The sequence below is a fragment of the Burkholderia sp. KJ006 genome (assembly GCF_000262695.1).
In the GTDB taxonomy this organism is placed as follows: Bacteria; Pseudomonadota; Gammaproteobacteria; order Burkholderiales; family Burkholderiaceae; genus Burkholderia; species Burkholderia vietnamiensis.
This window is the reverse complement of the sequence record NC_017921.1, coordinates 1,144,612-1,202,282: the sequence shown is the minus strand read 5'-3', so window position 1 is coordinate 1,202,282 and position 57,671 is coordinate 1,144,612. Positions and strand designations below refer to the sequence as shown.

The window sequence follows — 57,671 nt, the reverse complement described above, 5'->3', positions numbered from 1 at the left end:
AGCAACGGCTACGGCACGGTCGCGACCCAGGCCGTGAAGACCAACGGCACCGGCACGTCGGGCAGCTACAGCGACGACCAGGACGGCCAGGGCGAATGGGATCTCGACAGCCAGTCGATCGTCGGCTCGGCGGGCGGCCAGGTCGGCAAGCTGGTGTTCTACATGGCCGACCTGAACGCGGCCGGCAACACCGGGCTCACGCAGGCGTTCAACCGCGTGGTGTCGGACAACACGGCGAAGGTGATCAACGTGTCGCTCGGCTGGTGCGAGACCGACGCGAACGCGGACGGCACGCTCGACGCCGAGGAGCAGATCTTCACGACCGCCGCGGCGCAGGGCCAGACGTTCTCGGTGTCGTCGGGCGACGAAGGCGTGTACGAATGCAACAACCGCGGCTATCCGGACGGCTCGAACTACACGGTGTCGTGGCCGGCCGCGTCGCCGCACGTGCTCGCGATCGGCGGCACGACGCTGTACACGACGTCGGCCGGTGCGTTCTCGAACGAGACGGTGTGGAACGAAGGCCTCGACGGCAACGGCAAGCTATGGGCGACGGGCGGCGGCGTCAGCACGATCCTGCCGGCGCCCGCGTGGCAGTCGGGCAGCAACCGCCGCTTGCCGGACGTGTCGTTCGACGCCGCGCAGAGCACCGGCGCGTACATCTACAACTACGGCCAGTTGCAGCAGATCGGCGGCACCAGCCTCGCCGCGCCGATCTTCACCGGCTTCTGGGCGCGGCTGCTCGCGGCAAACGGCACCGGGCTCGGTTTCCCGGCCGCCAGGTTCTATGCGCGCATTCCGTCGAATCCGTCGCTGGTGCGCTACGACGTGGTGTCGGGCAACAACGGCTATCAGGGGTATGGCTACACGGCAGGCACCGGCTGGGATTACCCGACCGGCTTCGGCAGCCTGAACGTCACGAACCTCAACAAGCTGATCCAGTCGGGCGGCTTCTGAGCGTCGCGTGAAGGCCGGCGCGCGCCGATGGCGGCGCGCCGGCCGGCGAAGCGCTCGCCGTCAGGACACCGCGCGCCGCGCATTGCGGCCGCGCAGCCATTCGAGCGCGAGCAGCAGGCTCGTCGAGAAGATGATCAGAATCGTCGCGAGCGCCGCGATCGTCGGGCTGATGTTCTCGCGGATGCCGGTGAACATCTGGCGCGGCAGCGTCGTCTGATCGGCGCCGGCGAGGAACAGCGTGACCACGACTTCGTCGAACGACGTCGCGAACGCGAACAGCGCGCCCGACATCACGCCCGGCGCGATCACCGGCAGCGTCACGCGGAAAAACGTCGTGACCGGATTCGCGCCGAGCGACAGGCTCGCGCGCACCAGGTTGTAGTTGAAGCCCTGCAGCGTCGCGGCCACCGTCGTCACGACGAACGGCACGCCGAGCGCCGCGTGTGCGGCGATCAGCCCCGTGTAGGTGTTCGCGAGCCCGAGCGGCGCGAAGAACAGGTACATGCCGACGCCGACCACCACCACCGGCACGATCATCGGCGACAGCAGGATCGCCATCAGCAGCGCCTTGCCGCGGAAGTCGGCCTTCGTAAGGCCGATCGCGGCGAGCGTGCCGAGCACGGTCGCGACGATGGTGGCCGCCGGCGCGACGATGAAGCTGTTCTTCGCGGCCATGCGCCACTCGTCCGACGCGAGCAGGTTCTCGTACCAGCGCATCGAGAAGCCCGGAATCGGATAGACGAGGAACGTGCTCGACGAAAACGACAGCGGCACGATCGCGAGCACCGGCAGGATCAAATACAGCAGCGTCAGCACGACGAGTACGCGCAGCGCGACGTACCACGCGCGTTCGACGAACGACATGTGCGGCGCGAACAGCGGCCTGGCGAGTTTCATGGTCGGACTCCCTTCCCGTTTCCCTGTGCCCGGCTCAGCCGAGGCTCACGTTGGTGCGCGTGAAGCGCCCGTATACCGCATACAGCACCAGCGTCGCCGCGAGCAGCAGCCCGCCGAGCGCACACGCCATGCCCCAGTTGATCGTCACGTTGGTGAAGTACGCGACGTAGTAGCTGACCATCTGGTCGTTCGGCCCGCCGAGCAGCGCCGGCGTGATGTAGTAGCCGATCGCGAGAATGAACACCAGCAGCGCGCCGGCGCCGATGCCCGGGTAGGTCTGCGGCACGTACACGCGCCAGAACGCGGCGAACGGATGGCTGCCGAGCGACACGGCCGCGCGCTGGTAAGTCGGCGGAATCGACTTCATCACGCTGTACAGCGGCAGGATCATGAACGGCAGCAGGATGTGCGTCATCGAGATGTACACGCCGACGCGGTTGAACAGCAGGCTCAACGGATGCGAGATCAGCCCGCTGCCGATCAGCGCGCTGTTGATGAGCCCTTCGCTCTGCAGCAGCACGATCCACGCGGCGACGCGCACCAGCACCGAGGTCCAGAATGGAATCAGCACGAGGATCATCACGAGGTTCGCGCGACGCTCGGACAGCGTCGAGATCCAGTAGGCGAGCGGATAGCCGAGCAGCAGCGCAAACAGCGTGACCGCGACGCCGATCACGAACGTTCGGCCGAAGATCGCGAGGTAGATCGACTGATCGGGGTCGGCCTGCACGATGTTGCCGAAACCGTCCTGCTTGTGGTCGAGCGACGCGAGCAGGTAGAACGGCGACAACTGGCTGCCGTTCTTCGCGATCGACTGCCAGTAAGGGAGCTCGCCCCAGCGCGAGTCGAGCTCGATCAGCTTCGCACGCGTTTGCGCAGGCGTGAGCGCCGCATCGTTGTCGCCCTTCAGCGGCATCGCGCGGGCCGTCTTCGCCACCAGCGAGCGATAGCCGGGAATTTCGGTGTTCAGGCGCCGTGCGAGTGCGCCCATCGCCTCGCTGTCGGCGACCTTCGCCATGTCGGCCGCGAGTGCGACGTAGGCGGCATCGGCGGGCGGCGCCTTGCGGTCCCAGGCCGACAGCGCGGCGATCGTGTTCGGCAGCGCGGTCGCGATCTCGGGGTTCTGCACCGCGCGCGTGAGCAGCGTGCCGATCGGCACGACGAACACGAGCAGCAGGAAAATCGCGAGCGGCGCGATCAGCAGCAACGCCATCGTGCGCTTGCGGGCCTCGGCGGACTTCAGCTCGCGCTTGAGCGCGGCGGTCGACGGTGAAGAGGGGGCGATCGTCATCGTGTTCAACGGTTCTCTCCGGCCGGGCTCGATCCGGTGGAATGCCGCGCGGCGCGCTCGACGCGCCGCGCGGCGGGTTGCATCAGGACAGCTGAACGGCCGTTACTTCGTCGCCCATGCGGCGAAGCGCTGCTCGAGCTCGTCGCTGTGGTCGGTCCAGAAGCCGATGTCTTCCAGCACCGCGTTCTTGCCGTTGGCCGGCGAGTTCGGCAGGTTCGCGAGCGTCTTCGCGTCGAGCGACTTGATCGCCACGACGTTCGACGGGCCGTACGCGATGTGCTGCGCATACGCCTGCTGCGCCTTCGGCGTCAGCGTGTACGCGATGTACTGCTCGGCCAGCGCCTTGTTCGGCGTGCCCTTCGGAATCGCCCAGTAGTCGAGGTCGTAGATGCTGCCGTTCCACACGACCTTCAGGTTCTTGCCTTCCTTCTGCGCGGCGTCGATGCGGCCGTTGTACGCGGTCGACATCACGACGTCGCCGGCCACGAGGAACTGCGGCGGCTGCGCGCCCGCTTCCCACCACTGGATGTACGGCTTGAGCTCGTCGAGCTTCTTGAACGCGCGATCCTGGCCCGCCTTCGTGCCGAGCACCTTGTACACGTCCTTGGTCGGGACGCCGTCGGCCATCAGCGCGAACTCGAGGTTGTAGCGCGCGCCCTTGCGCATCCCGCGCTTGCCCGGGAATTTCTTCACGTTCCAGAAATCGGCCCAGCCCGTCGGTGCGCTCTTCAGCTTGTCCGCGTTGTAGGACAGCGCCGTCGACCACACGAAGAAGCCGACGCCGCAGGTCTGCGGTGCTTCCGGAATCAGATCGGACTTCTTCGCGATCTTCGACCAGTCGAGCTTCTCGTACAGGCCTTCGTCGCAGCCGCGATTCAGGTCGCCCGATTCGACTTCGACGACGTCCCAGCTCACGTGCTTGGCCTCGACCATCGCCTTGACCTTGGCCTGTTCGCCGTTGTACTCGACGGCCGTAACCTTGTTGCCGGACGCCTTCTCGAACGGCTGGTTGAACGCGGCTTTCTGAGCGTCGCCGTTCGCGCCGCCGAAGTTGACGACCGTGAGTTCGGCCGCGGTGGCCGATGCGCCGACGACGGCGAGCGCCAGGGCGAGCGCGGTGCGACGCGCGGTAGTGCTTGCTCCGTTCATGATGGTTCCTCTCGTGGTGGAAGTGAGGCAGTTGTTGTTGACGTCGTACTGCGGAAAAGCGGATGAACCCGGCGTCACGCGAACACGCGCAGGTGCTCGGGCGCAAAGGCGAGCGATATCGGCGCGCCGGGCGAGAACGTGTCGAGCGCGCCCGTTCCGAGCGGCACCTTCACGAAGCATTCGTCCTGGCCCGGCAGCGCGCAGCGCATGCGCACGTGATCGCCGAAATAGATGAGGCTGCGCGCCTCGCCGGTCACGCAGTTGGCCGGGCTGCTTGCCTGACCGTTCGCGAGGCTCATGCGCTCGGGGCGGATGCACGCGACGGCCGGCGCACCTTCGACCGCATCGCCGATGCGGCGGCCGACGAGTTGCGTGCCGTCGTCGAGACGGAACTCGCAGAATTCGCCGTCGACGCGCGCGATGGTGCCGCGCAGACGGTTGCTGTCGCCGATGAAGTTCGCGACGAATTCGTTGCACGGCGATTCGTACAGGCGGTCGACGGTGTCGAGCTGCTGCACGATGCCCTTGTCGAACACGGCGACGCGATCGGACATCGTCAGCGCCTCGCCCTGGTCGTGCGTCACGTAGACGAACGTGACGCCGAGCTTCTCGTGCAGCGCCTTCAGTTCGTACTGCATGTGTTCGCGCAGCTGCTTGTCGAGCGCGCCGAGCGGCTCGTCCATCAGCACGAGCTTCGGCTCGAACACGAGCGCACGCGCCAGCGCGATACGCTGCTGCTGGCCGCCCGACAGCTGCGCCGGATAGCGCTTCGCGAAGCGCTCCATCTGCACCATCTTCAGCGCATGCGCGACGCGCTCGGCGCGCTCGGCGGCGCCGAGCTTGCGCACCGTCAGCGGATACGCGACGTTCTGTTCGACCGTGAGGTGCGGAAACAGCGCGTAGTTCTGGAACACCATGCCGATGTTGCGCTTGTGCGGCGGCACGGTGTTCAGCAGCTCGCCGTCGAGACGGATCTCGCCGCCCGTCGGGAACTCGAAGCCCGCCAGCATCATCAGGCAGGTGGTCTTGCCCGATCCGGACGGCCCGAGCAGCGTCAGGAATTCCCCGCGCTTGATGTCGAGGTCGAGCGATTTGACGACCAGCGTCTCGCCGTCGTAGGTCTTTCGCACGCCGCGAAAGCTGACGATCACATCATCGGACTTCATCGTGGTGGTCCCCTTGCTGCGCGACAAATGTTTTTGACATGCGAACTACTATACGGCGCGTACGGTTCTACAATAGGGAACCATTTCAATATTCCTAGTGGGACCACTTTGGATACCGTGATCCTGGCCGACTGGCTGTCCGCCCGCCTCGACCGCAGCTCGTCCGAGCCGATGTACCGGCAGCTTCTGCAGCAGATGCAGCAGGCGATCCTCACCGGGGAACTGGCGCCGGGCACCAAGCTGCCGAGCTCGCGCACGCTCGCAGCCGATCTGTCGATCGCGCGCAATACGGTGCTTCACGTATACGATCAGCTCACCGCCGAGGGCTACGTGCTGACGACCACCGGCAGCGGCACCTACGTGGCCGACACGCGACCGGACGCCGCGGCGATCCGCGTGCCGGGCGCCGCGCAGCCGTCGTGCGAAGCCGATGCGGCGCCGCAGCAGGACACGCGCCGCGACCTGTCGATGCGCGGCCGGCAATTGATCGAGCATGCGGGCGTGTCGCGGCGCCAGTGGGGCGCGTTCATGCCCGGCGTGCCGGACGTGGCGGAATTCCCGAGCCGGACCTGGAGCCGCCTCCAGGCGCGGCTGTGGAAGGAAGCCAACCCGGAGCTGCTGACCTATGCGCCGGGCGGCGGCTACCGGCCGCTGCGCCGCGCGCTCGCCGACTACCTGCGCGTCGCGCGTTCGGTCAAATGCTCGCCCGACCAGGTCATCATCACGACCGGCATTCATCAGTCGATTGATCTCGCGGTGCGGCTGCTGTCGGACATCGGCGATCGCGCATGGGTCGAGGAGCCGTGCTACTGGGGCGTGCGCAGCGTGCTGCAGGCGGCCGGCCTGACGCTCGCGCCGGTGGCGGTCGATCAGGAAGGGCTGGATCCGCGCACGAGCGACATGCAGCATCCGCCGCGGCTCGTGCTCGTCACGCCGTCGCACCAGTATCCGCTCGGGATGGTGATGAGCCTCGCGCGGCGCCGGATGCTGCTCGAATACGCGCGTCAGCATCGCTGCTGGATCATCGAGGACGACTACGACAGCGAATTCCGCTACGGCAGCCGGCCGCTCGCGTCGCTGCAGGGCCTCGACGACGGCGGCCGCGTGATCTACGTCGGCAGCCTCGGCAAGATGCTGTTCCCCGGCTTGCGGATGGGCTACATGGTCGTGCCCGAGCATCTCGTCGACACGTTTCGCACCGGGCTGTCGGAGCTGTACCGCGAAGGCCAGCTGATGCAGCAGGCCGTGCTCGCGGAATTCATCATGGATGGTCACCTGACGTCGCACGTGCGGCGCATGCGCACGCTGTACGGCGAGCGTCGGCAATTGCTGATCGATGCGATCCATGCGCGCTTCGGCGACGCGCTGCCGGTGATGGGCGACGAGGCCGGCCTGCATCTGGTGCTCGGTCTGCCCGAAGGATGCGACGATCACGCGGTCACGCAAAGCGCGTTCGACGCCGGAGTGATCGTGCGCCCGCTCACCAGTTACTACAGCAGCGAGGCCACCGCACGGCCCGGGTTGCTGCTCGGCTATGCATGCGTCGCGCACGAGCGCATCGGGCCGGCGTTCGATACGCTCGCGGCAACGATCGAACAGCATCTGCCGCGGCATTTCACGCACGCGGCGTAGCGCACGGGCGTCAGCGCGTGGCGTTGGCGCGTGCGGTTACCGCGTGCCGGCCGCGCTGCGATCGAACGCCGCGGCGCGCACCGCTTCGCCCGGCTTCGTGAAGATCCGCTGCCGCAGCGCCGCGATCTGCGCATCGCGATCCTGCTGCGACAACCCGGCCGCATCGATCTGCGCGCGCTGCGCCGCATAATCCGCGTAACGGCTTTGCCACGACGCGTCGTCCTGCTGCATCTGCACGACGCGCGCGGCCACGTCCGCACCGAGCGACTGCGTCAGTTGTGCGCGCACCGCGTCCGGCGTCGCGCCGCTCTTCTGCAATTGCGCGATCTGGTCGAGCGCCGCGCGCTGCCGCTCGGCCGGCGCGCGCGCGGCACGCTCGTCGGCCGGCATCTGCTGGTCGAGCGCCGCGAGCCGCTCCGCTTTCTGCGCATCGGTCAGCGTGCGGTCCTGCACGATCCTGAGCCGTGCGAGATCGTAGCGCTGCTGCGATTGCTCGGCACCGAAGAACGGCTGGCTCCAGTCGCCGAGCGTCCGGTGCGCGATCGACGCGCGCTGGTCGAGCGCGCGCTGCAGCGCCTCGGGATCGATCTTGTCGACCGCGCCGCCGTCCGGCAGCTTCTCGAGCGCGTCGAGATACGCACGGTAGCGGCGCCACACGTCGAGCGCCTCGGGCTGCGCGGGCGTTGCATCGAGCTGCGCGGCGATCTCGCGTGCGACCAATGCGTCGAGCGCGGCCGCAGTGAGCTCGCTGCGCGCGGTCAGGCAGTAATCGAAGAAGTCACGCACCGCGCGCACCTTCGCGAGATGCCCGCCCGAATCGAGCGGCAACCGCGGCGCGCTGGAGCCGACCAGTGGCGCCGGCAATGCGGCGCTCGCCGGCAGCGCGGCCTGACGAACTGCGGCGCTCGCGCCGTCGGCCGCGACCGCATTGGCTGGCGTGCGCGCCGCATCAGCGCCGCTCTGCGATCCCGTGCCGCTCCAGATCGCGACGCCGACGATCGCGGCCAGCCCCGCCGCACCGTATGGCGCGATCCGACGCAGCAGCGGTGCGCGTGTTTGTTGTGCACTCATCGATCACACACCCGCGAGTTTCAGCCGGTTCGCATGCGTGCGGATGACCGCGACCGGGTCCTCCGCAAACGCACCGTGCACGCCGAGCGTCTGATTGATCTCGTCGACGTGATTCCACTTGTAGTGCGTGCCCAGCACCTGCCCGTACAGCGCGCTGCATTTCGACACGAGCCCGTCGTTGCGCCCCGAGCCGCGATTGATCATCACCGTGCCGGTGGCGAGCATCGCGAGCGTCGAAGAGTCGTCCTTGTACGCGGGATCGATCAACGGAATCGTGCTGACATCCTTCGCGAGCATGACGCCGGATAGCGAAAAGGCCGGCCGAATCGCAGTGCCCGTCCACGAGTACAGCAGATGCGTATGGCCGCCGATCGTCTCGGTCGACGCGCCCGTCTCGCAGCTGCCCGGCGCGCCGAGGCCCGCGCTCGGATAGTTGACGTTGTAGACGGCGGCCTGCGACGTGGTCAGCGTCTGCAGCGCGGCCAATGCGTCCTGCTTCAGGTTGAAGTTGGTGCTCGTCAGGAATGCCATCAGATTGACGAACTTCGCGATCACCGCCGACGACAGCCCCGTCGGGTCGTAGGCGAGCACGCGCTGCACGAAGTCCGCGAACTCGGAGCCGCGGTGCGGCGTGCCGATCGTCGTCACCGATGCGACGAGTTCCGGCGCGACCGCCGCGACATAGCGCGACGTGAGGCCGCCCTGGCTGTGACCGACCAGGTTCACCCGCGTCGCACCGCTCGCGGCGAGCACCCGCTTGACGTAAGCGAGCAGCTGTTCGCCGCGCCCGTTCGGACCGTCGTCGCTCTGGAACGCCGACAGATTCGCGACATAGACGCTCGCGCCGTGCTGCTGCAGATCGCCACGTATGCCGTACCACTGATCGATCGCGCCGCCGATTTTCTCGTTGCCGTTGATGCCGTGCACGAAAACGAGCGGATAACGCGTCGCCGCGTAAGTGTCCGATGGCGCGGTTGCCGCCACGGCCGTGCGCGTCGTCGCGAGCGCCATCACGGCAGTCGCTCCCGCGAACGGCGCAGCGCTCATCGCGCATGCCGCTGCACCCGCCATCACCCTGGAACGCATCGATTTAGTCATGTGTACACCCCCGAATTCATCGTCCTCAAAGGCGTGCCGCCGGCCATTGCGTTGCCGTTGCGAACACGCGTCGGCGACGCGCACGCGCCGTTGCAAACAACGGTACCGGCGTGCGCGTCGAGGCCGAGAGTGAATCACAAACCGCGAAGGTTTGACCACCCCGCGAGACGGTGCGCCGAGTGGTCGACACGTCCCGCGACGCAACGCGACGCGCGTCGCGTTGCGCGCGAGCGGAGGTCACACACCCGCGAGTTTCAGCCGGTTCGCATGCGTGCGGATGACCGCGACCGGATCCTCCGCATACGCGCCGCGCACGCCGAGCAACTGGTTGATTTCGTCGAGGTGGTTCCACTTGTAGCGCGTGCCCAGCACCTGCCCGTACAGTGCGCTGCACTTCGACACGAGGCCGTCGTTCTGCCCGGCGCCGCGGTTGATCATCACCGTGCCGGTGCCCAGCAGCGCAAGCGTGGACAGGTCGAGCGCGTTGGCTGGATCGATCACCGGAATCGTGCTGACGTCCTTCGCGCCGGTGACGCCGAACATCGACACGGTGGGCTGAATCGCGGTGCCGGCCCACGAGTACAGCAGGTGCGTATTGCCGCCGACCGTCTCCGTCGGCGCACCCGTCTGGCAGCTGCCCGGCGCGCCGAGACCCGCGCTCGGATAGTTCTGGTTGTATGCAGCGGCCTGCGAAGTCGTCAGCGTTTTCAGCGCGGCGAGCGCGTCCTGGTTCGTGTTGTTGCTGCTGCTCGTCAGGATGCCAAAAACGTTGAAGAAGGTTGCAATCACCGACGACGACAACCCCGTCGGGTCGTAGGCGAGCACGCTCTGCACGAAGTCCGCGAACTCGGAGCCGCGGTGCGGCGTGCCGATCGTCGTCACCGATGCGACCAGATCGGGCGCGACCGCCGCGACATAGCGCGACGTGAGGCCGCCCTGGCTGTGACCGATCAGGTTCACCTTGGTCGCGCCGGTCGCGGCGAGCACCGTCTTCACGTAAGCGAGCAGCTGCTCGCCGCGCCCGTTCGGACCGTCGTCGCTCTGGAAACCGGACAGATTCGCGACATAGACGGTCGCGCCGTGCCGCTGCAGATCCTCCTGGATGCCGTACCAGTACTCGAGCACGCCTGCGTACTTGTCGGTGCCGGTAAGGCCGTGCACGAGGATGACCGGATAGCGCGTCGCCGCGTAGTCGTCCGTCGCCGCGGTTGCCGCGGTCGCCGCGTGCGTCGTCGCGAGCGTCATCACTGCGGTCGTCCCCGCGAACTGCGCGCCGCTCATCGCGCATGCCACTGCCGCTGCCACCACCCTGGAACGCATCGATCTGACCATCTATGTTCTCCTGATTATTGTGATTCTGGTGCGAATGAGATCGGATCGATGCACATTGCCCGTTGCCTCGAACGCAGCCGGCATGTGCATCGAATGCGGGAGTGAATCACGAGTGGCGAACGTTGGGTCCCGACTAGATACGGTTCTCTAATCGCTTGACGCGCCCCGCCGCTTCGGGCGGGGGCGCGCCGCTGCGCGCGCATGCTGCATCGCACACGCGCTGCGCGTTACAGCTTCGCGCTGACGCGCACCCACGCGGTACGCCCGGGCTCCATCACCGGCGCGTTCGCCGCATAACCGAAGCCCGCGTTGCCCGCGAGGTTCAGATGCTCGGTGTAGGCCTTGTTCAGCACGTTGTCGACGCCGACCGAGATCTGCACCTTCTTGCTGACGTTGTATTGCGCATGGAGCGACAGCACGCCGAACCCGCTGCTCGGACCGAAGTCCTTGCCGACCACGTTGCCCTGGTTCAACGCATAGCGATGCTGCGCCGCAACGACTCGCCACAGGCCACCGGCCGACCAGGCGCCACGGGTGTATTCGAGCCCGAAGCGCGCGTCGAGCGGCGGCATCTGCGGCAACGGATCGCCGCTCGTCGCGTTGCGCCCCCATGCATACGCGAGCGACGTCTCGACGCGCAGCGGCGCGACGGGCCGCCACGACACGCCCGCTTCGCCGCCCATGATCTGCGCGTTGACGTTGGTCGCCCGCGTGGTCGCGCCCATCATTCCGGGCGAGTAGTCGAACAGGATGTAGTCCTGTACGTAGCCCGCATAGGCCGACACCCACGCATCGAACCGGTCGCTCTTGTACTGCGCGCCGATGTCGAGCTGCGTGGTCTTCTCCGGCCGCACCGCCGAGAACGCGTTGATCGAGCCCGCCGGGCCGCGGGTCGCGGAGAACAGCTCCCAATAGTCGGGGAAGCGTTGCGCGTGGCCGATACCGGCGTACCACGTGAGCGGCAGCGACGCGAGGTCGCGTTCATAGCGCACGAAGACGCTCGGCAGCACGCGTGCGCGGTCGTCGTCGAACGTTGGATTCGGCTTGCTCGTCATCATCCCGCTCGTCGCCGCACGCTTGTCGCGCGCGCTCGCGTAGTCGATCCGCGCGCCGCCGATCACGCGCGCCGCATCGCTCGCGAACCACGTCAGCTCGCCGAACGCGCCGGCATTCCACATCGTCGCCTGCGGGTCCCAAGGCTGGTCGCCGTAGTTCTGCCGTCCCATCGCCGAGCGCGAATCGAGCCGGTTCGACTGCGCGTCGACGCCGGTCACGAGCTTGAAGTCGTCGCCGAACCGGAGCGTCGCCGCCGCGCGCGCGCCGAACGTGCGGCGCCGCACCTCGGAGGCCATCCGCATCGGCATGCTGCTGGTCGGATCCGGCTGACGCAACGTGTAGTTGTCCATCACGTGATCGGCTTCGTTGTAGTACACCCGCGCCTCGATCCGCTCGAGCACGTCGCCGAGATGCCGCTTGTCGAACGACAGGCCGAACGTTTCGCGGCGAAAATGCGCGCCGTCCATTCCGCGCCCCGCGTAGCGGGCGTAGCCGTCGCCGGTGCCCGCCGTCAGCTCGACTCGCGTATGGTCGTCGGGCGTCCAGCCGAGCGCGGCGTCCGCGTTCCACTTGTCCCATTGCGACGGCACGGTATTGCCGTTGCCGTCCTGGTAGTCCTGCGCGTGCGCGTGATTCGCGATCACGCGGCCGTAGACGTCCGGCGTGCCGGCCGTCACGTCGACGTTCTGGTCGTTGCGGCCGAACGAGCCGCCGACCACGCTGCCGTCGAAGCGCATGCCCGGCCGCTCGAAACGCGGCGTCACGCGCTCGAACAGCACGGTGCCGGCCGACGCGCCCGGCCCGTACAGCACCGTCTGCGGCCCCTTCACGACGGTGACCTTGTCATAGCTCTCCGGCGCGATGTACGAGGTCGGCGCGTCCATCCGGTTCGGGCAGGCGCCGAGCGTCGGCAGCCCGTTCGCCAGGATGTTCAGCCGCGAGCCGAACATCCCGCGCAACACGGGGTCGCCGTTGGTGCCGCCGCTGCGGATCGACGTGAAACCGGGGATCGTCTTCAGATAATCGGCGCCGTCGCTTGCCGGGAGCGGCTGACGCGGCGTCTTCGGATCGGTGACGACGACGAGCGGCGTCGTCAGCGGCGACGCGACGACTTCGACGGGCGGCAACAGCCAGGCCGCGTCGTCCGGCGGCGCGCCGGCGACGCGCACGGGTTCGGCCGCGACGGCGGCGGTCATCGCGCTGACGGCCAGCGCGGGAACGGTGAGAGTGAGCACGCGCGGCACGCGCCGTGCATCGGGATGGCGCGACGCGTTCGGCGCGCGCGACGAAAAATTGGTCATGAGTAAGCCCGAGTGACGCCCTCCACGCAGCCTCGACGGACTGCACGGATAGCGGCGATGAAAGAGACGGAAGACTGCGCGTCAGGCGCGCTCGGGCGGTGCGCGTGGATACGCGCGCGGATAGCGTCGTGTGGCAGCCGCAAGCGTGCGCGGTGCGGCAGCGCCCGCGAACACGGCGGGGATGAAGGCGATCGACGCGGCGACGGGGCCGCCGATCGCGGGAACGTGCGCGAAGAAGCCGCAATAGCCGCAGGCGTCGAGATGCGCCGCGTGATCGTGCGTCTGCTGCGCCGCCCGCGCGAGATGTGCGCCGTGCCCGGTGCCGCAGACGACCGCATCGGGCGACGCGGCCTGCGCGATACGCCACTGCGATACCAGCGGCGCGGCGATCGCGAGCCAGATCGCGAACACGCCGAGCCAGGCGGTCAGATGACGATGTCGATGCAGCATGCGCGGCAATGCGTAAACGGAATGTAAAAGCAGCCGCGATGTTACAGAATGTTCAGCGCGCTGGCCAGCCGAGCGCGGCCGTAAACGACGCAGGGGCGCATGGTTGTATCGGCAACCATGCGCCCCTGCAGCGTGCGCGCGTCGAACCTGTGCGGATTACGGCATCATGCGACGCAGCACGTCGTCACGCCGGACGAAATGATGATAAAGCGCAGCCAGTGCATGCAGGCCGATCACGAAGTAGAAGGCGTTGCCGATCAGCTCGTGCGCCTCCTTGATCGTCGGCCGCAGCGCCTTGTCCGGGCCGAACAGCGTGAACGACACGCCGAGCCAGTCGAGCGACACCGGCTTGCCGCCCATGTTGACCATCATGATGCCGAGCAGCGGCTGCGCGATGATGAACACGTACAGCGCCAGATGCGCGAGCGTCGACAGCCACTTCAGCAACGGCGCCTGCATGATCGCGTCCGGCGCGCGGCTCACCATGCGCCACACCACGCGCAGCACCGACAGGACGAGCACGAACGTGCCCGCAGTCAAATGCACGTTCATCCAGAACGCGCGGCTGTCGCTGCCTTTGGGGCCGCGAACCTCGATGGCCAGATAGGCGAGCGCAACCAGCAGGAAGATGGCCCAGTGAAAGAAGATAGCCGGCGTGCTGTAGCGCGACTGTTTCGCGATTATGTTTTTCATCGTTGCTCTCATGTTGCTCGTGGAGTATGCGCGGCCGGCACGGGCCGCGGCTGCCCGGCGCGCGGCGGCTGTCGCGATTGTAGCGTCGCGGGCAGCGGGTGTTGCACGACTGGATCAAATATCCGACGAATCGGAGCGGCGCGGCGGCATGGCGGCCATATGGAAAGTCCGCATCGCGCGCGTGCGCGGCTGTGGCACGATGAAGCTTTGGTGCGACGTTGCGCAGGCATCATGAGCAAAGCGTTCTTCGTTGCGGCCTACCGGCTCGTCGCCGCGCTGCTCGCGGTGTCCACCACGCTGCACAGCGTCGCCGGCCGCTGGGGCATGCCCAGTTTTCATCTCGGCAACTATCTCAGCTATTTCACACAACTGAGCAGTCTGTACGCGGCGGCGATGCTGATCGCGGGGCTGTCGCGCATTCCGCGCACCGGCTCCGCGCGCTACGAGTCGATGCGCGGCGCGGCGGTGCTGTACGTGCTGATCACCGCGATCGTCTACGAGCTGCTGCTCGCGCGGCTCGATGCGTTGCGTCACGTCACGCCACCCCTGAACAACTGGGTGCTGCACCGGATCGTGCCGCTCGTCGTGCTGTGCGACTGGCTGTACGTGGGGCCGCGCTCGCCGATTCCGCGCCGCAGCACAGTCGCGTGGCTCGGCTTTCCGGTCGTCTATCTCGGCTATACGCTCGTGCGCGGCGCACTGGAAAACTGGTACCCGTATCCGTTCGTCGATCCGCGGCCGCACGGCTACCTGCCGGTCGCCGTTCAGTGTTCGCTGATCGCGCTCGGCGCCGCGGCGCTCGCGCTCGGGATTCGCTGGCTCGGCAATCGTCCGGCGCGGCTCGGCGCCGCGCAGCTCGAGGACGGGTAAAGGCGGGAACGTGTGCGCCGCGCGGCGCACACGTCGTCATGCTATGGCGTCAGCCGCCGTTGCGCGCCAGGAAGTTCATCGGATCGGCGACCTTGCCGTTCTGGCGAACTTCGAACTCGAACGTCGCGCGTCCGCTCGGATCGGTGCCCATCTCGGCGATCGGCTGCCCCGTGCGCACCGCGTCGCCTTCGTTCACGAGCAACTTGCCGTTGTGTCCGTACGCGGTGATCAGGCCGTTGTCATGCTTCAGGATCACGAGCGGCCCATATGCCTTGACGCCCGTCCCGGCATAAACCACGCGCCCGTTCGCCGCGGCGCGCACCGAATGATCGGGCCCCGACGCGGCAATCACGATGCCGCGCGTCTTGCCGGCCGAGAACGGCGTCGCGACGATGCCGGTAGCCGGCCATGCCAGCGAGCCCGGCTGCGCGGAGGCGGACGGCGCCTGCGTGAGCGACGTCGCGGCCGGCGGCGGCGCGACGCGCAGCACCTGGCCGGGCGACAGCGCGTCGTTGGGCGACATGTGGTTCCAGCTCGCGACGTCCTGCACGCGCTGCCCGTAGGCAGCCGCGACGCTCGCGAGCGTGTCGCCCGGGTTGACGCGGTAATAGCCGGCGATCACGCCGGGCGTCGCGGCCGACATCGGCGTCGACGATCGCATCGGCTGCCAGCTGTCGGTCCACGGCGTCATCGTACAGCCCGACAGCGCCGCGGCCGCGACGACCAACGCCGCCTGCGGCAGCCAGCGCGTCAGCGCCTCGTGGATCGGAATCGTTTCTCTCAAGGGTCCTCCGGGGTTTGCGTCGTTGCGCCGCCCACCGCCCTCCGGCATGCGACGCACGATGTCCGGCCGCACGGCCGGACCAACCAGTATCCGACCGCTGGCGCGGCCGGCAGTTTCCACTGCGGAACGTCGGCGCGAATGGGCTCATCGGCCCCTTTTTCGCGTCGTCCCGCCCGGCAAAGATACCATTGGTCGCGCCCATGCCCGCGACCCGTAGCCGATCCCGCAACAATCTTGCGGCTGCCGCCGCCCGCTCGCGACCGGTGCAGCCCATGAAAACAGCCCGCCGTTCCGGGATGCGGAACGGCGGGCTGTTCGTACTGCCTGAGATCGGTCAACGCGGGCCGCGGTAGCGGCCCGCCGACCGTCGGCGATCAACGACCCTTGTAGATCGGTGCGCCGTCCGACACGCGCTTCACTTGCCAGCCGGTCTTGGCTACCGGTGCACCCGACTCTTGCTGGCCGGCCGGTTGCGCGCCGTAGCCGCTGGTATCGGCAGCGGCGACGTTCTGTTGCGGGTTCACACGCGCTTCAGCTGCCTGGATGCCGACCGGGTAGTCGGTCCGGTCGCTGCCCAGCTTGTAGCCGGCCTGTTGCAGTTGGACCAGCTCGGCCTTCACTTGCGCACGGGTGACCGGCGCATTCTGTTGGGCGAACGACACGGCGGGGACGGCGAGAACGGCAGCTGCAGCGAACGTTGCGATCAGCGATTTCATGATTACCTCCGGAATTTTTTTGCTCCGCCGCACACACCATGTCTGCAGCGATGGAACCAAGTTTAGTCCGGCGAGCACCTAGGGAAAACCATGAAAGAACGAAAACACTGTTTCCGTGACGCCAACAATTCCGGGATCCGGAACCAAAAACCCTACTCAAAGAATAGAATTTCGCAACAATCGCGGCTCGCCACCTCCCTCAGGACCAGTTCGCGTGGAAGCTGCCGGGACGGTCGGTGCGCTCGAACGTATGCGCGCCGAAGAAGTCTCGCTGCGCCTGCACGAGGTTCGCCGGCAGCCGTTCGGAACGATAGCTGTCGAAGTACGCGACCGCCGACGCGAACGCCGGCACCGGCACCCCGGCCTTCACCGCAGCCACCACGACGTCGCGCAGCGCGGTCTGATAGTTGGCAGCGATGTCCTTGAAGTACGGGTCGAGCAACAGGTTCGCGAGCGCCGGATCCTTCGCGTAGGCGTCCGTGATCTTCTGCAGGAAGCGCGCGCGGATGATGCAGCCCGCGCGGAAGATCTTCGCGATCGTGCCGAGATCGAGATTCCAGCCATACTCCTCGGATGCGGTGCGCAGCTGCGCGAAGCCCTGCGCATACGAGATCACCTTGCTCAGGTACAGCGCGCGGCGCACGGCTTCGACGAACGCGGCCCGATCGCCGTCGAACGGCGCGGCGGCCGGCCCCGACAGGATCTTGCTGGCCGCGACGCGCTCGGTCTTCAGCGACGACAGCACGCGCGCGAACACCGACTCGGTGATCAGCGGCAGCGGCACGCCGAGATCCAGCGCGTTCTGGCTCGTCCACTTGCCGGTGCCCTTCTGCGCGGCGCGATCGAGGATCACGTCGACGAGCTGCTTGCCGGTTTCGTCATCCTTCTTGCCGAAGATCTTCGACGTGATCTCGATCAGGTAGCTGTCGAGCTCGCCCTGGTTCCACTCGGTGTACACCGCGCCGAGCTCGTCGTTCGTCAGGCCCGCGACGTCCTTCAGCACCGCGTAGCTCTCGGCGATCAGCTGCATGTCGCCGTATTCGATCCCGTTGTGAACCATCTTCACGTAGTGGCCCGCACCGTCCGGCCCCATGTACGCGACGCACGGCTCGCCGTCCGACGGCGCCTTCGCGGCGATCTGCTTGAGGATCGGCTCGACCAGGTCGTACGCGTCGCGCTGGCCGCCCGGCATGATCGACGGGCCGCGCAGCGCGCCCTCCTCGCCGCCCGACACGCCGGTGCCGATGAAGTGCAGGCCCGATTGCGCGAGCTCCTGGTTGCGGCGGATCGTGTCGGTGAAGTGGGTGTTGCCGCCGTCGATCAGCACGTCGCCCTTCTCGAGCAGCGGCTTGAGCGACGCGATGGTCGCATCGGTCGCTTCGCCGGCCTTCACCATCATCAGGATCCGGCGCGGCGTTTCGAGCGACGCGACGAATTCCTCGAGCGTATAGGTCGGGACCAGATTGCGACCCGGGAATTCGGCGATCAGTTCGTCGGTTTTCTCGCGGCTGCGGTTGTACACCGACACCGCGTAACCGCGGCTCTCGATATTGAGTGCGAGATTGCGCCCCATCACCGCGAGCCCGATCACACCGATTGCTTGTTTGCCCATTAGTCAATTCTCCGGAAAAAACGGTGCGCGGCCCGAATCGGGCCGCGCGCACAGGCGAAAGGATAGTGGAAACCCGGTCGCGATGCGCGACGACGTGTCATTGCTCCGCGTGCGGCAAGCGCCGGAACACGACGCTCAGATTGTTCGCCGGCATTTCGACGACCTCGACGCAGTCGAGCCCGCAATCGAGCCCGAGTGCGACGACGGCCTCCAGATCGCGCACGCCCCACGACGCGTCGCGCTCGCGCAGCTGCCGGTCGAACGCTTCGTTGGACGGCGCGGTGTGACGGCCTTCGCGCCGATACGGACCGTACAGGAACAGCACGCCGCCCGTGCGCAGCGCGCGCGCCGCGCCGGCGAACAGCGCGGCGGTGCACGCCCACGGCGAGATATGGATCATGTTGATGCAGACGACGGCGTCGAGCGCATCGGCCGGCCACAACGCGTCGCGCACGTCGAACGCGAGCGGCTCGGCGAGGTTCGCGACGCCCGCATGCGCGGCCCACGCGGCGATCGAGCGGCGCGCCCGTGGATCGGGATCGCTCGGCTGCCAGCGCAGCCCCGGCATCGCCTGCGCGAAATGCACCGCATGCTGCCCCGTGCCGCTCGCGATCTCCAGCACGCTGCCGTGCGCCGGCAGCACGCGGCGCAGCACGTCGAGAATCGGTCCGCGGTTGCGCTCGGCGGCCGGCGCCGACAACCGTTCGGCCGGATCGGGCAATGCCGTCGGCCCGCTCACGCTGCACGCTCCGGCACGCCGGCCGCAATGCCGAGCCGCGTATTCAACGCGTCGAGCGCGGGCGCGCAATGCGCCTCGACTTTCAGCGTCAGCATCGGATCGGCACGCGTGTGGCCGAGATTCAGCGCGGCTACCGGCTTGTGCTGCGCGTGCGCCCACACGCAGAAGCGATAGCCCGAGTACACCATCAGCGACGAGCCGACCACGAGCAGCGCATCGGCCGCATCGAGCGCCTGCGACGCCAGTGCGACGCGCTCGCGGGGCACGTTTTCGCCGAAGAACACCACCGCGGGCTTCAGCAGCCCGCCGCACGCTGGGCACGCCGGCACGCGGAACGTATCGAGCGCGGTCCATTCGAGATGCGCGTCGCCGTCGGCGGCCGGCTCCGCCCGTGCGCCGAACAGTTCGGGGTTGTCCGTTTCGAGGATGGTCTGGATCGTCGCGCGCGCATGATCGGCGCCGCAATCGAGACACGTCACGCCGTTGATGCCGCCATGCAGTTCGATCACGTCGGCGCTGCCCGCGCGCTGGTGCAGGCCGTCGACGTTCTGCGTGACGAGGCGCTCGATCCGGCCGGCTGCGCCGAGCCGCGCGAGCGCGCGATGCGACGCGTTCGGCTGCGCGCGGCCGACCACCGGCCAGCCGATCATGCTGCGCGCCCAGTAGCGCCGGCGCGCGGCGTCGGAGCCGAGAAAGTCCTGCAGCTGGATCGGCGGCGAGCGCATCCATTTGCCGTCGCGGTCGCGATAGCCGGGAATGCCGGAATCGGTGCTGATGCCCGCGCCGGTCAGCACGAGCAGCCGCGGATGGCGCTCGACGAAGGTATGCAGCGCATCGAGCGCGGCCGGGTCGATGCCGGCGGACGGCGGGTCGTACAGGTCGTGCAGGTCGGGATCGTGCAGGCGGGTGTCGTTCATGTCGGCGGGCGGGATCGAGCGTGATCGAACGTGATGGGGCGCGCCGGAACGTCGTGCGCCCCGCAGCGGCGCTCCAGCACGCCAGCACATGATACAGAACGCTGCGCGATCCGGCCGGAGGCCGGCACACGACCGCGATGGCGCAAAAAAAGACGCCCATCGGCCACATGGCGATGGGCGCTCCAACAATTGATCCATCGGGGTAGTGGATCAACTGACAGCACAAACTCGTCGGATCCGCCGCTGCTCGGCCGGCGAACCCTACCCCTGAACTGCACCTGCGATTTCCCGGTATGGCGTGGCGGCCTGCGCGTCCACACTTCGCGGTTTTTGGCGATTCGCCGCGCCGCAGCGAGCGCGTGGCGTCCGGCTCGCGCCTGCTGCGCGCGGCGGGCGGCACGACGACGCTTCGCTGCCGTCGGTCGTCCCGCAGCATGCCGCCGCGGGTCATGCCGGCCGGCAGCGGTCGATCCCGTGCGTCACGCCTGCACACTGGCTGTCGGCGTGCGTCCGGACGGAACGGACGGGCGCGCGCCTACGTCGCCACCAGCGGCGGCGACGCGCGTGCACGATCACGGACAGGACTGCGATTCATGTTTGCAACACGACAGGTTGCGCTTCGATCTGTTCTCATTGTCTTGTCCCCGTGTTCGATGCGTCCGACCCGCTGAAGCGAAGGCCGCGCGCCACGGCGGCGGCGCGCGCACTTTTGGCGTGCACAAGACATGCAAGGAGCGCACCATGCTGCACGGCGCAAGGCTGCACGGGCCCCGATATCGCGGCGATGCAACGCGCGCAGCGACGCCAATGCGTGAATGATTCGAAAATGAAACAGCGAGGCCGTCCGCGCGAGCGGCGGACGGTGACCGCACTGTCGTGGCGATCGCTCGCGTTGGCGGGCGCGGTTCACCGGTGCCGACGCGATACCGACGATCCGCTTACAATCCTGCGATCGTCGCCGCGGCAGCACGAATCGCGCGGCGCGCTCCGCAGCCGGCCCGACGCACGATGCACGATGCGTGCTCAGCGCGATGCCCGTCGGTACATCGCCAACCCCGGACACGGTCGCACGCGTGCCCGCTTCGTCCACTCATTCGAGGAATGACCATGCCGCCGACCGCTACCGACCACACCGGCGCCGCGAGCCGGGTCTTCTCGGACGAGCGGCTGTCGATCGGCCTGACGCTGCCGCTGCTGCGCGCCGGCGACAGCGTCGCGGATTTCAACGAACAACTCGAACTCGCCGCCCTGGCCGACGCGCTCGGCTTTCGCGCGCTGTGGGTGCGCGACGTGCCGCTGAACAGTGCCGACTATCCCGACCCGGTCGGACATCTCGACCCGTGGGTGCTGCTCGGCGCGCTCGCGTCGCGCACGCGCCGGATCGTCCTTGCGAGCGGTGCGATCGTGCTGCCGCTGCGGCATCCTCTGCACATCGCGAAGGGCGCGCTGTCGGTGGCCGCGCTGTCCGGCGGGCGCTTCGTCCTCGGCCTCGGCTCCGGCGACCGGCCGTCCGAATATGCGGCGTTCGGCGTCGACGCGCAAACGCGGCGCGACCGCTATCGCCGCCATTGGGAAGTCGTCGCGGCGGGGCTCGACGTTCCGTCGCGCGTGCTGCCCGACGAGACGCCGCCCGGCGCGCCGGCGTTCGCGCTGCTGCCGCACGGCGACGCCGCGGTGCCGATGCTCGCGGTCGGCTCGGGAGGACAAAGCGTGGACTGGATCGCGCGCAACGCGATCGGCTGGATGACGTATCACCGCGATCCGGAGACGCAGCATGCGCATCATTCGATGTGGCGAGCGGCCGTCGAGCGGCTGGCACAACCGGCGTTTCGCGCGTTCGGCGTGGCGATGCGGCTCGATCTCGATGCGAACCGCGCTGCGCCCGCCACCGCCCTGCCGCTCGGTTACGCAACCGGACGCGCGGCGCTGATCGAGGTCCTGCAACGCATGCGCGCAGCCGGCACGCATCACGTGACGCTGAACCTCGGCTCGGCGCGGCCGCTGCGCGAAGTCGTCGAGGAAATCGCGGAACACGTGCTGCCGGTTTTTCACGACGGTCGCGAATGATTCGTCAGTGATCCGGGAAGTGCCGCGCAGCACGTTGCATTCCCGGCGGATGAACCCCATGGTCGCGCAACGATCGAGCGCGCGGGCCGCACCGCGACGCTTTCATCGCCTGAGCCGATGCGCTCGCATGCGCCGCCTGGGTTGCCCCATTCGCGCCCGCTCGCCGCCGATGGAACTATTCGGTTCCGGTCGCGATCATGTTAACGTCCGTCCATCGTCCAGACCGCCGGGCCGCATCCGAATGCGCGCCCGCATGCCCATCCATGCGACATTTCCTGCTCGGCTGGCTGCTCGCCGCCGTCGTCTCCATTGCCCATGCGGCCGCCCCGGCCTCGGCTCCCGCTGCCGCGTCCGCCGCGTCGGGCGCCGTGCCTGCGTTGACGCCGCAACAGGCGCAACAGGCGCTCTCCGTGCTGCAAAACCCGCGCGAGCGCGAACAGGTCGAAACGACGCTGCGCGCGATCGCCGCCGTCGGCGTACTGAGCACGCCAGCGTTGCCGGCGAGCGCGGCGGCGCCGGCCAGCGCTGCGTCGGCGGCCGCGCCCGCCGCGCTCACGACCAACGGGCTCGCGTCGATGCTGGTGCGCCAGGGCTCGCGCTGGGCCGGCGAAATCGGCGGCGCGCTGAACGAATCGCTGCGCTCGCTGCTCGACGTCGCTTCGGTCGGCAACTGGTGGCACGAACGGATGGTACGCGCCGACGAACGTGCGGACCTGCTGCACGCGCTCCTGACCATCGTCGCCGTGCTCGTGCCGGCATTGGGCGCCGAATGGCTCGCGAGAAGGCTGCTGCGACGCACGCTGCGCGCATTGGGCGCGCGTCGCGCGGAGTCGTCGCGACGGGCCGACGCCGCGCCGTCCGACACGGAGCCGCCCGAGTTGCCCGAGTCGATCGACCCCGCCGCGTCGACACCGCTCGCGGCCGGCACCCCGAGCGCCTCGAGCGTATCGAGCACGTCCGCCACGCCCGAGACGCAAAGCCGCGGCCACGCGCGGCGCCATACGACGCTGCTGCACCGGATGCCGCGCGCGCTGGTCAGTCTGGTGGTGCGCGCGGTGCCGCTGCTGGTGTTCGCCGGCGTCGCGAGCCTGACGATGTCGGTGCTCGACGGCGACGGCACGCCGACCGACACCGCGCTCGGCTCGCTGATCGACATCTACGTGATCTGCCGCCTCGTGACGATCGTCAGCCGCTTGTTTTTCCAGCCCGATGCGCGACAACTGCGGCTGCTGCACATCAGCGACGCGTGGGCCGCGTACGCGCAGCGCGCGATCGCGCGAATCGCGATCGTCGTCGGCATCTGTACGGCCGCGATCGAGCTCGCCGCGAGCTTCGGCCTCAGCGAGGCCGGCCACGTCGCGCTGCTGAAAGCGGTCGCGCTCGTCGGCCACCTGATGATCTCCGCGCTGATCCTGCGATGCCGGCAGCCGGTCGCCGCGCGCATCCGTGCGACCGGCGACGAGCACCGCGCGTTCGCGATGTTCTCCCACGCGCTCGCCGACGCGTGGGCGCCCGTCGCGGTGTTCGCCGTGATGGCACTGTGGTTCGTGTGGGCGCTCGACGTCCACAACGGCTACCGCGTGCTGATCGCGCTCGGCGGCCGCTCGATCGCGGTGATGATCGGCATGCGGATCGTATCGATCGTCGTGTTCGGCGCGCTCGCGCGGCTGTTCCAGCGCCGCGACGACGACCGTACGCTCGTCCATCTGCACGCGTACCGCTACTACCCGCTGCTGCGCAGGATCGTGTCGACGGTGATTGCGATCGTGACCGTCGTGCTGCTGCTGCAGATCTGGGGCGTGCCGATCTTCCATGCGTTCAAGACCGGCACGATCGGCCATCGGCTGGCGTCCGCGCTGATGACGATCGCGATCGCGGCGCTCGTCGCGCTGTTCGTCTGGGAGGCCGCCAACATCGCGATCGAGCGCCGCCTGCAGCAGTGGACGCGGGAAGGCAATCTCGTGCGCGCCGCGCGGCTGCGCACGCTGCTGCCGATGCTGCGCTCGCTGCTGTTGATCATGATCGCGCTGGTCGTCGTGCTGACCGGCCTCAGCCAGATCGGCGTGAACATCGGCCCGCTGCTCGCCGGCGCCAGCATCTTCGGCGTCGCGCTCGGCTTCGGCTCGCAGAAGCTCGTGCAGGACTTCATCACCGGTATCTTCCTGCTGATGGAGAACGCGATGCAGGTGGGCGACTGGGTCACGCTCGCCGGCGTGTCGGGTACGGTCGAATACCTGTCGATCCGCACCGTGCGGCTGCGCGGCGGCGACGGCTCGCTGTACACGATCCCGTTCAGTTCGGTCACGACCGTCAACAATACGAATCGCGGGCTCGGCAACGCGGCCGTCAAGGTCAGCATCGCGTACGGCCAGGACATCGATCCGGCAATCGCGACGCTGAAGGAGATCGGCGCCGCGCTACGCGACGATCCGAACTACAAGGACGGCATTCTGTCGGATTTCAGCTACTGGGGCGTCGATCAGGTCGATGGCGCGACCGTCACGCTCGCCGGGCAGATCCAGTGCAAGGATTCGGCACGCTGGGGCGTGCAGCGCGAGTTCAACCGGCGCATCGCGGTGCTGTTCCGCGAACGCGGCATCCGCATTGCGAACCCGCAGCGCAGCGTCGTCGCGTATGACGCGGGCGCACAACACGGTGGCGCTGAAGGCGCCGAAGGCCCGGATACGGCTGCCGCCCCATCGGCAGCGGTCAATCCGCCGCCGCGGCCCGCACCGCAGTGATCCGCGCCGGGCGCGACGCGCGCGTGCCCGGATGCGCGCCGTTCCGCCCGGCACTTGGCCGAGCCGGCTGTCCGTGCACGTTGCAGGCAGCCCGCGTCACAGCTGCGATTCGATCGGGAACAAGCCGAGAAACCATACCTCGACGCGTCGTGCCGTCGACACTTCCGGCTCGTGGTCGAATTCGGTCACCTTGCCGTCCTCGTCAGTCTGAATCCACTCGAGGCGCCGTGTGCCGGACGGATCGGTCGTCGCTTCGACCCGCCACGCGATGCGATCGAGCCGCGGCTCCAGGTCCGCCGCGACTTGTGCCGCGAGCGCCGGGCTCTCGCAGTAAACGCCGATCTCGGTATTGAGCCTCAGCGAGCGCGGGTCGAGATTCATCGAGCCGATGAACACGCTCTTGCGATCGAACACATAGGTCTTCGCATGCAGCGACGCGCGCGACGAGCCGATGATCAGCCGCTTCGAAATGCTCTTGTCGCCTGACGGCCGGCGCTCGTACAGCCGCACGCCCGCTTCCACCAGTTCGCGTCGATAGCGCCGGTAACCGGCGTGTACGGCCGCGACGTCGGTCGATGCGAGCGAGTTGGTCAGGATCGTCACGCGGACGCCGCGCGCGGTGAGCGCGCGCAGCCGTTCGATCATCGCCGCGCCCGGCACCAGATACGGCGACACGATCAACAGCTCGTGCTCGGGCCGCAGCGCCAGCGCGCGCAGCTGCGGCAGCAGGTGCCCTTCGCTGTCGTTCGGCGCGCGTGCGATCTTCGCCGGATCGTCATACAGCACGGTCGCGCGTCCCCACGACAGCTCCGTGCCTTCGCCATGCACGATCCGGTCGAGCCGCTCGCGCGCTTCGAGCACGTACGGGTTGTCCTCCATCGCGCGCAGATAATCGCGCAGCCGCTCGCGCTCGCGATCGAGGCTGCCCGGCGTCGCGTCGTGCCCGACCAGCGCGCCGACGGAATACGCATACGGCGAATTCCAGAACGTATCGAACTCGGTCGAGATGTCGTTGACCACGCGGCCATGCACGACCACGTCGAGATCGCCGAACTCGAGCATCGACGACGCGCCGAAATACTCGTCGCCGATATTGCGGCCGCCGATGATCGCCGCCTGGTTGTCGGCGATCATCGCCTTGTTGTGCATGCGCCGGTTGACCCGCGAGAATTCGAGCACCGTGCCGATCTTCTTGAACTCGCGCGTCGCGACCGGATTGAACAGACGGATCTCGATGTGCGGATGCGAGCTGATTTCGAGCAGCTTGCGGTCGTCGGCGTTGGTGCCGAGATCGTCGAGCAGCACACGCACGCGCACGCCGCGATCGGCGGCCCGGATGATCGCGTCCGCGAGCGCGTGACCGGTCAGATCGTCGTGCCAGATGTAGTACTGAAGGTCGAGCGAACGATCGGCACGATCGGCGAGCAGCACGCGCGCATCGAGTGCGTCGACCGGATCGCTGAGCAGATGAAACGCGTCCTGCCCAGGGTGGGCGGCGGCCTGCGCGCGGAACGCGACGCCGAGGCGCGTGTTGCCGGTATCGGTGTAGGCATGCGTCGGCGTGCGGTCGACCTGCGGCGGCAGGCTCGCGCACGCGGCAAGCATCAGCAACGAGAGAATCGCACCCCACGAACGCAGCATGGTCATGATGGACGCCCGCCGTCGGGCGAAATCGGTTTGTGTTTGTTCCGGCTGACGGATGAAACGCGGCGCCGGCTGCGTCACAGGATACTTGATTGCGATCGCGCCGCTCCCGACATTTCTCGATGGAAACGTTGCCAGCGGATGCGGTGGCGGCCGCGCGCGGCGAGCCGCCGCCGATCCCGCGAATCGTGCTTGAATACGGTCCGGGGCCAACCGTTCAGCGGCAGCAAATGCTGCCGCGCGATCGAATCGACAATGCACAATATCGAACTTTATTTCGGCAGCACCGAGGAACTGAATTCGTCGGAGCAGCAGGCGCTCGAGCGCGTCGTTCGCTGGCTCGCGGAACGCGAACAGGCGGCGGTCATCCTCTGCGACATCTCGGTCAACGGGCGACAGGTCGACATCCTCGTCGGCACCGAGACGACGACGTTGCAACTCGAAGTCAAAGGCTTCCGCGCGCCCGTCACCGGTCAGGAAAACGGCGAATGGACGCTTAACTATGCCGACGGATCGACCAGGCGCGTGGGCAATGGTTACCTGCAGGCGCTGCGCAACAACCAGGCATTGCGCAACGCGATGTCGGAACATCGGCCCGACGGCGAAGCGGTCTCCTATCCGAAAGGCGCGGTGTTGTTCGAACCGGAAATCCCGCCGGGATCGAATCTGCACATTCGCGTCGATCCGCGCGTCGAGATCTGCGGCGCCGACGCGCTCGAGCTCCTGCTGTCGACGCGCGGCCGCGAACCGTGGCCGCTGGCGTGGCTGCGTGCGTTCGCGCACGAGCGCGAGCTGATTCCGCGGGCGATACCGGTCGCCACGACCGCGCGAACCGTCGAGCGCGCCAGCGCGCCGACTTGGGAGGTGGTCGCGATGCCGGTCGCGAGCATCGTAAAGGCAGCCGAAGTGGTGGAAGCCGCTGAGCCGGCATCATCGCGCGCACCTGCACCGGTGCGGCCCGCGTCGCGGGCAGCCGACGAAAACACAACGTTCACCGTCGCGCCGCGGCCGGCAGCCGAGCGCGGCCACGTCTCGCAGGACACCGCGCGGCACGCGCCGTTGGCGACGGCGCGCACCGGCGGACACACGCCGTTCGGCTCCGGCGACGCAATCGCGCGGCGACCGAAACGGCGCCGCACCGTGCTGCGCTATGCGTCGGTGGCGATCGCCGCAGCCGCCATCGCCTATGCGACCGCCCATCGGCATCGGGCCGCCACCGTCGCTGCGACGCCCGCAGCGGCGTCGCAACCGGTCGGACACACGGCACGTGCGCCGGCGAAGGCGCCGCGCGGCGAGCGCCACGGTGCCGTGCGGCAGGCCGCGCATGAATCGCGCGCGCCGGTAGCGTCGGCTGCGCCGAACGATATGGCAACAGCGGCGCGCACGCGCGCGGACGAGATACGCGCGCCCGTTGCGCCCGTTGCGCCCGTTGCGCCCGTTGCGGCCGTCGCCGCGATGGCCGCGCCGGCCACGTCGGCGATCACCTGTCCCGCAGGCGTCGACCGCCTCGGATGCAACGGCAGGACCGGCACGCTCGCCGCCCCCGAATGTCCGCCCGCGTTCCACGCGCAGGGCAACACCTGTGTTCGCGATCGGGAAAACTGATCGGGCGATACCGATTTCTGAAACGGGAATTTCGGGGCCGCGATTCGTCGGCACCTCGAACCACAAGCAGGATAGCTGAGGCCAAGCGGACAGAATTCCGTCCGCCTCCGAACGCGAGCGATTTCATCGCACCTCGATCATCCCAAGCATGCCCAACCACCGATAAGCCGGCCAGGTTCGAATGTTTCAGATATACGCAATTCGATCGGCATTGTTTTAATTTCGATTGGATTTTCCTCTTTTGCACACCTTGTCATCCGGCATTTCATTTCCTATAAATCACTGGTATCAAATCGATCGACAATAAAACAGCGATACCCGAGACCACCACACAGAAGGAAATCGAATCCTGGGCCTTCCATGAAGCCATGCTCCCGCATGTCCCGCCGTCGCGGACGTGAGCATCGGCGTCGTCCGCCGCCATGGTCGAACTGCCATTGCCCAGCCAGATCGGAGCACCACGAAATTCGCCGGAATCGCGGCCTTTGACGATGCCGGCGCGCATGCGTCCGCGGCGCATGCAGCTGTTCTCGAAGGCACGGGGAAGCATCCAACCTCTTCAAGGTGAAAAAATGAACCTCAATCCGATTGAAAACCAGCCGCACGGGACCTTTGCCGAATTCGCCAATACCGTCCCTGTTTCTGCCCGCGCCGTCGATACATTCAAAATGGCGCTCTATCACGATGGCGTGCAGTTGGGCTGGCTGGGGCAAAACAGCGGCGAATGGGCCATTCTGGTCGATTCCGCCGCGAAAGCGCTGACGCTCGAACAGTACCCTTATAACGGCGTGACGTATTACCGGATTCTCGGCACCAGCCGGTATATGTCGGTCAGCAACAATGCCTACGTCGGTTTTTATAACTGGATCGGCGCGCGCGGCTGGACGCGGCAAGGCTCGGTTTTGATTTCCGATTTCAATCACCAGAAACTGTCGATTTATTCGAAGGACAACGCGTATTTATATGCGTGGGACGCGTACACCGTGCTCGATGTGAAATTCGACGAGCAATAACGCAGGACGCTTCGTCCGTTTGCTCGAATTTCCGGCTTCGACCCAGCGCAGGAAGCAGGCGCCCGCCCGGCGACACGGGCGGGACGCCCGCCGGGTTGCGCCGTTCACATTCATCTCACGATCAAGAAAGGCAACACCATGACCTTCAAGATTCTCAGTTGCGATGGTGGCGGTATCCGGGGATTGATCACTGCCCTGCTCATCCAGGATCTCGACCGGCGCAGCCAGATCATCGCGCGCGCCGACGGCTTTGCCGGCACCTCGACGGGCGGCCTGATCGCCCTCGGGCTTGCGAACGGCGTATCCATTTCCGAGATCGTCGACATCTACAGGACGAAGGGTTCGGTGATCTTTCAGGAAAACGACGCATGGCTCGCACAAAAGCAAGCCGTCGAACAGGGCACGGTCCTCGCCGGACCCGGCTTCTTCCAATGCCAGTATGTCAACACCGGGCTGCAGCAGATCGCCAGATCGCTGGTGGGCAACGGCAGGCTGGCCGACCTGTCGCGCTTCGTCGCAATCAACTCGGCGCGCCTGTGGGATCCGTCAGTCAAGAGCTGGGCGCCGTGCACACTGTCCAACGGAAACGGCAACACCTATCGCAATGTCAGCCTGTTCGATGCCGCCCTTGCCACGTCGGCTGCACCGACCTATTTCCCGCCGTACGAGATCGCCGGGCTCGGCTATTTCGCCGATGGCGGCGTGTTTGCCAACAATCCTTCGTTGTCGGCGATCGCCGAGGCGCTGGCCAGCCGTCGCGCAGGCAGTCTGGACGACATGCGCCTGCTGTCGCTCGGCACCGGAACCAGCCCGGCGGGCATTCCGCCGAGTGCGGTCGGCAACCCGTTGGACTGGGGCGTTTCGACATGGCTGTGGCCGGCCGAAAGCGGGAACGTACCGGCAGCCGCGCTGCTCGGGCTGACGATGGATACGACGGCGATGGTCGCCGCACAACAGGCCGGGCAGATCCTGAACGCCAACTACCAGCGCGGCAACTTCGTGCTCAGTCAATTCATCGGCCTCGACGACTGGCATAAGGCGCCGGAACTGGAGAAGGAAACCCAGGCGTATATGCGCACGGCCGAGTGGCAGCGTGTTTGCCAATGGGTGGAGCAATTCTGGCGCTGACGATGGCGGCTCGATAGTCAGGCCTCGCCGCGATGCTTCCGGGGTTCGCAGAGATGTGGACGGATACTGCGACGATCGGCGGCGGGCCTGCATCGGCATCTCGTTCGTCGCGAAGACCGGTCAGGCGACGCCGCGACGCAACATCGGCGCAAACACATCCTTCAGAATTCGTGCGGCCAATGAATCGGGCACTGCGTCGGGCATCGACATGCTGAGGTGCCACAGACCATCCAGGACGCGCGATCACGACGAGCCCGTGATCGGTGGACGAAGCCGCTGTTTCATGGAATCGAGAAGCGGTGGCATGGAGCAAGCGCAGCAGGTGAAGTCGAGGTGGAAGCACTGTCACTATTCGACATGAGAGCGTCCGTCGACACACCTCCGTCGACGAGACAAAAGCGATGCTCGTGCATGCAGCGTTCGGGCTGCTCGCCCGCTGCATCGAGCAGTTGCCCGAGAGTGCCAGCGCCACGCGGCGGCGCTCCACCGTTCGTCCTTTTTTATCGTTGGTAAAACCCGTCAAGCTTCGCCGATGCGGAATACCGCCACGGCATCCTTCATCGATTGCGCCTGATGCTCCAGCGCATCCGCGGCGGCGGCGGCCTGCTCGACAAGCGCCGCATTCTGCTGCGTGACTTGATCCATCTGGCTCACGGCGATGCCCACCTGCTGTATGCCGGCGCTCTGCTCGCTCGTGGCCGACGTCATTTCCACCAAGATGGTCGCCACGTTGCGCACGGCGCCCACGATCTCCTCCATCGCCGCGCCCGCTTCGGCCGCGAGCACGTTGCCGTTTTGCACCTCGTTCATCGAGGCGCCGATCAGTTCCTTGATCTCGCGCGCCGCGTTCGCGCTGCGCTGCGCGAGCGTTCGCACCTCGCCCGCGACCACCGCGAAGCCACGCCCCTGTTCGCCCGCACGCGCCGATTCGACGGCCGCGTTCAGCGCGAGAATGTTGGTCTGGAACGCGATGCTGTCGATCATGTTCGTGATCTCGGCGATCTTGAGCGCGCTTGCGCTGATGTCCTGCATGGTCCGGACCACGCGGCCGACCACGTCGCCTCCCCGGCGCGCGAGGTCCGCCGTGCCGCTCGCGAGCGCGCTCGCCTCGGTGGCGTTCGCCGCGTTCTGTCTGACCGTCGAGGTCAGTTCCTCCATGCTCGCGGCGGTTTCCTCGAGCGACGCCGATTGCTGCTCCGTGCGGCTCGACAGATCGAGATTGCCGGCGGCGATCTCGCGCGCGGCAGTGTGGATCGCGTCGCAGCTGTCTCGCACGCCGCTCACGGTGCGCGAGAGTCCGTCGAGCATGCGCCGCATGGCCGCAAAAAGCAGGCCGATTTCGTTGCGGCCCGCCTCCGGCACACGCACGGTCAAATCGTTCGACGCGATGCGGTCGAGCACCGCCACCGCTTCGCCGAGCGGGCGCGTCACGATGCGCGCGAGCGCGACGTGCGTGATGACCACCAGCGCAAGCGCCAGCCCGACGCCGACCACCACGAAGCCCACAATCCACTGGTAGCGCGCGTTGCCGTCGTTGAGCGCCTGTTCGGTGAGGGTGTTCGCGAGTGTCTGCAGCTTCTCGACGTTTTGCGAGTACACCATGCCCGCGCGGGTGACGTCGCGGTCATTGATGGTCACGTAGGCGGCAGTGTCGTTATTGCGCAGCGCGTCGGCCGCGCGCGCGAGCAGCGCGGCGAGCCCGTCCGACGACGCCACGAGCTGGCGCTTGAGCTCCGCATCCATGCCGTCGAACGCACTTGCGTCGCGATACGCGCGGGTTTCGCTCGCGGAGCGTTCCAAGGTGCGGTTCGCGCTCTGCAAGGCCGAATCGCGCGTCGCCGTGTCGTTACGCTCTTTCAGCGCGCTATAGGCGCGCACCAGCGCCGAACGCGTGCGGGTGCTGTCCTTGTAGGCGTCGTTGACGAGGATGGTTTGCCGCGCAATCTCGTGCAGGCGCTGCGCGTTCGCATTGGCCATCCGCAGCGACACGACGCCGGCGATGCCGCCAATCACGATCACCACCCCAAACATCGTCAGTGCCACGAGCAGACTGGCTCGTACCGTCATGTTGCGCATCTTGCTTTCCTGTCTCTGCTTGGTCATTGGCCGCTTGACGGCATGTCGTAGGACGTCCCGGGCATCGGGCCTGTACGTTCCGGGCATTTTTGGGCGGATTGCGAGTGTGTTACGTGGCGCCCGACGCATCGGTCGCGCATTTTAACGTATGACATCGTACTTTTAATACAGGATTTTTGCGCTGCCCCATAGGAAATTCCTGCCTTTTGAGGCGAGCCAAAAGTACACCTGCAACCAAAATAACCTTATATTCCGCTTGTAAGCGCAGTATGACGGCTTGTTCTCTGCCAGACACTGGCGGGAGCGCTGGTGCATTCAGCGATAATATCATCGTGTCATCGTATAACATCAATCCTGCCGATGGTATCGCCTCATCGACACGATCACAAGACCAGGACAGAGACAGCAGTGACCGACAACGATTTCGATACGCAACCGGGCGGACGTCGACTTTTCACCTGAGCGCGAACTGCACGGTCTTCTTTAGTCCGAACCCGGCCGACTACGCCAAGGACGGCGCCGTCGACTGCCTGAACTTCGGCGCGCCGGTGCACGCAACCCCAGCCATATCGTGCTGACCGGCGAAGGCAACACCTCGATCCTGAACGGCCAGGCGATGACGCCGTTTGCCCGCTCGGGCAACACGGTCACCTGCTCGTCGACCGACAAAGGCAACACGGGCGTCTACGATTGCGCTGGCGGGTGCACGCCGTCGCAGGCCTGTACGACCCGAACAACGTCGCCCTGAAAACGGCCATCGTCGAGCAACTGCTGCGTGCCGGCCGATCGGTCGCCGGCGCAGTCGTTCAACGCGGATGTCCGTGAGGCCATGACCGGCATTCGAGGCGTCATGGACAGACACAAGAGGGACTCGGAGGTGCCCCGACTGAACCGGGCATGCCGATATCAGAAACGAAAAAGCCGACCCACTGGGTCGGCTTTTTTCGCGTCGAATCGCGGTCGATTGCCACCGCGAATCCAACCTTCAAACGTACAGCCAATTTCCGATAAAGCTGAAGCGAAACGTGTCCAGGTGGACAACTTATGCTCAACGGCCCAACCCAACGCATCGACACGAAAGGAAATCTGGTGGGCCCCCCGGGAGTCGAACCCGGCACCAACGAATTATGAGTTCGCTGCTCTAACCAAGCATGAGCTAGGGGCCCCGATGTGAAACCAGGCGTGCGGCGCGCAGTTGCGGCGACGACGCCGGGCCGGCATTGTAACAACAAAGCGACGGGGAGAGGACAAACGCCACCGGCATCGCGCGGATGCCGGCGGCGTTCGCAAGTGAAACGCTGGCGATCAGTTCCCTTCGAGGAACGACTTCAGCTTGTCGGAACGGCTCGGATGACGCAGCTTGCGCAGCGCCTTGGCTTCGATCTGACGGATCCGCTCACGCGTGACGTCGAACTGCTTGCCGACTTCCTCGAGCGTATGGTCGGTGCTCATCTCGATGCCGAAGCGCATCCGCAGCACCTTCGCCTCGCGCGGCGTCAGCGAATCGAGCACGTCCTTCACGACGTCGCGCATGCTGGCATGCAGCGCGGCGTCCGCCGGCGCGACCGTGTTGTTGTCCTCGATGAAGTCGCCGAGATGGGAATCGTCGTCGTCGCCGATCGGCGTTTCCATCGAGATCGGCTCCTTCGCGATCTTCATGATCTTGCGGATCTTGTCTTCCGGCATCTCCATCTTTTCGGCGAGCGTTGCCGGATCCGGCTCGAGACCGGTTTCCTGCAGGATCTGCCGCGAGATGCGGTTCATCTTGTTGATCGTCTCGATCATGTGAACCGGAATACGGATCGTGCGCGCCTGGTCCGCGATCGAGCGCGTGATGGCCTGACGGATCCACCACGTCGCATAGGTCGAGAACTTGTAGCCACGACGGTATTCGAACTTGTCCACCGCCTTCATCAGGCCGATGTTGCCTTCCTGGATCAGATCGAGGAACTGCAGGCCACGGTTCGTGTACTTCTTCGCGATCGAGATCACGAGACGCAGGTTCGCCTCGGTCATTTCGCGCTTCGCCTGACGCGCCTTCAATTCGCCGGCCGCCATCTGACGGTTGGTTTCCTTCAGGTCCTTCAGCGGCAGCACGACGCGCGCCTGCAGGTCGAGCAGACGCTGCTGCTGTTCGCGGATCGCCGGGATGTTGCGCGACAGCACCGCGCTGTACGAATGACCTTCGGCCGCGATCTTCTCGGCCCAGTCGAGGTCCGTCTCGCTGCCGGGGAAGCGCGCGATGAATTCCGAACGCGGCATCCCGCACTTGTCGACGACGATGTGCAGGATCTGACGCTCGACCTGACGCACTTCGTCCACTTGCGCACGCAACGTGTCGCACAGACGCTCGACGGTACGCGCGGTGAAGCGGATCGTCATCAGCTCGGTCTGGATCGTTTCCTGCGCCTTCAGGTAGGACTTCGACTTGTAGCCTTCCTTTTCGAACGCACGGCGCATCTTGTCGAACCACTCGCTGATCTGCGAGAACTTCTCGAGCGACGCGCGCTTCAAGGCTTCGAGCTGGGCGGCGTTGGCGGTTGCCTGAGCGGCGCCGTCATCGTCCTCCTCTTCCTCTTCTTCCTCTTCCTCTTCGGCTTCTTCGTCCTCGTTCTCGATCGCTTCCGCTTCCTTCGCGGAGAAACCGTCGGTATCGGCGGCGTCTGCGGCGTTCGGATCGAGCAGGCCGTCGACGAGCTCGTCGACGCGGATCTCTTCGTTCGCGACGCGCTCGGCCATCGCGAGGATGTCGGCGATCGTCGTCGGGCACGCGGAAATCGCCATCACCATGTGGCGCAGGCCGTCCTCGATCCGCTTCGCGATCTCGATTTCGCCTTCACGCGTGAGCAGCTCGACCGTGCCCATCTCGCGCATGTACATCCGGACCGGATCGGTCGTGCGACCGAATTCCGAATCGACCGTCGACAGCGCGACTTCCGCTTCTTCCTCGACTTCGTCGTCCGACGACGCGGCCGGCGCGTTGTCGTTCAGGAGCAGCGTTTCCGCGTCCGGCGCCTGCTCGTAAACCGCCACGCCCATGTCGTTGAACGTGCCGATGATCCCTTCCAGGGCTTCCGTCTCGGTGAAGTTGTCCGGCAGGTGGTCGTTGATTTCGGCATACGTGAGGAAGCCGCGCTCCTTGCCGAGCTTGATCAGCGCGCGCAGCTTCACGCGGCGCTCTTCGAGCTCCTCGGCCGTGCCGGGCGTGCTCGTCGCGAACGCTTCCTTCAGCAGCGCCTTTTCCTTGGCGCGACGGTCGCGCACCTTGGATTTGCCCGGAGCCGCGGCCGCCGCTGCTGCTGCGGGCTGCTGCTCGTCGCTCTGATTTGCGTCGTCATCGACGGATACTTCGTTCAGCTTTTTGGTCATGGAGTTCGCCGTACCGGCTATATCGACTCGCGGCTGCTGGACGACAGCCGGTTGAACCGTGGGTGCATGAGTAGTACGTACTGCCGTTTCGTCCGCGGCGGCAGTCGTGTCCCTTGCGCTTTTCGCACTTGCCCGCTTCGCCGCCGGCTTGGCCGGCCCGGAGTCGGGTCTCGCGGCAGCCCGTGATCCGGCTGCCGGCGCCGGCGCAGCCTGAGCAGTGCCGGCCGCGGTTTTCTTTCCTGCAGGGGCCGACGTGGCCGAAGACGTTGTCCTGGTGGAAGAAGCAGACTTGGCCGCTGTGACCTTTTTGGTCGGCTCCGTCGAGCCCTTGCCCGTTGCTTTCTTTCCGCCTGTCGTCTTTGCCATCGCGATTCTCGCCTCTGCTTGGAAAACAAACCGCTGGAAACCTTATATTATAGCACGCTGGGTTGCCCTCTCCTGACGCCCCGGCCGCCTACAGCCCGAGCCGACGTTTCATGTCGGTTCGCTGCTGGTTCAATTCCGTCAACTCGGTCAGCTCCTCGGGCGTGAACGTCGATTGCCGCGCCAGCCGGTCGAGCCGGTCGCAGCAGGCGTCGTAGCGCATCTTCAGCACGGCCGCCTGCAATTCCTCCCCGGCGATCCGCTCCTGTTCGCGCTGTCGCTCGAACACCGTCTCGTCCTCCGGATTCTGTAACAGCAGATCGCGGACGTTTTCATCATAGTCCAGAATTTCGCGGAAGATTTCGTCGTAAGTCGCGCTGTTCGACGAGGCTCGCAGCACATCGGACAGCAGCCGGAACTCCGCGCCGTCGCCCAGCGCGCGCGCGTGCTCGGCCACTTCGGCGAACAGCTCGCCGATCCGCGGCAGCGTCCGCAGGGTCGCAAGCTGCTCGTCGTCGAGCGCGGTCGCGATCCGCGGGTACATCACCAGCGTACGCAACGCACGCTTTTCGCTGTCGGTCACGCGCCGCCGCTCGCTGCGCGCGGGCGCCTGGCGCGGCGCCGCCGCGATGCGCGCGTCGACCTCCGACAGCGCCGCGACTTCCTCGAACGGGATGTGCAGGCGGTCAGCGAACATGTGCATGATCTGCGCGCGCAACGCGTTGGCCGGCAGCGCCTGCAGCAACGGCTTTGCGTCGAACAGCGCCTTCGCGCGGCCTTCCGGCTGGTCGAGCGCCTTGCCGGCGATCGCTTCGTTCAACAGAAATTGCGACAGCGGCATCGCACGCTCGACCTGCTCGGAGAATGCATCGGCGCCGAATTCGCGCACATAGCTGTCCGGATCGTGCTCGGGCGGCAGGAACAGGAAGCGGATCGTCCGGTTGTCGGCCGCATGCGGCAGGCACGCTTCGAGCGCGCGGCGCGCGGCGCGCCGGCCGGCCGAATCGCCGTCGAAGCTGAAGATCACCGTATCGGTCTGGCGCAGCAGCTTCTGCACGTGGATCGGCGTGCAGGCCGTGCCGAGCGTCGCGACCGCGTTCGGAAAACCGAGCTGCGCGAGCGCGACGACGTCCATGTAGCCTTCGACGACGAGCACGTACTTGCGCTCGCGGATCGCGAGGCGCGCCTCGAACAGCCCGTACAGTTCGCTGCCCTTGTTGAACAGCGGCGTTTCGGGCGAGTTCAGGTACTTCGGCTCGCCGCTGCCGAGCACGCGCCCGCCGAAGCCGATCACCTGCCCCTTCACGTTGCGGATCGGGAACATGATGCGCTCGCGGAACCGGTCGTAGCGTCGCGCGGCGCCTTGCGCGTCGGTCTTTTCGCTGACGATCACGAGCCCCGATTCGACGAGCGAGTCGTCGCGGTAGTCGGGGAACGCGCTTTCGAGGTTCTGCCAGCCGTCCGGCGCATAGCCGAGGCCGAAGCGGGCGGCGATCTCGCCGGTCAGGCCCCGGTTCTTCAGATACTGGATCGCGACGGTCGCACCGCGCAACTGCTTGCGGTAGTAGTCGCACGCGACGGACATCACGTCGGACAGCGCGGTCGCGACCGATTTCGACACCGGCGCCGGATAGTCGCCACCGCCGCCGCCCGCACCGCCGCGCATCGACGGCTCGTGCGGCACGGTCAGCCCGACCGACTGCGCGAGCTCCTGCACGGCTTCCGGGAAGGTCAGCCCCGCGTGCTCCATCAGAAAGCCGATCGCGGTGCCGTGCGCGCCGCAGCCGAAGCAGTGATAGAACTGCTTGGTCGGGCTGACGGTGAACGACGGGCTCTTCTCGTTGTGGAACGGGCACAAGCCCATGAAGTTCGCGCCGCCCTTCTTGAGCTGCACGTAACGCCCCACCACGTCGACGATATCGACGCGGTTCAGCAAGTCCTGCAGGAACGAATGCGGAATCACCGTGGGATCGAGCGAGAAAGGGCCATACGACGCCCGGCGCGCGCGTGGCGACGCGCGCGCCGGGATGTGGGTGTCAGCTGGACAGCGCGGCCTTGACCAGGGCGGAAACGGCCGTCATGTCGGCACGGCCGGCGAGCTTGCCCTTCAGCACGCCCATCACCTTGCCCATGTCCTGCGGGCCGGCTGCGCCCGTGGCGGCGACGGCGGCCTGCACTTCGGCGGCCACCTCGGCGTCCGACAGCTGCGCGGGCATGTACGCGCCCAGCACGTCGAGCTCGGCTTGTTCCTTCGCGACGAGATCGTCGCGGCCGGCGGCCTGGAACTGGCTGATCGAGTCCTTGCGCTGCTTGATCATCTTGTCGATCACCGCGGTGATGCCCGCGTCGTCGAGCGTCACCCGATCGTCGACTTCGCGCTGCTTGATCGCGGCCATCAGCAGGCGAATCGTCGCGAGACGCTCGCTGTCCTTGGCGCGCATCGCGGTCTTCATGTCTTCGCTGATCTGCTCTTTCAAACTCATCTTGCACCCGGGATGAAAACGTGACTTCGACGCCCGCAACCGGGCGTCAACACAAAAACCCGCTTGGGAACATGTCTCAAGCGGGTTGCTCGAATCCTGCATCGGCGACTCGCGACCCCGGACCGGGGCCGAGCGTGCGAAGCTCGCCGGTGCGCCGCTCAGCGAACCGCGCGGCGCTCAATCGTTCAGTACAGCTTCTTCGGCAGCGTCTGGCTGCGGATGCGCTTGTAGTGGCGCTTCACCGCTGCAGCCTTCTTGCGCTTGCGCTCAGCCGTCGGCTTTTCGTAAAACTCCCGCGCACGAAGCTCGGTCAGCAGACCGTTCTTCTCGATCGTGCGCTTGAAGCGGCGCATGGCGACTTCGAACGGCTCGTTTTCTTTAACGCGAATGATCGTCATGATCCGACACGAATAAAGGTTTGCAGGGAAGATTCACGAGTATAGCAGAGCGACCTCGCGAGGGATAAGGGCCGGGCCCCGCAGCGCGCGGCGCTGCGCCGCACGTCACGCGGCGCGGCTGAACTCCGCCGCGGCTTGTCCCGCGGCCGTCCCCGACGCCCATGCCCACTGAAAGTTGTAGCCGCCGAGCCAGCCCGTCACGTCGACGACCTCGCCGATGAAGAACAGCCCGGGCACCCGCGCGCTCATCATCGTCGCCGACGACAGCTCGCGCGTATCGACGCCGCCCTTCGTCACCTCCGCCTTCTTGTAGCCTTCGGTGCCGTTGGGCGTCAGCGTCCAGCCGGCCAGCGCGTCGCCGATCTGGCGCAGCGTCCGGTCGGGCAAGTCGGCGAGCCGCGCATCGGCCGCCACGCGATGCGTGTCGAGCCACACGTGCGCGAGGCGCGACGGCACCCAGTCGGCGAGCAGCGAGCCGATCTGACGCTTCGACGTACGCTTCGCGTCGAGCAGCTCCGCGACGGCGTCGCGCTGCGGAAGCAGGTCGATGCGGATCGGATCGCCGGGCTGCCAGTAGCTCGAGATCTGCAGGATACCGGGGCCGGACAGGCCGCGATGCGTCAGCAGCAGGTCTTCGACGAATTCGCCGCCGCGCTTCTTGTCGCCGGTCGACACGCGCACCTCGAGCGACACACCGGACAGCGCCGCGAACGGCTCCCAATCCTGCGATGCGAACGTCATCGGCACGAGGGCCGGCCGCGTGTCGATCAGCTTGTGGCCGAACTGCTTCGCGAGCCGGTAGCCGAAATCGGTCGCGCCGATCTTCGGGATCGACAGGCCGCCGGTCGCGACGATCAACGCCCTGGCGCGGATCGCCCCCGCCTGCTGCGTGTCGAGCGTGAAACCGTCGTCCGGCGCGTGGCGCACGGCGTCGACGACCACGGGCCGGCGCCACGCGATGCCGCCGGCGTCGCATTCGTGCTTGAGCACGTCGATGATTGCGTCGCTGCCGTGATCGCAGAACAGCTGCCCTTTGTGCTTCTCGTGCCAGCTCACTTGATGGCGCTTGAGCAGGCCGACGAAGTCGCGCGGCGTGTAGCGCGCCAGCGCCGAGCGCGCGAAATGCGGATTCGACGACAGGTAGTTGTCGGGCCCCGCGTAGAGATTCGTGAAGTTGCAGCGGCCGCCGCCCGAGATGCGGATTTTCTCGGCGAGACGCGGCGCGTGATCGACCAGCACGACGCGGCGGCCAAGCTGCCCGGCCACCGCGGCGCTCATCATCCCGGCGGCGCCCGCGCCGATCACGGCGATATCGTAAGTTTCCATGGCGCGGATTGTACCTGTCCGACCTCGCACCCGGGCCGCCGGAGCCGGCGCGCAACCTTCGCCTGCTATAATTTCGGGTTACGTTGACCTCCCGCTGCGCGCCGCTACGGCACGCGCCTTCCCGACCCATGCTCGTTCTCGGCATCGAAAGCTCCTGCGACGAAACCGGCCTCGCGCTCTACGACACGCAGCGCGGCCTGCTCGCACACGCGCTCCATTCGCAGATCGCGATGCACCGCGAATACGGCGGCGTCGTGCCCGAGCTCGCATCGCGCGACCACATTCGCCGCGCGCTGCCGCTGCTCGACGAAGTGATGGCCCAGAGCGGCACGCATCGCGACGACATCGACGCGATCGCATTCACGCAAGGGCCGGGCCTCGCCGGCGCGCTGCTGGTCGGCGCGAGCATCGCGAACGCGCTCGCGCTCGCATGGAACAAGCCGACGATCGGCATCCATCATCTCGAAGGCCATCTGCTGTCGCCGCTGCTCGTCGACGCCCCGCCGCCGTTCCCGTTCATCGCGCTGCTGGTGTCGGGCGGCCACACGCAGCTGATGCGCGTGACCGACGTCGGCGTGTATGAAACGCTCGGCGAGACGCTCGACGACGCGGCCGGCGAAGCGTTCGACAAGACGGCGAAGCTGATCGGCCTCGGCTATCCGGGCGGCCCGGAAGTATCGCGGCTCGCGGAAACCGGCACGCCCGGCGCGGTCGTGCTGCCGCGCCCGATGCTGCATTCGGGCGACCTCGATTTCAGCTTCAGCGGCCTGAAGACGGCCGTGCTCACGCAGATGAAGAAATTCGAAGCAGCGAAGCTGGAAGGCGACGCGCTCGAACGCGCGAAGGCTGACCTCGCACGCGGCTTCGTCGACGCGGCGGTCGACGTGCTCGTCGCAAAGTCGCTCGCTGCGCTGAAGCAGACGAAGCTCAAGCGACTGGTGGTGGCCGGCGGCGTCGGGGCGAACCGCCAGTTGCGCGCGGCGCTGTCGGCTGCGGCCGCGAAGCGCGGCTTCGACGTGCACTACCCCGACCTCGCGCTGTGCACCGACAACGGCGCGATGATCGCGCTGGCCGGCGCGCTGCGGCTCGGCCGCTGGCCGGAGCAGGCGAACACCGACTATGCGTTCACGGTGAAACCGCGCTGGGATCTCGCGTCGCTCGCACGCTGACGCACGCAACGCCCGGCGCATCGCGCCGATAGACGCCAAAAAACAAACAGGCTGCCCGATCGCGAGCAGCCTGTTTTCATTTCAGCGCCGATACGAACCGGCGAACTGGCGAACCGATACCGACAACCCGGCGTTACGCCGCGAGCCGCTTGTCGCGCTCGATCAGCGCATATGCGCTGTGATTGTGGATCGATTCGAAGTTCTCGGCTTCGAGCACGTAGGCGATCACGCGCTCGTCCGCATCGAGACGCTGCGCAACGTCGCGCACCAGATCCTCGACGAACTTCGGATTCTCGTATGCGCGCTCCGTGACGAACTTCTCGTCCGGACGCTTCAGCAAACCCCACAGCTCGCACGACGCCTCTTCCTCCGCGATGCGGATCAGCGCCTCGACCGGCAGGTCGCCCGCGAGTTCGGCATCGATCGTCACGTGCGAGCGCTGGTTGTGCGCACCGTACTGCGAGATCTTCTTCGAGCACGGGCACAGGCTCGTCACCGGCACCAGCACCTTCAGAAACACGCGCGTGTGGCCGTCGCGGCTTTCGCCCGCGAGCGTGACTTCATAGTCGAGCAGGCTCTGCACGCCCGACACCGGCGCCGTCTTGTTCACGAAGTACGGAAACGTCACTTCGATGCGGCCGGCCTGCGCCTCCAGCTTCTCCAGCATCGACGCGAGCATCGCGCGAAAACGCTCGACCGTCAGCGGCGCACGGTTCTCTTCGAGCAGCGCGACGAAGCGCGACATGTGCGTACCCTTCTGATCGGCCGGCAGGCGAACGTCGAGGTTCCAGACACCGACGCTCGGCTGCACGTCGCCGCTCTCGGTGCAGACCGTCAACGGATGCCGGACCGCCTTCACGCCCACGCGCTGAATCGGAATCTGACGGGTATCGACCGTGCTTTGCACGTCGGGCATCACGAAGGCGGGGTTCATCTGGTTCATCTTGTTCAATCCTTGTTGTCCGCGCGTCCGACGACGCGCACGCCGCGTCATGCGGCAGCACAAAAGCAACATGGGCCCGCAGGCCCATGTTTGTCGCATCAGTGAAGACCGGTTGCGCCAGTTTATGCGACGCGCTTCGCCTCGCCGGCGAGATCGGCTACCGGGCTGAGGAAGCGTTCGCGAATCGACTTCGCGATGCCCGCGCTGTCGAGGCCGCATTGCGACAGCAGCTTCGCGGGGTCGCCGTGATCGATGAACTGGTCAGGGAGGCCCAATTGTAGTACGGGTCGGATAACCCCACTCTCCATCAGGGCTTCGACGCACGCGGAACCTGCGCCACCCATCAGGCAGCCTTCCTCGACCGTGACGAGATAGTCGTGCGTCTCGGCGAGCTCACGCACGAGCGCCGCGTCGATCGGCTTCACGAAGCGCATGTTCGCGACCGTTGCGTCGAGTTCGTCGGCCGCCGCGAGCGACGGCGCGACCATCGTGCCGAACGCGAGGATCGCGACGCGCTTGCCTTCCGGCTGCGACGAACGGCGGCGCACTTCGCCCTTGCCGATCGGAAGCGCGGTGAACTCCTTGACCGTCGCCACGCCGGTGCCCGAGCCGCGCGGATAGCGCACGGCGGTCGGGTTCGGCTGCTGAAGCGCCGTGTGCAGCATCTGCCGGCATTCGTTCTCGTCGGACGCGGCCATGATCGTCATGTTCGGGATGCAGCGCATGAACGCGAGATCGTATGCACCCGCGTGCGTCGCACCGTCGGCGCCGACGAGGCCCGCGCGGTCGATCGCGAACACGACCGGCAGGTTCTGCAGCGCGACGTCGTGGATCAGCTGGTCGTACGCACGCTGCAGGAACGTCGAGTAGATCGCGACGACCGGCTTGAGCCCTTCGGTCGCGAGCCCGCCAGCGAACGTCACCGCGTGCTGCTCGGCGATGCCGACGTCGTAGTAGCGATCCTTGAAGCGCTTCTCGAACTCGACCATGCCGGAGCCTTCGCGCATGGCCGGCGTGATGCCGACGACGCGTGAATCGCGCTCGGCTTCGTCGCACAGCCATTCGCCGAACACCTGCGTGTAGGTCTTCTTCGCCGGCGTGGCGGACGGCTTGATGCCTTCGGCCGGATTGAACTTGCCGGGGCCGTGGTAGAGCACCGGATCGGCTTCGGCGAGCTTGTAGCCCTGGCCTTTCTTCGTGACCACGTGCAGGAACTGCGGACCGCGCAGCTCGCGGATGTTCTGCAGCGTCGGGATCAGCGAATCGAGATCGTGACCGTCGATCGGGCCGATGTAGTTGAAGCCGAATTCCTCGAACAACGTGGCCGGCACGACCATGCCCTTCGCGTGCTCCTCGAGCTTGCGCGCAAGCTCGAGCACCGGCGGCGCCACGCTCAGCACGCGCTCGACGCCCGCGCGCGCGGCCGCGTAGAAGCGGCCCGACATCAGGCGTGCGAGATGGCGGTTCAGCGCGCCGACCGGCGGCGAAATCGACATGTCGTTGTCGTTGAGGATCACGAGCAGCTTCGCATCCTCCGACACGCCCGCGTTGTTCATCGCCTCGAACGCCATGCCGGCCGTCATCGCGCCGTCGCCGATCACCGCGATCGAGAAGCGGTCGTCGCCGTTCAGCTGGCTGCCGATCGCCATCCCGAGCGCCGCCGAGATCGACGTGCTCGAATGCGCGGTGCCGAACGTGTCGTACTCGGACTCGCTGCGGCGCGGGAAGCCCGAGATGCCGTCGTACTGGCGCAGCGTGTGCATCTGGTCGCGGCGGCCGGTCAGGATCTTGTGCGGGTAGGTCTGATGACCCACGTCCCAGACGATCCGGTCGTTCGGCGTGTTGAACACGTAGTGCAACGCGATCGTCAGCTCGACCGTCCCGAGGTTGGACGACAGATGGCCGCCCGTCTTCGACACGCTGTCGAGCACGAACGCGCGCAGTTCATCCGCGAGCGGTTGCAGTTGGCGACGATCGAGGCGGCGCAGATCCGCCGGGTCGTCGATGGTTTTCAGCAAGTCGTACATCGTCGTTCCATTGTAGGAAATCAAACGCGCCCGCATTCTATTGCACGCACCGTAGCGTGTGCGCAGCGGCGGGCTTCGCGTCAGCTGACCCGGTTCACTACCAGGTCGGCAAGTTCGGCGAGACGCTGTGCGCGCGCGCCGAACGGTTTCAGCGCATCGTGCGCTTCAGCGCGCAGCTGCGCTGCGAGCTCACGCGATGCGTCGAGGCCGAGGATCGATACGTAGGTCGGCTTGTCGTTCGCTGCATCCTTGCCAGCCGTCTTGCCGAGCGTCGCCGAATCGGTCGTGACGTCGAGAATGTCGTCGACGACCTGGAACGCCAGGCCCACGGCCCCCGCGTACACATCGAGTGCGGCCATCGCATCCGCCGACGGCGTCTCGCCTGCCAGCGCGCCCATCCGCACAGCGGCGCGCAACAGCGCGCCGGTCTTCATCCGGTGCATCGTCTCGAGCTGCTCGCGCGTCAGCTTCAGGCCGACGCTCGCCAGATCGATCGCCTGCCCGCCGGCCATGCCGATCGAGCCGCTCGCGAGCGCCAGCTCGCGCACCAGCGCGGCCTGCTGCACGGGCGACAGCGCGTCGGCGTCCGTCAGCGCGACGAATGCCTGCGACTGCAGCGCATCGCCGACCAGCAGCGCCGTCGGCTCGTCGTACTGCACGTGCACGGTCGGCTTGCCGCGACGCAGCGCGTCGTCGTCCATGCACGGCATGTCGTCGTGCACCAGCGAGTAGACGTGGATCATCTCCAGCGCCGCCGCCGCCGCGTTGCGCGCCGCTTCGGTCGCGCCCGTCAGCTCACCCGCTGCATGGCACAGCAGCGGGCGAACGCGTTTGCCCCCACCGAGGACCGCGTAGCGCATCGCCTCGTGGAGTTGCGTGGGCACCACGTTGTCGGCCGGCAAATAGTGGCCGAGTGCGTCCTCGACACGGTCAAGTACGGACCGCATCCATTGTTCGAATGTCATAGATCGTCGTCGTCGCCGTCCGTGGCGGCCGTTCCGGAGGAAAGCGGCTTCAGCGTCGCGCCGTCGAGCACGCGGACCTGTTGCTCCACTTTCTCGAGCTGCTGTTGGCAAAACGCAACGAGGGCCGCGCCGCGGCGATACGCGGCAAGCGAATCCTCGAGGCTCAACGCGCCGCCTTCCATCCGGGCAACCAGCGATTCGAGTTCCGCCAGCGCCGTTTCGTACTTGTCCGGCAACGGTTCGGTGCCGTTACCGGCCGCGGTGTCGCCGGGGGATGCGGTTTTCGCCATGGACGAGGGTGTCAAATTGCAAAACAAGTCGGACATTCTACGGCAAAAGAGAAATTTCCGACCTGCCGACGTGGGTACCCGGCCCCACATGCGACCCCGTATCGGGCGCCGACCATGCGCGGGCCCATCAACGCCCGACAAAAAATTGACACAAATCAGGCACTTAATCCTGGCCTTACGAGGGGATCCGGGTATAATTCCCCGTTTCCCTAAATCGATTTTTCGATGGTTGGGTTGTTCACTGCTTTCACGCTATCACCGGGAGTGGGAATGTCCAATCTGAGCGATGCGCTTCAGTTGAAGTCGGCTCATAGCCAGCTTCCAGTCACTGCTTACTTCGATGAGGCGCTGCTTGAGCGCGAGATCGAAACCCTCTTCAAGAAAGGACCTCGTTACATCGGGCACGAGTTGATGGTGCCCGAAGCGGGGGATTATTTTGCGCTGCCTTCCGAACAGGAAGGCCGCGTGCTGGTACGCAATCAGGCGAACCAGGTCGAGCTGCTGTCGAACGTCTGCCGTCACCGTCAGGCGATCATGCTCAATGGGCGCGGCCGCACCCAGAACATCGTATGCCCGCTGCACCGCTGGACTTACGACCTGGACGGCCGGCTGCTCGGCGCGCCGCACTTCCCCGACAAGCCGTGCCTGAACCTCGGCAAGAGCCCGCTGCAGAACTGGCAGGGGCTACTGTTCGAGGCCGAAGGCCGCAACGTCGCGCGCGATCTCGCGAATCTCGGCACGAAACATCATTTCGACTTCGCCGAATATCAGTTCGATCACGTCGAAGTGCACGAGTGCGATTACAACTGGAAGACGTTCATCGAGGTCTACCTCGAGGACTACCACGTCGTCCCGTTCCACCCGGGCCTCGGCAGCTTCGTGTCGTGCGACGATCTCAAATGGGAGTTCGGCGAATGGTACAGCGTGCAGACGGTCGGCGTGCACAACGCGCTCGCGAAGCCGGGCAGCGCGACTTACCAGAAGTGGCACGAGCAGGTGCTCAAGTTCCGCAACGGCGTACCGCCGGAGTTCGGGGCGATCTGGATGGTCTATTACCCGGGCCTGATGATCGAGTGGTATCCGCACGTGCTGGTGGTGTCGTGGCTGATTCCGCGCGGCCCGCAGAAGACGACCAACATCGTCGAGTTCTATTACCCCGAGGAAATCGCACTGTTCGAGCGCGAATTCGTCGAGGCGGAGCGCGCCGCATATATGGAAACGGCCGTCGAGGACGATGAAATCGCCATGCGGATGGACGCGGGCCGTCGTGCGCTGATGGCGCGCGGCGAATCGCAGGTCGGCCCGTATCAGAGCCCGATGGAAGACGGCATGCAGCACTTCCACGAGTTCCTGCGCCGCCATCTCGGCGATCTCTGATCGCCCACGCGACGGCCGGCCGCGCAACGCATCCGGCATCATGAAAAGACGGGCTTCGGCCCGTCTTTTTTTGTTTAGACTTCGGGTATCGGGCCGTTCGCACTCCAGGGAGCCGTCATGCCACACACTCACTACACCACGCTCATCTCCGCCGCCAATCTCGCCGAGCGGCTGGCCGCGGCACCGGGCAGCGTCGCCGTGTTCGACTGCCGCTTCGATCTCGCCGATCCGGCAGCGGGCGAAGCCGCTTACGCAGCCGGCCATATTCCCGGCGCACAGTATCTGCACCTCGATCGCGACCTGTCCGGGCGCAAGACCGGCACCAACGGCCGCCATCCGCTGCCGAGCCGCGACGCACTGGCCTCGCTGATGGCCAGCCGCGGCGTCAAGCAGGGCCAGCAGGTGGTTGCGTATGACGCGCACGGCGGCGCCTATGCGGCGCGCCTGTGGTGGTTGCTGCGCTGGCTCGGGCACGACTCCGTGGCGGTGCTCGACGGCGGTCTGCAGGCATGGGAGGCGTCCGGCCAGCCGCTGACGACGGACGTGCAGCATCCGGCTGCCGGCGACTTCCGCGCGGCCGCGCCGCTCGAGTCGACCGTCGATGCGGCGGCCGTGCTCGCGAACATCGCGTCGGGCGCGCGGATCGTGATCGACGCTCGGGCACCGGACCGCTATCGCGGCGAAAACGAAACGATCGATCGTGTCGGCGGCCATATTCCCGGCGCGCGCAACCGCTTCTTCAAGGACAATCTCGCCGCCGACGGCCGCTTCAAGACGGGCCACGAGCTGCGCGAGACGTTCACCGCCCTGCTGGCCGGCGTCCAGCCGAACAGCGTGATCCTGCAATGCGGGTCGGGCGTGACCGCATGCCACAACGCGCTCGCGCTCGAAATCGCGGGGCTGCACGGCGCGTCGCTGTATCCGGGCTCGTGGAGCGAATGGAGCGCCGATCCGGCGCGGCCGATCGCGAGCGGCCCCACGCCGTAAGCGCCGACACGGCACGACGAACGGGCGGCTCCCGACGCCGCCCGTTCGCTTACATCACGCCGTACTTCTGGAACCACTCGATCGCGCGTTTCCACCCGTCTTCGGCGTCGGCCTTCACGTAGCTCGGCCGGTAATCGGCGAAGAACGCGTGGCCGGCATCCGGATACACGACGATCTCCGACTGGCGCGCGCGCTTCGAATCGCTCGTCTGGATCGCATTACGCATGTCGGCGAGCGACGCCTGCGTGATGTTGGCGTCCTTCTCGCCATAGAGGCCGAGCACCGGCACCTTCAGCAACGACGCATGATCGACCGGATTGAACGGCGTCATCTCGTCGGTCTTGCCCTCGACGAAGCCGTACCACGCCACCGCCGCGAGCACGTGCGGGTTGTGCTCCGCATAGAGCCACGCCTGGCGGCCGCCCCAGCAGAACCCCGTCACGCCGAGCCGCGCCGGATCGCCGCCGTTCCTGCCGGCCCACGCGACGGTCGCATCGAGATCCTCGGTCACCTGCCGGTCGGGCACCTTGCTGATGATGTGCTCGTAGAGATCCTTCATCGTCGGATACTTCGCCGCATTGCCCTGCCGCGCGAACAGGTCGGGCGCGATCGCGAGATAGCCGAGCTTCGCAAAGCGCCGGCACACATCGGCGATATGCGCATGCACGCCGAAGATCTCGTGGATCACGATGACGATCGGCAGATTCGTCTTGTCGACCGGCTGCGCGCGATACGCGGGGATGCTCGCATCGCCGGAACGGATTTCGATCGTGTCGACGTCGAGCCCCGCGCTGTCGGTCGTGATCGTCTGCGCCGACACGGGCAGCACGGCCGCCGCGAAGGCGCTGCCGAGCGCGGCCTGCATGAACTTGCGGCGCGAGAACGGAACGTGGGGGACCAGGCTGTCGACTTCGGGTTTCAACATGAATGCACTCCTCGATTGGACGCCGCCGTCATGGCCACGAACGCGGCCGGACGGAGCGTCGCGCCGTCGAACGACGCGGATGTCGCGGCGGCTGGCACACCGCCGCAACCGGAAACCCGCACAAGATGCCCAATAATCCGTTGTCGCGTCAACTGTCGGAGATGTAAGACTCGATTACCGACGCGGCTGTCCCGCTCGTCGGCGGGCGCGCGCCCCACCGCGTCGCGCGAATGAAACGGCGTGTCGTCATGCGTGCGCGGCTGGTCGGAGGCGGACCTCGCAGCGCGGCAATCGCACGTGCCGCGGGCATCGACGCAGCCGGTCGCGCGCTGCCCGCTCGATGCCCGCATTCACCGCGCGACTAGTGCAGCTTCACACGCGGCAGCGTCGTCCGCCGCAGCCAGTGCGCGACCGTATCGAGCACCATGCGCGGATAGCCGTGCAGCGCCGCGACGTGCAGCCGGTACAACGACATGTACATGAACCGCGCGAACAGCCCTTCGATCAGCATGTTGCCGCCGATCAACCCGCCCATCAGGTTGCCGACCGCGCTGAAGTGGCCGAGCGACACGAGCGAACCGAAATCGCGATACGTGAACTCGGGCAGCGGCCGGCCGTCGAGCCGGCATCCGATCGCCTTCAGCAGGAAGCTCGCCTGCTGATGCGCGGCCTGCGCGCGCGGCGGCACGTTGCGTTCGTGGCCGGGCCATGCGCATGCCGCGCAGTCGCCGAGTGCGAACACGTTGTCGTCGATGACGGTCTGCAGCGTACGGCGCACGTCGAGCTGGCCGAGCTTGTTGACCTGCAGGCCGTCCAGCTGCCCGAGCACGGCCGGCGCCTTGATGCCGGCCGCCCACACCGTGAGGTCGGCGCGCACGGCCTTGCCGCTCGCGGTGTGCACGAATCCCGGCGCGACTTCGGTCACGCGCTCGGCCAGCATCAGGCGAACGCCGAGCTTCTCGAGCAGCTCGGCCGTCGCCGACGACACGCGCTCCTGCAGCGCGGGGAGAATGCGCGGGCCCGATTCGATCAGCACGATGCCGACGTCATGCCGCGGATCGAGCTTGTGCAGCCCATACACGGACAGCACCTGCGCGGTGTTGCGCAGTTCGGCCGACAACTCGACGCCCGTCGCCCCGCCGCCGACGATCACGACCTGGATGCGCGGCTCGGCGGCCGCGCCCGGTGCGGGCTCAGCCGGTGCCTGGTGCTCGGCGCGCATGCACGCAGCAATCAGGCGCTTGCGGAAGCGCTCGGCTTCGCCGACCGTATCGAGCGCGATCGCGTTTTCCGCCGCGCCCTGCACGCCGAAGAAGTGCGTCGTGCTGCCGATCGCGACCACCAGCGTGTCATATTCCAGATTGCGCGCGGGCAGCAGTTCCGCGCCGTCGCTGTCGTTGACCGGCGCCAGCGCGATGCGCTTCGCGGTGCGATCGAGCGCGGTCAGCTCGCCCTGCTGAAACTCGAAGCCATGCCAGCGCGCCTGCGCCGCATATTCGAGCTCCTGCGTGAACGGGTCCATGCTGCCGGCCGCGACCTCGTGCAGCAACGGCTTCCAGATGTGAGTCGGATTGCGGTCGACGAGCGTGACGAGCGCACGCGCGGGACGATTGCCGCTCGCACCGTAACGATCGCCGAGCCGGGTCGCCAGTTCGAGGCCGCCCGCGCCTCCGCCTACGATGATGATCCGATGCATCCGATTCCCCCTTTGCGATTCGACACTGCTGCCGCCGGACGAGGCAGACGCGATGCCTTCGCGCCGCCCGCTGGATTAACCGGTTCGGACACCATCGATGTGCAGTTCGAAACACACTCCGATGCGTCCAAGCCAGGGAACGCGGGGCGCGCAGCCCCGAAACAATCAATTGCTGATCTGCATTGTCCGGAGCTTGCGCGTCGATCACAAGCAAACCATCTCGATATTCAGCATCCCCGCAACAATATGCCGAAGGGAGCGGGAATCGCGCGATGCGTCAGTGGGCCTCTTCCCAGTTCGCGCCGGCGCCGACTTCCGCGACCAGCGGCACCTTCAGCTTCGCGACGCCGCACATCATTTCGGGCAGCTTCTCGCGCACCAGCGACAGCTCGTCGTCGGGCACCTCGAGCACCAGTTCATCGTGCACCTGCATGATCATGCGCGATGCAAGCCGGTCGCGCGTGAGCCAGTCGTCGACCGCGATCATCGACAGCTTGATCAGATCGGCTGCCGTGCCCTGCATCGGTGCATTGATTGCGGCACGCTCGGCCGCCTGCCGGCGCGGCCCGTTGCCGCCGTTGATTTCCGGCAGCCACAGGCGACGGCCGAACACCGTTTCGACATAGCCCTGGTCCTTCGCCGCCGCACGGGTGTCTTCCATGTACTGCGCGACCCCCGGGTAGCGCGCGAAATAGCGGTCGATGTACAGCTTCGCCGCATCGCGCGTGATGCCGAGATTCGATGCGAGTCCGAACGCGCTCATCCCGTAGATCAACCCGAAGTTGATCACCTTCGCGATGCGGCGCTGATCCGAATTCACCTCGAGCGGCGTCACGCCGAACACTTCGGCCGCGGTCGCGCGGTGGATGTCCTCGCCGTGCGCGAACGCGCGCAGCAACGACGCATCGCCGGAGATGTGCGCCATGATCCGCAATTCGATCTGCGAATAGTCGGCCGACACGATCCGATGGCCCGGCGACGCGATGAACGCTTCGCGAATGCGCCGGCCTTCGGCCGTGCGCACGGGGATGTTCTGCAGGTTCGGCTCGTTCGACGCGAGCCGGCCGGTGACCGCCACGGCCTGCGCATAGTTCGTGTGTACGCGGCCTGTGGCGGGGTTCACCATGCGCGGCAGCTTGTCGGTGTAGGTCGACTTCAGCTTCGACAGCCCGCGATGCTCGAGCAGCAGCTTCGGCAGCGGGTAATCCTCGGCGAGCTTCTGCAGCACTTCTTCGTCGGTGGACGGCGCGCCGCTCGGCGTCTTCTTCACGACCGGCAACTGCAGCTTCTCGAAGAAGATCTGGCCGATCTGCTTCGGCGAGCCGAGATTGAATTCGCCGCCGGCCAGCTCGTACGCCTGCCCTTCGAGCTCGATGAGCCGCGTCGCGATCTCGTTGCTTTGCGCGTGCAACAGCGCGTCGTCGATCAGCACGCCGGTGCGCTCCATCTTGCGCAGCACCAGCGACACCGGCATCTCGATCTCGCGATACACGCGCTCGAGGCCCGCTTCGCGTGCGATCTGCGGATAGAGCACGTGATGCAGCTGCAGCGTGATGTCGGCGTCTTCGGCCGCGTACGCGGCGGCCTGGTCGAGCGCCACCTCGTCGAAGCCGATCTGCTTCGCGCCCTTGCCTGCGACGTCTTCATACTTGATCGTCTTGACGCCCAGATGGCGCAGCGCGAGGCTGTCCATGTCGTGCGTGCGGTGCGATTCGAGCACGTACGACTCGAGCAGCGTGTCGTGCTCGATGCCGTTCAGCGCGATGTCGTAGTTCGCGAGCACCTGCGCGTCGTACTTCAGATGCTGGCCGACCTTCTTGCGGTCGGCCGCTTCGAGCCACGGCTTCAGGCGCGCGAGCACGTCGTCGAGCGGCAGTTGCTCGGGCAGATCGGGCCCGCGATGCGCGACCGGCAGATACGCGGCCTTGCCCGGCTCGACCGAAAACGACAGCCCGACGAGTCGTGCGGTCATCGGATCGAGCGACGTGGTTTCGGTGTCGAACGCCGTCAGTGCGGCTGCATCGATCTTCGCGAACCACGCGTCGAATTGCGCCCAGGTCTGGATCGTCTCGTACTCGCGCACGATGTCGGTTGAGACCACCGGCGCCGGCTCGCCGTCGCGCGCGTCGGCGCCGCCGCCTTCCGGCGGTGCGCTGTCGACCTCGCGCAGCCATGTCTTGAAGCCGTAACGCGCGAAGATGTCGCGCAGCAGGTCGCGTGCTTCGCCGTCGGTCTTCAGCGACGCCTCGATCGATTCGAGATGCGGTGCGAGATCGCAGGCCGTGTCGACGGTCACGAGCTTGCGGCCGAGCGGCAGGAAGTCGAGCGCGCGGCGCAGGTTGTCGCCGACCACGCCCTTGATCTCGCCTGCGTGCTCGATCACGCCGTCGAGGCTGTCGTATTGCGACAGCCACTTCACGGCCGTCTTCGGCCCGCACTTCTCGACGCCCGGCACGTTGTCGACGGTGTCGCCGATCAGCGCGAGGTAATCGATGATGCGCTCGGGCGGCACGCCGAACTTCGCGATCACGCCGTCGCGATCGAGCGTCTCGTTCGTCATCGTGTTGACGAGCGTGACGCGCTCGGTCACGAGCTGTGCGAGATCCTTGTCGCCGGTCGACACGATCACGTTCATGCCGCGCTGCTCGGCCTCGCGCGCGAGCGTGCCGATCACGTCGTCGGCCTCGACGCCCTCGACCATCAGCAGCGGCCAGCCGAGCGCGCGCACCGCGCCGTGAATCGGCTCGACCTGCAACGCGAGATCGGGCGGCATCGACGGACGGTTTGCCTTATAGTCGGCATAAAGGTCGTCGCGGAACGTCTTGCCCTTTGCATCGAACACGCAAGCGCTATACTCTGCACTGACTTCCTTGCGCATACGGCGCAGCATGTTGATGATTCCGTAGAGCGCTCCGGTCGGCTCCCCGCCAGGGCCACGCAGATCAGGCATCGCATGGTAAGCCCGATACAGATAGCTCGAACCGTCAACCAATAGCAGGGTCTTACCTTCCAGATTTCGTTCTTCAGGCATTATGAACAAGAGAAAAGTGATTCCGAGTCTGCGTTCGCTCGCAGATCAAGAACGCGCGACGGCCAAGAAGGCGCGCGCATCGTGGCAGATGTTCACGATTATGGCAGAGTTTATCGAGGCAACCGAGTACCTGTCGGAGATCCGTCCGGCCGTCAGCATCTACGGTTCTGCCCGCCTCAAGCCCGACACGCCGCACTACAAGCTCGCCGCGCAAATCGCCCGCAAACTGTCCGACGCCGGCTTCGCGGTGATCTCCGGCGGCGGCCCCGGCATCATGGAAGCGGCGAACAAGGGCGCGCACGCCGGCAAGGCGCCGTCGGTCGGCCTGAACATCGAATTGCCGCATGAGCAGGCCGGCAACCATTACCAGGACATCTCGCTGCGCTTTCGCCACTTCTTCACGCGCAAGGTCACGTTCGTCAAGAACTCCGACGCGGTGATCGTGATGCCGGGCGGCTTCGGCACGCTCGACGAACTGTCCGAAGTGCTCACGCTGATCCAAACGAAGAAGTCGCGGCTCGTGCCGATCATCCTCGTCGGCAGCGAGTTCTGGAAGGGGCTGCTGCAGTGGTTCCGCGACCAGCTGATTCCGATGGGCCTGATCAATCCCGAAGACATGGACCTGATGCAGGTGATCGACGATCCCGACCAGGTGCTCGACGCCGTGCTCGCCTTCTACGAGGACAGCGGCGAAGAAGAAGGCCCGGAAGGCGACGACGAACCGCCGCGCCCCGAAGAAGACCGCATGTTCTATCTGTAACCGGGACGATGCCGCTGCCGGCGCATTGCCGGCAGCGCGCGGTCCACACGCGGCAGGCGGCGCGATTGCGCTGCCTGCCGCGTGTCATTTTGTAACCTCGCATTAATCGGCGCCGCGCGGCCGCGTGCGGTCGAATGTCAAATTCGCGCGCAACGTCGCACGACGTTGCTTGGCCGTGAACCTTCATTGTCAAATCGCGCCGAACGTGGTGGCCGACACGGCCGCGCCCGGCGCCAATCAGCCGTTACAAACGCGGCTCGCATTTTTCGTCGCGCGCCAGCACACTGCATCTCGTCGGCGCGGCGTCCCCCCGGTGGAAACGATTCCCCCTCGCGTCCATCGCGTCGCACCGGCATCTGATCACGACATCACGGAAAACAACATGAAACCCACGCTGCTCGCCCTTTCTCTCGCCGGCCTCGGTCTCACGGTGTCCGGCCTCGCCCACGCCGTCAACGTCGACGTGAACATCGGCACCGCGGCGCCGGTGATCGTCGCCCCCGCGCCTGCGGTGATCGTCGGCTGGCACGGCGACCGCTATTGGGACGGCCGTCGCTACTGGGAGCGCCGTGAATGGGAAGACCACGAACGCGGCTACCGGCACGAACCGCGCGGCGGCTATCACTGCCCGCCGGGACACGCGAAGAAGGGCGAGTGCTGAGCATCCGCGCGGCGCGCTGATCGCGCCGTGTAACGCACCAACAAGAAGGCCGCATGCGAACCACGGTTCGCATGCGGCCTTCGTCGTTGCACGCGCAACTGCGCTGCGACGTGAGGTTACTGGAACGCCACCTCGGCAAAGCTCCGCAGCTTGCGGATGCAATACATCGAAATATCAATCACTTACAACATTGTTTCTAACATTTCGCGGAAAATTTGAGCGCCAACTTACGCGGATCCCAGTCGGATTTCCAATGCAAGTTAGACGAGTATTTCACCGCGCCGACGACGTAACATCCGTTCGATCAACTACTCAGGCAGGCCGCTTCGCGGTTGATTACAAAGCCTCAGCAATTTCCCTAAATATCAGATAGATAGAAGCTTATTGCGTTTCCAAAATATTCGCACCTGCGGTTCCCGGAGGCTTAGCTGACGGGGCTCGGGGCTGAATTGGAAACGCCGAACTGCTTGGGGCGACAGCACTCAAACAGGTTGAATGCCGCCTATCCGAGTGCACGAATCCAGTCGTCCACGATGGACTCGCGCCAAGCAACCGCCCGAGCGCCAAGCTTAACGCCCACGGGAAAGCAAATACTTTGTCCAGTACCTGGGCACGCGGATCAAATCATCAGCCTCGGACGCGCGCACCGACATGGTCCGGTGGCAAATCTTGCCGTGTTCCCCGAAAACACATCGGTAGGTTCTGGATTCATCCATGTTTACCGCCTACATTAAACGAAGATATGGCGATAACAAAGATCGCCTACTACGAGGCTGCGATTGACAGAAGGTTGGCTACAAGCGGGGGCTGTATGGAAAGCATAATAATCAAGGCAATTGACGATAAGAATCTAATAGAATTTTTCTATAACGGTCTTCACCGAATTGGCGAGCCTCATGTCCTCGGCGTCACAAACGGGTCTAAGCAATTGCTCGTCTACCAGACTGGCGGACAAAGCAGCAACGGCGGCATCCCCAATTGGCGCCGCTTCGACCTCAGTCAAATTGCGCACCTTGTTGTCCTCACACAGTCGTTTCCAGGACGCCGTCCAATCCCCTCAGGACGCCACAGTTCGTGGGATCAACGCATAGCCATTGTCGACTAGATCGCGGGCGGTGTACCCGCCCACCACGCTGTGTCTGTTCGGCAACGCGTTCCCTTCGCTCAAAGCCCCGAATCGCCCTCCGCCAAGTGGCTCCTTGGAGTTCCATTACTGCGGAGGATTTCCATGAATGCATCACTAGAACCCATGCCTCTGTTGAGCTAAAAATGGAAATTACAATCGAAAATTGCAACAGCATCGATAGCGCCAAAATTTCGCTTGTCGTTGGCAGACTGAACATCAAGTACGGTCCCAATGGAACTGGCAAAAGCACTATCGCAAAAGCCATTGAGCTTTCCGCGCTAAACGACGCCGGCCTCATGCAACTGACACCGTTCAAACATAGGGGGAAAGAAGCTGATGCCGCAGTGGTTCCGAAAGTGAGCGGCGCCGATCAATTTAAGACGGTTTTCGTATTCAACGAAGAATACGTTGACCAGTTTGTATTCATGCAAGACGAAGTTGTAAAAAATAGCTTCGACATCTTTATCAAAAATTCAGACTATAAAAAAAAGATGGATGCTATTGATGCCCTTATATCCGAAATAAAAATGACGTTTGCGAAAAATGCAAACATAGAGCAGGTCCTCAAAGATCTTACTGAGCTAAGCGAAGATTTCGGAAAATCTCAAGCAGGATTTTCCAAGGCCGGACGAATTTCAAAGGCCATTGGCAGCGGCAACAAACTTGAACACATACCGGACAATCTGGCACCGTATACCAGCTTTATAAAAAGCGAAGCAAATGTTAAATGGATCGGCTGGCAAATCAAAGGCAACGAATTTCTTGAACTTGCTTCCGAATGCCCCTACTGCGCATCCCCAACAGGGGAGAAGAAAGAAACCATACTTGCCGTAAGCAAGGAGTATGAAGCCAAGTCAATCGAACACCTGATCGCCTTGTTGGCAGTGGTCGGCAGACTAGGGAAATACTTCAGCAAGGAAACCTTCGAAAATATCAACAAAATCCTTAGCAATAAGACGGAATTAAAGAAAGAGGAAATATCGTACCTGACCAACCTTAAACTTCAAATCGACACATTACGTGAGAAATTGCAGGACCTGAAAACTATATCATTCTTCTCATTGCGTGACGTCGACGAAATTCAGAAGCGAATCGCATCTCTGAAAATCGATATAAATCTGATGAGCGCACTGGACTCGGAAGAGTCAAGAGCGATAGTTCACCTAGTTAACGAATCCTTAGAGTCAGTTTTGACCAAAGCAGGTCAATTACAAGGCGAAATCAACAAGCAAAAAAAGAGCATTGAAACCACAATTAATAAACATAAGTCTGACATCAACAGTTTCCTGCGCTACGCCGGCTACAAATACGTAGTTGATATTCAAGCAGAGGCGGAATCATACAAGATGAAACTGAAACATCTTGAGTTTTCCGAGCACATCACGAATGGCTCTCGTCATTTAAGCTACGGCGAGAGAAATGCTTTTTCAATTGTCCTTTTCATGTACGAATGCCTCATGAAGCATCCGGATCTTATCGTTCTCGATGATCCGATATCCTCTTTTGACAAAAATAAAAAGTTTGCGATTTTAGAGATGCTATTTCGAGGCAAGGACAGTCTTCGGGATAAGACTGTACTGATGCTAACGCATGACATTGAACCAGTTATCGATATGGTTAAGAGTCTAAGCCATACATTTCAGCCAACACCGGTAGCAAGTTTTCTAAGTTCAAAGACGGGAATCGTGACCGAACTCGATGTAAAGAAAAGTGATCTACTCACTTTCGCTCAAATTTGCGATGAGAATATCAAGTCGCTCGACAACGATG

At 65.7% G+C, this 57,671-nt stretch carries 45 protein-coding genes, 1 tRNA gene and 1 pseudogene (2 of these 47 only partly in view); 15 read left to right on the top strand and 32 right to left on the bottom strand.

Translation table 11 applies throughout. The features are described from left to right. On the top strand, positions 1 to 957 hold the 3' portion of the coding sequence (locus tag MYA_RS19430) for a S53 family peptidase (protein WP_011881705.1). The gene continues 783 nt to the left of window position 1, outside the view; only the last 957 of its 1,740 coding nucleotides appear in the window; the start codon falls outside the window, past its left edge; it ends in the stop codon at positions 955 to 957. Between the two features lie 60 nt (positions 958 to 1,017). On the opposite strand, the gene MYA_RS19425 is transcribed toward MYA_RS19430, so the two are convergent. The 4 genes from MYA_RS19425 to MYA_RS19410 all read right to left on the bottom strand — a co-directional run bounded on the left by MYA_RS19425 (position 1,018) and on the right by MYA_RS19410 (position 5,460). Continuing rightward, positions 1,018 to 1,854: an ABC transporter permease gene (locus MYA_RS19425; protein WP_011881704.1), complete on the bottom strand. Its 837-nt coding sequence runs from the start codon at positions 1,852 to 1,854 to the stop codon at positions 1,018 to 1,020. Between the two features lie 34 nt (positions 1,855 to 1,888). Then, the gene (locus MYA_RS19420; protein ID WP_011881703.1) at positions 1,889 to 3,145 is read right to left on the bottom strand and encodes an ABC transporter permease; all 1,257 of its coding nucleotides are present in this window, start codon (positions 3,143 to 3,145) and stop codon (positions 1,889 to 1,891) included. 102 nt (positions 3,146 to 3,247) lie between these two features. Then, a complete protein-coding gene (locus MYA_RS19415; protein ID WP_011881702.1) occupies positions 3,248 to 4,294 on the bottom strand; it encodes an ABC transporter substrate-binding protein in 1,047 nt (348 codons plus the stop codon). A 74-nt stretch (positions 4,295 to 4,368) separates the two neighbouring features. Beyond that, a complete protein-coding gene (locus MYA_RS19410) occupies positions 4,369 to 5,460 on the bottom strand; it encodes an ABC transporter ATP-binding protein (RefSeq protein WP_011881701.1) in 1,092 nt (363 codons plus the stop codon). A 108-nt stretch (positions 5,461 to 5,568) separates the two neighbouring features. Between MYA_RS19410 and pdxR the strand changes: the two genes are divergently transcribed. Next, entirely contained in the window at positions 5,569 to 7,092 is a 1,524-nt protein-coding gene (gene pdxR / locus MYA_RS19405) for a MocR-like pyridoxine biosynthesis transcription factor PdxR (protein ID WP_034195007.1), read from the top strand. A 36-nt stretch (positions 7,093 to 7,128) separates the two neighbouring features. On the opposite strand, the gene MYA_RS19400 is transcribed toward pdxR, so the two are convergent. From MYA_RS19400 to MYA_RS19375, 6 genes are all read right to left on the bottom strand, one after another. Then, entirely contained in the window at positions 7,129 to 8,163 is a 1,035-nt protein-coding gene (locus MYA_RS19400; RefSeq protein WP_014724718.1) for a lipase secretion chaperone, read from the bottom strand. 3 nt (positions 8,164 to 8,166) lie between these two features. Further along, positions 8,167 to 9,261: an esterase/lipase family protein gene (locus MYA_RS19395; RefSeq protein WP_011881698.1), complete on the bottom strand. Its 1,095-nt coding sequence runs from the start codon at positions 9,259 to 9,261 to the stop codon at positions 8,167 to 8,169. Positions 9,262 to 9,498: 237 nt separating this feature from the next. Continuing rightward, on the bottom strand, positions 9,499 to 10,593 hold the full coding sequence (locus tag MYA_RS19390) for a triacylglycerol lipase (RefSeq protein ID WP_014724716.1): 1,095 nt from the start codon (positions 10,591 to 10,593) through the stop codon (positions 9,499 to 9,501). 227 nt (positions 10,594 to 10,820) lie between these two features. Further along, on the bottom strand, positions 10,821 to 12,950 hold the full coding sequence (locus MYA_RS19385) for a TonB-dependent copper receptor (RefSeq protein WP_014724715.1): 2,130 nt from the start codon (positions 12,948 to 12,950) through the stop codon (positions 10,821 to 10,823). A gap of 81 nt (positions 12,951 to 13,031) precedes the next feature. After that, a complete protein-coding gene (locus tag MYA_RS19380; RefSeq protein WP_011881695.1) occupies positions 13,032 to 13,400 on the bottom strand; it encodes a DUF2946 domain-containing protein in 369 nt (122 codons plus the stop codon). Positions 13,401 to 13,556: 156 nt separating this feature from the next. Continuing rightward, a complete protein-coding gene (locus MYA_RS19375) occupies positions 13,557 to 14,093 on the bottom strand; it encodes a cytochrome b (protein WP_014724714.1) in 537 nt (178 codons plus the stop codon). A 231-nt stretch (positions 14,094 to 14,324) separates the two neighbouring features. Here MYA_RS19375 and MYA_RS19370 point away from each other — a divergent pair, with 231 nt between their 5' ends. Beyond that, positions 14,325 to 14,963 (top strand): Pr6Pr family membrane protein, encoded by a 639-nt coding sequence (locus MYA_RS19370; RefSeq protein WP_034195059.1) that lies wholly within the window; start codon positions 14,325 to 14,327, stop codon positions 14,961 to 14,963. Between the two features lie 49 nt (positions 14,964 to 15,012). Here MYA_RS19370 and MYA_RS19365 read toward each other — a convergent pair whose 3' ends face one another. From MYA_RS19365 to MYA_RS19345, 5 genes are all read right to left on the bottom strand, one after another. Continuing rightward, the gene (locus MYA_RS19365) at positions 15,013 to 15,747 is read right to left on the bottom strand and encodes a peptidoglycan DD-metalloendopeptidase family protein (protein ID WP_014724713.1); all 735 of its coding nucleotides are present in this window, start codon (positions 15,745 to 15,747) and stop codon (positions 15,013 to 15,015) included. Positions 15,748 to 16,121: 374 nt separating this feature from the next. Then, the gene (locus MYA_RS19360) at positions 16,122 to 16,463 is read right to left on the bottom strand and encodes a DUF4148 domain-containing protein (RefSeq protein WP_011881691.1); all 342 of its coding nucleotides are present in this window, start codon (positions 16,461 to 16,463) and stop codon (positions 16,122 to 16,124) included. A 199-nt stretch (positions 16,464 to 16,662) separates the two neighbouring features. Further along, positions 16,663 to 18,075 (bottom strand): NADP-dependent phosphogluconate dehydrogenase, encoded by a 1,413-nt coding sequence (gene gndA / locus MYA_RS19355; protein WP_011881690.1) that lies wholly within the window; start codon positions 18,073 to 18,075, stop codon positions 16,663 to 16,665. A gap of 97 nt (positions 18,076 to 18,172) precedes the next feature. Further along, entirely contained in the window at positions 18,173 to 18,814 is a 642-nt protein-coding gene (locus tag MYA_RS19350) for a DUF938 domain-containing protein (RefSeq protein WP_014724712.1), read from the bottom strand. Next, on the bottom strand, positions 18,811 to 19,731 hold the full coding sequence (locus MYA_RS19345) for an NAD-dependent protein deacetylase (RefSeq protein WP_014724711.1): 921 nt from the start codon (positions 19,729 to 19,731) through the stop codon (positions 18,811 to 18,813). The genes MYA_RS19350 and MYA_RS19345 overlap by 4 nt, the downstream gene beginning before the upstream one ends. Positions 19,732 to 20,838: 1,107 nt before the next feature. Between MYA_RS19345 and MYA_RS19340 the strand changes: the two genes are divergently transcribed. Together MYA_RS19340 and MYA_RS19335 are read left to right on the top strand one after the other, a co-directional pair. Continuing rightward, on the top strand, positions 20,839 to 21,798 hold the full coding sequence (locus MYA_RS19340; RefSeq protein ID WP_014724710.1) for a TIGR03571 family LLM class oxidoreductase: 960 nt from the start codon (positions 20,839 to 20,841) through the stop codon (positions 21,796 to 21,798). 263 nt (positions 21,799 to 22,061) lie between these two features. After that, positions 22,062 to 24,539 (top strand): mechanosensitive ion channel family protein, encoded by a 2,478-nt coding sequence (locus tag MYA_RS19335; protein ID WP_014724709.1) that lies wholly within the window; start codon positions 22,062 to 22,064, stop codon positions 24,537 to 24,539. Positions 24,540 to 24,635: 96 nt separating this feature from the next. Here MYA_RS19335 and MYA_RS19330 read toward each other — a convergent pair whose 3' ends face one another. Next, positions 24,636 to 26,186 carry a phospholipase D family protein gene (locus tag MYA_RS19330; RefSeq protein WP_034194997.1) on the bottom strand — a complete coding sequence of 517 codons (1,551 nt, stop codon included), beginning with the start codon at positions 26,184 to 26,186 and terminating at the stop codon, positions 24,636 to 24,638. On the opposite strand from MYA_RS19330, the gene MYA_RS19325 reads away from it, so the two are divergent. Then, positions 26,091 to 27,788 (top strand): nuclease-related domain-containing protein, encoded by a 1,698-nt coding sequence (locus tag MYA_RS19325; protein ID WP_338000008.1) that lies wholly within the window; start codon positions 26,091 to 26,093, stop codon positions 27,786 to 27,788. The genes MYA_RS19330 and MYA_RS19325 overlap by 96 nt on opposite strands. 265 nt (positions 27,789 to 28,053) lie before the next feature. Here the strand turns inward: MYA_RS19325 and MYA_RS19320 are convergent, their stop codons facing one another. Next, positions 28,054 to 28,338, bottom strand: coding sequence for a hypothetical protein (locus MYA_RS19320; RefSeq protein ID WP_131754054.1), 285 nt, complete (start codon positions 28,336 to 28,338; stop codon positions 28,054 to 28,056). Positions 28,339 to 28,360: 22 nt separating this feature from the next. On the opposite strand from MYA_RS19320, the gene MYA_RS19315 reads away from it, so the two are divergent. Together MYA_RS19315 and MYA_RS19310 are read left to right on the top strand one after the other, a co-directional pair. Next, positions 28,361 to 28,801, top strand: coding sequence for a hypothetical protein (locus MYA_RS19315; RefSeq protein ID WP_041494097.1), 441 nt, complete (start codon positions 28,361 to 28,363; stop codon positions 28,799 to 28,801). 138 nt (positions 28,802 to 28,939) lie between these two features. Further along, positions 28,940 to 29,929, top strand: a complete 990-nt coding sequence (locus MYA_RS19310) for a patatin-like phospholipase family protein (RefSeq protein WP_011881681.1) — start codon at positions 28,940 to 28,942, stop codon at positions 29,927 to 29,929. A 519-nt stretch (positions 29,930 to 30,448) separates the two neighbouring features. Here MYA_RS19310 and MYA_RS19305 read toward each other — a convergent pair. Then, complete coding sequence (locus MYA_RS19305; protein WP_014724705.1) at positions 30,449 to 32,005, bottom strand: methyl-accepting chemotaxis protein; 1,557 nt, start codon at positions 32,003 to 32,005, stop codon at positions 30,449 to 30,451. A 452-nt stretch (positions 32,006 to 32,457) separates the two neighbouring features. Between MYA_RS19305 and MYA_RS30085 the strand changes: the two are divergent. Beyond that, positions 32,458 to 32,755 (top strand): annotated as a pseudogene (locus MYA_RS30085) (endopolygalacturonase); the annotation flags it as partial. Positions 32,756 to 33,092: 337 nt separating this feature from the next. On the opposite strand, the gene MYA_RS19300 reads toward MYA_RS30085, so the two are convergent. From MYA_RS19300 to MYA_RS19275, 6 genes are all read right to left on the bottom strand, one after another. Continuing rightward, positions 33,093 to 33,171: transfer RNA gene (locus tag MYA_RS19300), tRNA-Ile, on the bottom strand. A gap of 139 nt (positions 33,172 to 33,310) precedes the next feature. Then, positions 33,311 to 35,740: an RNA polymerase sigma factor RpoD gene (rpoD, locus tag MYA_RS19295; RefSeq protein ID WP_081052204.1), complete on the bottom strand. Its 2,430-nt coding sequence runs from the start codon at positions 35,738 to 35,740 to the stop codon at positions 33,311 to 33,313. A gap of 88 nt (positions 35,741 to 35,828) precedes the next feature. Next, positions 35,829 to 37,700, bottom strand: a complete 1,872-nt coding sequence (dnaG, locus tag MYA_RS19290; RefSeq protein ID WP_014724700.1) for a DNA primase — start codon at positions 37,698 to 37,700, stop codon at positions 35,829 to 35,831. Positions 37,701 to 37,773: 73 nt separating this feature from the next. Beyond that, positions 37,774 to 38,220 carry a GatB/YqeY domain-containing protein gene (locus MYA_RS19285; protein WP_011881593.1) on the bottom strand — a complete coding sequence of 149 codons (447 nt, stop codon included), beginning with the start codon at positions 38,218 to 38,220 and terminating at the stop codon, positions 37,774 to 37,776. Between the two features lie 185 nt (positions 38,221 to 38,405). Next, entirely contained in the window at positions 38,406 to 38,618 is a 213-nt protein-coding gene (gene rpsU, locus MYA_RS19280; RefSeq protein WP_006479415.1) for a 30S ribosomal protein S21, read from the bottom strand. A gap of 105 nt (positions 38,619 to 38,723) precedes the next feature. Continuing rightward, complete coding sequence (locus MYA_RS19275) at positions 38,724 to 39,953, bottom strand: NAD(P)/FAD-dependent oxidoreductase (protein ID WP_257786198.1); 1,230 nt, start codon at positions 39,951 to 39,953, stop codon at positions 38,724 to 38,726. A gap of 119 nt (positions 39,954 to 40,072) precedes the next feature. On the opposite strand from MYA_RS19275, the gene tsaD reads away from it, so the two are divergent. Then, complete coding sequence (tsaD, locus tag MYA_RS19270) at positions 40,073 to 41,113, top strand: tRNA (adenosine(37)-N6)-threonylcarbamoyltransferase complex transferase subunit TsaD (RefSeq protein ID WP_014724698.1); 1,041 nt, start codon at positions 40,073 to 40,075, stop codon at positions 41,111 to 41,113. Between the two features lie 133 nt (positions 41,114 to 41,246). Here tsaD and folE2 read toward each other — a convergent pair whose 3' ends face one another. From folE2 to MYA_RS19250, 4 genes are all read right to left on the bottom strand, one after another. Continuing rightward, positions 41,247 to 42,056: a GTP cyclohydrolase FolE2 gene (gene folE2 / locus MYA_RS19265; RefSeq protein WP_011881590.1), complete on the bottom strand. Its 810-nt coding sequence runs from the start codon at positions 42,054 to 42,056 to the stop codon at positions 41,247 to 41,249. 122 nt (positions 42,057 to 42,178) lie between these two features. Then, positions 42,179 to 44,083, bottom strand: coding sequence for a 1-deoxy-D-xylulose-5-phosphate synthase (gene dxs / locus MYA_RS19260; RefSeq protein WP_014724697.1), 1,905 nt, complete (start codon positions 44,081 to 44,083; stop codon positions 42,179 to 42,181). Between the two features lie 80 nt (positions 44,084 to 44,163). Beyond that, on the bottom strand, positions 44,164 to 45,048 hold the full coding sequence (locus MYA_RS19255) for a polyprenyl synthetase family protein (protein WP_011881588.1): 885 nt from the start codon (positions 45,046 to 45,048) through the stop codon (positions 44,164 to 44,166). Further along, complete coding sequence (locus MYA_RS19250; protein ID WP_011881587.1) at positions 45,045 to 45,338, bottom strand: exodeoxyribonuclease VII small subunit; 294 nt, start codon at positions 45,336 to 45,338, stop codon at positions 45,045 to 45,047. Before MYA_RS19250 ends, MYA_RS19255 begins: the two co-directional genes overlap by 4 nt. A 270-nt stretch (positions 45,339 to 45,608) precedes the next feature. On the opposite strand from MYA_RS19250, the gene MYA_RS19245 reads away from it, so the two are divergent. Then, complete coding sequence (locus MYA_RS19245) at positions 45,609 to 46,715, top strand: aromatic ring-hydroxylating oxygenase subunit alpha (protein ID WP_014724695.1); 1,107 nt, start codon at positions 45,609 to 45,611, stop codon at positions 46,713 to 46,715. Between the two features lie 117 nt (positions 46,716 to 46,832). Then, the gene (locus tag MYA_RS19240) at positions 46,833 to 47,702 is read left to right on the top strand and encodes a sulfurtransferase (protein WP_014724694.1); all 870 of its coding nucleotides are present in this window, start codon (positions 46,833 to 46,835) and stop codon (positions 47,700 to 47,702) included. Between the two features lie 49 nt (positions 47,703 to 47,751). On the opposite strand, the gene MYA_RS19235 is transcribed toward MYA_RS19240, so the two are convergent. From MYA_RS19235 to polA, 3 genes are all read right to left on the bottom strand, one after another. Continuing rightward, on the bottom strand, positions 47,752 to 48,627 hold the full coding sequence (locus MYA_RS19235) for a dienelactone hydrolase family protein (protein WP_014724693.1): 876 nt from the start codon (positions 48,625 to 48,627) through the stop codon (positions 47,752 to 47,754). A gap of 361 nt (positions 48,628 to 48,988) precedes the next feature. Next, entirely contained in the window at positions 48,989 to 50,323 is a 1,335-nt protein-coding gene (locus MYA_RS19230; RefSeq protein ID WP_014724692.1) for an NAD(P)/FAD-dependent oxidoreductase, read from the bottom strand. Between the two features lie 277 nt (positions 50,324 to 50,600). Further along, positions 50,601 to 53,354: a DNA polymerase I gene (gene polA / locus MYA_RS19225; protein ID WP_034194991.1), complete on the bottom strand. Its 2,754-nt coding sequence runs from the start codon at positions 53,352 to 53,354 to the stop codon at positions 50,601 to 50,603. Between the two features lies 1 nt (position 53,355). Between polA and MYA_RS19220 the strand changes: the two genes are divergently transcribed. Together MYA_RS19220 and MYA_RS32445 are read left to right on the top strand one after the other, a co-directional pair. Then, positions 53,356 to 54,114 carry a TIGR00730 family Rossman fold protein gene (locus tag MYA_RS19220; RefSeq protein WP_011881579.1) on the top strand — a complete coding sequence of 253 codons (759 nt, stop codon included), beginning with the start codon at positions 53,356 to 53,358 and terminating at the stop codon, positions 54,112 to 54,114. Positions 54,115 to 54,496: 382 nt separating this feature from the next. Then, positions 54,497 to 54,775, top strand: a complete 279-nt coding sequence (locus MYA_RS32445; RefSeq protein ID WP_011881578.1) for a hypothetical protein — start codon at positions 54,497 to 54,499, stop codon at positions 54,773 to 54,775. A 502-nt stretch (positions 54,776 to 55,277) separates the two neighbouring features. Here MYA_RS32445 and MYA_RS30080 read toward each other — a convergent pair. Beyond that, positions 55,278 to 55,355 carry an AlpA family phage regulatory protein gene (locus tag MYA_RS30080; RefSeq protein WP_238539606.1) on the bottom strand — a complete coding sequence of 26 codons (78 nt, stop codon included), beginning with the start codon at positions 55,353 to 55,355 and terminating at the stop codon, positions 55,278 to 55,280. A gap of 689 nt (positions 55,356 to 56,044) precedes the next feature. Here MYA_RS30080 and MYA_RS19210 point away from each other — a divergent pair. Beyond that, positions 56,045 to 57,671 carry the 5' portion of an AAA family ATPase gene (locus MYA_RS19210; RefSeq protein WP_041494096.1) on the top strand. Its footprint extends 452 nt past the window's final position, so the window shows 1,627 of its 2,079 coding nt (coding positions 1-1,627); the start codon lies at positions 56,045 to 56,047; its stop codon lies off the right edge, out of view.

Coding starts and splice junctions, on each gene's coding strand:
- MYA_RS19425 (WP_011881704.1), bottom strand. CDS start 1,854: ATGAAACTCGCCAGGCCGCTGTTCGCGCCGCACATGTCGTTCGTCGAA.
- MYA_RS19420 (WP_011881703.1), bottom strand. CDS start 3,145: ATGACGATCGCCCCCTCTTCACCGTCGACCGCCGCGCTCAAGCGCGAG.
- MYA_RS19415 (WP_011881702.1), bottom strand. CDS start 4,294: ATGAACGGAGCAAGCACTACCGCGCGTCGCACCGCGCTCGCCCTGGCG.
- MYA_RS19410 (WP_011881701.1), bottom strand. CDS start 5,460: ATGAAGTCCGATGATGTGATCGTCAGCTTTCGCGGCGTGCGAAAGACC.
- MYA_RS19400 (WP_014724718.1), bottom strand. CDS start 8,163: ATGAGTGCACAACAAACACGCGCACCGCTGCTGCGTCGGATCGCGCCA.
- MYA_RS19395 (WP_011881698.1), bottom strand. CDS start 9,261: ATGACTAAATCGATGCGTTCCAGGGTGATGGCGGGTGCAGCGGCATGC.
- MYA_RS19390 (WP_014724716.1), bottom strand. CDS start 10,593: ATGGTCAGATCGATGCGTTCCAGGGTGGTGGCAGCGGCAGTGGCATGC.
- MYA_RS19385 (WP_014724715.1), bottom strand. CDS start 12,950: ATGACCAATTTTTCGTCGCGCGCGCCGAACGCGTCGCGCCATCCCGAT.
- MYA_RS19380 (WP_011881695.1), bottom strand. CDS start 13,400: ATGCTGCATCGACATCGTCATCTGACCGCCTGGCTCGGCGTGTTCGCG.
- MYA_RS19375 (WP_014724714.1), bottom strand. CDS start 14,093: ATGAAAAACATAATCGCGAAACAGTCGCGCTACAGCACGCCGGCTATC.
- MYA_RS19370 (WP_034195059.1), top strand. CDS start 14,325: ATGAGCAAAGCGTTCTTCGTTGCGGCCTACCGGCTCGTCGCCGCGCTG.
- MYA_RS19360 (WP_011881691.1), bottom strand. CDS start 16,463: ATGAAATCGCTGATCGCAACGTTCGCTGCAGCTGCCGTTCTCGCCGTC.
- gndA (WP_011881690.1), bottom strand. CDS start 18,075: ATGGGCAAACAAGCAATCGGTGTGATCGGGCTCGCGGTGATGGGGCGC.
- MYA_RS19345 (WP_014724711.1), bottom strand. CDS start 19,731: ATGAACGACACCCGCCTGCACGATCCCGACCTGCACGACCTGTACGAC.
- MYA_RS19340 (WP_014724710.1), top strand. CDS start 20,839: ATGCCGCCGACCGCTACCGACCACACCGGCGCCGCGAGCCGGGTCTTC.
- MYA_RS19335 (WP_014724709.1), top strand. CDS start 22,062: ATGCGACATTTCCTGCTCGGCTGGCTGCTCGCCGCCGTCGTCTCCATT.
- MYA_RS19325 (WP_338000008.1), top strand. CDS start 26,091: ATGCGTCGGCGTGCGGTCGACCTGCGGCGGCAGGCTCGCGCACGCGGC.
- MYA_RS19330 (WP_034194997.1), bottom strand. CDS start 26,186: ATGACCATGCTGCGTTCGTGGGGTGCGATTCTCTCGTTGCTGATGCTT.
- MYA_RS19320 (WP_131754054.1), bottom strand. CDS start 28,338: ATGCTTCCCCGTGCCTTCGAGAACAGCTGCATGCGCCGCGGACGCATG.
- MYA_RS19315 (WP_041494097.1), top strand. CDS start 28,361: ATGAACCTCAATCCGATTGAAAACCAGCCGCACGGGACCTTTGCCGAA.
- MYA_RS19310 (WP_011881681.1), top strand. CDS start 28,940: ATGACCTTCAAGATTCTCAGTTGCGATGGTGGCGGTATCCGGGGATTG.
- MYA_RS19305 (WP_014724705.1), bottom strand. CDS start 32,005: ATGCGCAACATGACGGTACGAGCCAGTCTGCTCGTGGCACTGACGATG.
- rpoD (WP_081052204.1), bottom strand. CDS start 35,740: ATGGCAAAGACGACAGGCGGAAAGAAAGCAACGGGCAAGGGCTCGACG.
- MYA_RS19285 (WP_011881593.1), bottom strand. CDS start 38,220: ATGAGTTTGAAAGAGCAGATCAGCGAAGACATGAAGACCGCGATGCGC.
- rpsU (WP_006479415.1), bottom strand. CDS start 38,618: ATGACGATCATTCGCGTTAAAGAAAACGAGCCGTTCGAAGTCGCCATG.
- tsaD (WP_014724698.1), top strand. CDS start 40,073: ATGCTCGTTCTCGGCATCGAAAGCTCCTGCGACGAAACCGGCCTCGCG.
- folE2 (WP_011881590.1), bottom strand. CDS start 42,056: ATGAACCAGATGAACCCCGCCTTCGTGATGCCCGACGTGCAAAGCACG.
- dxs (WP_014724697.1), bottom strand. CDS start 44,083: ATGTACGACTTGCTGAAAACCATCGACGACCCGGCGGATCTGCGCCGC.
- MYA_RS19255 (WP_011881588.1), bottom strand. CDS start 45,048: ATGACATTCGAACAATGGATGCGGTCCGTACTTGACCGTGTCGAGGAC.
- MYA_RS19250 (WP_011881587.1), bottom strand. CDS start 45,338: ATGGCGAAAACCGCATCCCCCGGCGACACCGCGGCCGGTAACGGCACC.
- MYA_RS19245 (WP_014724695.1), top strand. CDS start 45,609: ATGTCCAATCTGAGCGATGCGCTTCAGTTGAAGTCGGCTCATAGCCAG.
- MYA_RS19240 (WP_014724694.1), top strand. CDS start 46,833: ATGCCACACACTCACTACACCACGCTCATCTCCGCCGCCAATCTCGCC.
- MYA_RS19235 (WP_014724693.1), bottom strand. CDS start 48,627: ATGTTGAAACCCGAAGTCGACAGCCTGGTCCCCCACGTTCCGTTCTCG.
- MYA_RS19230 (WP_014724692.1), bottom strand. CDS start 50,323: ATGCATCGGATCATCATCGTAGGCGGAGGCGCGGGCGGCCTCGAACTG.
- polA (WP_034194991.1), bottom strand. CDS start 53,354: ATGCCTGAAGAACGAAATCTGGAAGGTAAGACCCTGCTATTGGTTGAC.
- MYA_RS19220 (WP_011881579.1), top strand. CDS start 53,356: ATGAACAAGAGAAAAGTGATTCCGAGTCTGCGTTCGCTCGCAGATCAA.
- MYA_RS32445 (WP_011881578.1), top strand. CDS start 54,497: ATGAAACCCACGCTGCTCGCCCTTTCTCTCGCCGGCCTCGGTCTCACG.